Here is a 57,215-nt window from a genome sequence, read left to right on the forward strand (position 1 = left end):
ACCTGGAGGCCGCCCCAGATGCACAGCGCGCGGCTCGCTTCGAGATAGGCCTTGGATTCCATCAGCATCCGGCGCACGTCCGGGTGGACGAACAGCGTATCCGCCTTTTCTTCCGGCTCGGCCGGACCGGTCAGCGCCCGGCCCTGACGCCGGTCCTGCGCGTAAGCGACGGCGTTCTGGAAGGCGACTTCGCCGACGGCGAGACCCTGCGTGCCGACGCCGAGGCGCGCGGCGTTCATCATGATGAACATGGCGGCGAGGCCCTTATTCTCCTCGCCGACCATCCAGCCCGTCGCGCCGTCATAATTCATGACGCAGGTCGAATTGCCGTGGATGCCCATCTTCTCTTCGATCGAACCGCAGGTGACCGCGTTGCGCTCGCCAAGCGAGCCATCGTCATTGACGAGGAATTTCGGCACGATGAAGAGCGAAATGCCCTTCACGCTGTCCGGCGCATCCGGCGTCTTCGCGAGGACGAGATGGATGATATTTTCCGTCAGGTCGTGTTCGCCGGAGGAGATGAAGATCTTCGTGCCCGAAACCTTGTAGCTGCCATCGGCTTGTGGCTCCGCCTTGGTGCGAATCAGGCCAAGATCCGTGCCGCAATGCGGCTCGGTGAGGTTCATGGTGCCGCCCCATTCGCCGGACACCATTTTCGGTACGTATTTTTCCTTCTGCTCCTGCGAGCCCTTGGCCATGATCGCCGCGGTCGCGCCCATGGTCAGGCCATTGTACATGGCGAAGGCCATGTTGGCGCTGATCATATATTCCTCGATCGCCTGGCCGATTACGTGCGGCAGACCCTGACCGCCGAATTCCTCGGGCCCGGTCAGCGTCGTCCACCCGCCCTCGACGAGCTGGCGATAGGCCTCCTTGAAGCCCTCGGGCGTCGTTACCGAGCCGTCATCGTGCCGCGTGCAGCCCTGCTCATCGCCGACCTGGTTGAGCGGGAAAAGCACTTCGCTGCAGAATTTGCCGCCTTCGGTAAGGATGGCTTCCGCCATTTCCATCGTCGCATTTTCGAAGCCCGGCAGGTTCGAATAGCGATCGAGCGAGGCGATGTGATTCAGCACATACTGGCTGTCACGAACGGGCGCGGTGTAAGTCGGCATTGCGAATTCCAATACTGAGTAAGAGTGAGTGTCTAGCTTTCGACTTCGTCGAGCAGTTCGAGAAAGCCTTCGAGTTCGGCGATCGACGAATCGATATCCTGGCGCTGGCCTTTCAGCGCCTCGATGCGTTCCAGGCATTTTTCCCGGGTCACCGCGCGTTGCTTCGTGCGACCGTCGCCGAGATCGTAGAGATCGATCATCTCGCGGACGTCCGCGAGGCTGAAACCGACGCGCTTGGCGCGCAGTATCCAGGCGAGCCGCGCCCTGTCCCGCTTCGCATAGACGCGGGTCAGCCCGTGCCGCTCCGGCGAGATCAGCCCTTCATCCTCGTAGAAGCGTAACGCGCGCGGCGTTACGCCGAATTCTTCGGACAGATCCGAGATCGAGTAGGTTTCGCGGTTTTTTTCGTCAGGCGTATCGATGCCTGCCTGCGGAAGTGCCTTTGCCATAAGTCCCCTTAGCTAACGTTCACGTTAACGTCAAGCTGTGACGCTACGTCAAGCGCGCATGCTATTTCGGAATTGGACGCTTTGCTAGTCGATCTTCAACAGCCGCTCGCCGTCGATGCGGCGATAGAAGCAACTGGTCTCGCCGGTGTGGCAGGCCGGGCCTGCGGGATCGGCGATCAGCCAGACCGCGTCCTGGTCGCAATCGATCCGCATCTCGACGACATGCATGACATTGCCCGAAGTCTCGCCCTTCTTCCACAGTGATCGCCGGCTGCGCGACCAGAAATGCGCGACCTTGGTTTCGATGGTTCGATCTAGCGCGTCGCGGTTCATATGCGCGAGCATCAGCAAGTCACCGCTGCGCCTGTCGGTAACGACCGCCGTCACGAGGCCGTTGGCGTCGAATTTCGGCGTCAGCTCGGTTGTCGTCTCACGATCCATGCTTCCTGCTAGTGCGAGCGGATGGCTTCGATCAACTCTTCTTTCGACATGTCCGAGCGCCCATCGATGCCGATCTCCTGTGCCTGCTCGTACAATTCGTCCTTCGTCCGGTCCTCCAGCCTGCGTCCGTCATGATCGACATCGTCATCGGCCTGCGCATTGGCGATCCGCGCCGCCGTCTCTTTCGATGCGCCATCCTCGCGCAGCGCCTGATAGGTTTCGTCGTCCTTGATCGAGGGTCCGTGGTCTTTGGCCATGTATCTGCTCCTTTCTCCTTCAACGCAGTCGGCGGGCAAAGGCTCCCAAGAGATGCTTCGAGCGCGGCAAGGCAAATTTTGTGACAAATGCGAGACAAAGCGGATTGCGCGCCCTATATGCTCGCGAGTGACGACCATTGCGCCGGAGTCGCCATGCTGACCACCGATCCGTTCAATGACGACAAGCTGCGCGAGGAGTGCGGCGTGTTCGGCATCTGGGGTGCCGATACCGCGGCGGCCGTCGTCGCGCTCGGCCTGCACGCGCTCCAGCATCGCGGGCAGGAAGCCGCGGGCATCACCAGCTATGACGGCAAATGGTTCCACAGCCACCGCGCGATAGGCCATGTCGCCGGCAATTTCGACGAAGACCATATCATCCGCCAGCTTCCCGGCGATGCAGCCTGCGGCCATGTCCGCTATTCGACGACCGGCGAAAGCGGACTGCGCAACGTGCAGCCGCTCTATGCCGAGCTTTCCTCCGGCGGCTTCGCGGTCGCGCATAACGGCAATATCTCCAACGCCTGGACGCTGCGCCAGGATCTGGTGAAGCACGGCTCGATCTTCCAGTCGACGTCGGACACCGAAACGATCATCCATCTTGTCGCGACATCGGGCTTCAAGACGTTGCTCGACTGTTTCATCGACGCGCTCAAGCAGCTCGAAGGCGCCTATTCGCTCGTCTGTATGACGCCCGAGGGCATGATCGGTTGTCGCGATCCGCTCGGCATTCGTCCGCTGGTGATGGGCAAATTGGGCGATGCGATCATCTTTGCCTCGGAAAGCGTGGCGTTCGATGTCGTGGGCGCCGAGTTCATCCGCGAAGTGGAGCCGGGCGAGCTGATCGTCGTGAACGATAGCGGCATCAAGACGCATCGCCCCTTCCCGCCCGTCGCCTCGCGGCCCTGTATTTTCGAGCATGTCTATTTTTCGCGGCCCGATTCGATCGTCGACGGGCAGTCCGTCTATTCGGTCCGCAAGCGGATCGGGGCGGAACTCGCCATCGAAAGCCCGGTCGACGCCGATCTCGTGATCCCCGTGCCCGATTCCGGTACGCCGGCGGCAATCGGATATGCCCAGCAGGCGGAGATCCCCTTCGAGCTCGGGATCATCCGCTCCCACTATGTCGGGCGCACCTTCATCCAGCCCGGCGACAAGGTCCGCCACCTCGGCGTGAAGTTGAAGCATAATGCCAACCGCGCGCTGATCGAAGGCCGGCGCGTCGTGCTGATCGACGATTCCATCGTTCGCGGAACCACAAGCACGAAGATCGTCGACATGATGCGCGAAGCCGGAGCGTCCGAAGTGCATATGCGAATCGCCAGCCCGCCGACGACCAACAGCTGCTTCTACGGCGTCGACACGCCCGAGCGCGAGAAGCTGTTGGCCGCGCAGCACGATGTGGCGGGCATGCGGGACTATATCCGCGCCGACAGCCTCGCCTTCATCTCGATCGACGGGCTCTACCGCGCGGTCGGCGAAGAGGGCCGCAACGATGCGCATCCGCAGCGCTGCGACGCCTGTTTCACCGGCGACTATCCGACAACGCTGACCGACAAGGACGGCATCGAAAACGTTACGCAGCTCCCGCTCCTTGCCGAGCGCGTGACCTGATACCTCTCTCCAGCAGGACAATTTCAAGCAGATGACCCAATCGCTGACCGGCAAGCTCGCCCTCGTCACGGGTGCAAGCCGCGGGATCGGCGCCGCGACCGCCAAGGCGCTGGCCGCCGAGGGCGCGCACGTCATCCTCGTCGCGCGCACGCCCGGCGGCCTCGAGGAAGTCGAGGAGGCGATCCACGAGGCGGGCGGCAGCGCGACGATCGCACCGCTCGACCTTGTCGACGGCGACAGCATCCAGCGGCTCGCCGCGGCGGTGGAAGAACGCTGGGGCACGCTCGACATTCTCGTACTCAACGCTGCGATCCTCGGCTCGCTGACGCCGGTCGCACAGATCGAGCCGAAGGAACTGCGCGACGTGATGACGCTCAATTTCATCGCGCAACAGGCGCTGATCGCGGCCTTCGACCCGATGTTGAAGAAGAGCGAGGCCGGGCGGCTGATCGCCATCACCTCGAGCGTCGGCGCGAAGCCGCGCGCCTATTGGGGCAATTACGGCGCGTCGAAAGCGGCGCTCGATACGCTGGTCACGGCCTATGGCGAAGAGGTGAAGAATCTCGCGCCCATCAAGGTCGCGATCGTCGATCCGGGCGGCACGGCCACCGATATGCGCGCCCAGGCCTTTCCGGGCGAGGATCCGGCGACGCTCAAATCGCCGGATGTCGTGGCCGCCGATATCATCGAGCTGATCTCGGGCGATTTCGAAACCGGACACCGGCACGTCGTCGAAAAGCCGTAGCTCGCGCTCCGCCGGCAGCCCGGCCGCGGGGCGCTATGGACAGGCGCAACCCCCGCAATCATAAGCTTCTGTTCACGCTGCATCGGCTCCTGTCGTCGCGGTAACGCTTTGCAACCCATTGGAGACCGCCATGGCCGACGCGCCGCAGCAGGCAGTAGAACCGCGACGCAACGCCTTTACGCGCTTTCTCGACGGCGTCGAATGGCTCGGTAACCTGCTCCCGCATCCGGTCACGCTCTTCGCGCTGCTCGCGGTCGGCATCGTCCTGCTGTCGGGCCTGTTCGGCTGGATGGGCGTCGCGGTCGTCGATCCCCGGCCCGCGGACGCGCCCGGCGTTGCGGAAGACGGCATGATCCGCGCGGTTAGCCTCCTCGACGGCGACGGCGTCCGGCGCATCTTCACCAATCTCGTCGGCAATTTCACCAGCTTCGCACCGCTCGGCGTGGTGCTCGTCGCGATGATCGGCGTCGGGGTCGCGGAGAAATCCGGGCTGCTCTCGGCGGCCGTGCGCGGCATGGTGCTCTCCGCCCCGCCCAAGCTCGTAACGATCGCGATCGTCTTCGCCGGTATCGTTTCCAACACCGCGTCCGAAGTCGGCTATGTCGTGCTGATCCCGCTGGCCGCCGCGATCTATTACGCGCTCGGCCGGCACCCGCTGGCGGGCATGGCCGCCGCCTTTGCCGGTGTCTCCGGCGGCTATAGCGCGAACCTGCTGATCGGCACGATCGACCCGCTGCTCGCCGGCATCACGCAGGAGGCCGCACGGCTGATCGATCCCGATTATATCGTGCTGGCGACGGCCAACTGGTACTTCATGGTCGCCTCGACCTTCCTCATCACCGCCATCGGCTCCTGGGTGTCTATCGCCATCGTCGAGCCCAAGCTCGGCAAGTATGACCCCACCCATGCGGACAAGACGATCCTCGACGATCACATGATGGAGCCGCTCGAGCCGGTCGAAAAGAAGGGCCTGCGCTGGGCGGGCATCGCACTGCTCGGCGTGCTCGGCCTGATGGCGCTCACGCTCGTTCCGGACTGGGGCGTGCTGCGCAATCCGGAAACCGGGGACCGGATCAACTCGCCCTTCTTCCAGGGCTTCGTCGTCTGGATCCTCATCTTCTTCATCGCCATCGGCTATGCCTATGGCCGCGCCGCTGGCACCATGAAGACGGATCGCGATATCATCGACGCGATGGCCGCCGCCCTCTCCTCACTCGGCCTCTATATCGTGCTCGTGTTTTTCGCCGCCCAGTTCGTCGCCTTTTTCGGCTGGACCAATCTCGGCGCGATCACGGCGGTGACGGGCGCGCAGTTCCTGCAGGAGAGCGGGCTGACGGGCCCGGCGCTGTTCTTTTTCTTCATCCTGATCTGCGCGGTGATCAACCTGTCGCTGGGCTCGGCCTCGGCGCAATGGGCGGTCACCGCACCGATCTTCGTGCCCATGCTGATGCTGATCGGCTACTCGCCCGAAGCGATCCAGGCGGCCTATCGGATCGGCGATTCCACGACAAACATTATCACCCCGATGATGAGCTATTTCGGCCTGATCCTCGCCTGGGCGACGCGTTACGAACGCAATCTCGGCGTCGGTACGCTGATCGCAATGATGCTCCCCTACACGATCTTCTTCATCATCGCCTGGTCGACCTTCTTCTTCGTCTGGACCTTCGTGCTCGGTCTGCCGGTCGGGCCGGGTTCGCCGACTTATTATACGCCTTAGGCGGTGAGCAGGGCCACTCGCTGACACCGGCTTATCACAGCTACCGGCGCGGCACGAAATTGGCGGCGTAGGTCCGCCCTCCCGCTACGGCCGTGCAGGCAATCGTGGATACTGCGCCGTCCCGGTAGAATATCTCGCATGCTCCGGTCGCCGCGCGTCGACTGCCGGATCGGAGCTGCACATGGCCGATGGCCATACGATCGCCCGATCGAGTGCCCTCAAAACGCATCATCGAACCCCAGCTGTCGCGCCGGAAGTCGAATACACCGCCCGCGACCGTCGCCGAATCGCAGAGCGCAAAGGAATGGTCGCCGCGCTCAAGCAAAGGCGCGAACCGGTCGGAATATTCACACTGGCCTCTGAACATTTGCACTTCGGCCCGATTCTGGGCGGCCACAGGCGCGGCGCCCAACAAGGCTGGCAAAAGGGCGATTAACGCGTGAAGTGCCGCGATCTTCATGACAACGATCTTCATGACAAACGCATATCTCTCATTGCGACTGGCGCGCCGGTAGCATGCCGAAAGCCCGTCCGGTTTTCAAATAATTAGCCTAAAGAAACGCCATGAAGAGGGTCTGAACGGCGTGTTGCGGCGAGATCACTCAGCATCACTGTCAACGGCCGCCTGCACGGCCCGGTAGAACGCGTTCCGCCGCTCGCGGTACAGCGCGTTGCTCGCCACCGGCCAGTTGCCGTTGCTCGCGATCACCAGATTGCGTGCGGGATCGATGAAGATGCCCTGGCCGAAAATGCCCTGGGCGGCGAAGCTGCCGTCGTCGAAGGTCCACCATTGATAGCCGTATCCGCGGCCCGGCGTGCCGATATCGGCCTGGCGGGTCGTCGCATCGGCGAACCAGCCTTCGGGGACGACGCGCTCTTCGCCGATCATCCCGTCCGCCAGCACGAACAGGCCGAAGCGCGCATAATCGCGCACCGTCGCCGAGATGCAGCAGCCGGCGATCTCGTTGCCGCCCGCATTGACGATCCACTCGCCGTCCTGCGCCATGCCGAACGGCGCCCAGACCTGCTGCGACAGATAGTCGGCGAGCGGCATGCCGGTGGCGTTGGCGACGAGCACGCCGATCAGGTTCGTCTCGCCGGTATTATACTGCCAGCGCGTGCCCGGCTCGGCCTCACTCGGCAGGTTGCGCATATAGGTAACGACCGGGTCGATGCCGGGTTCGGGCGTGACCTGGTTGAACAGCGAGACGTCCGAATTCGGATCGGTATAGCTCTCGTTCCAGCGGACGCCGGAGGTCATGGTGAGCAGCTGGCGGACGCTCACGCCGTCATAGCCGCTGCCCGCCAGCTCCGGAATGTAGTCGGTGACGGGCGCGTCGAGCGATTCGATATGCCCGTCGACGATCGCCGCGCCGACCAACGTAGAGGTCAGCGACTTGGCGACCGAGAAGCTCGTCCAGCGCGTATCGACGTCCGCGCCCATGCGATAGCGTTCGAAGCGGACCTGGCCGTTATGGACGATAACGATCCCGGCCGCGCGCTGGTCGTCGAGATACTGCTCGACCGTCCAGGGTTCGCCCTCCATCTCGAAGGCGATATCGAGATCGGGTCCGCGCGGGATTTCGCGGAAGGTATCGCCATTGGGGATCGTGCGGACCGGCGCGAGTTCCTCCATACGCGGAAAGCCGAAATCGCGCTGCGGCTGCGTCCACATGAGGACATTGGTGTCGGTCGGGATGTGGCTTTCGGCTTCGGCCGCCTCTTGTGCGGCAGCCGGCGCAGTGAGCGCCAAGCCTAAAAGTGCCATGCTTCCAAAAACCAAAGTCTTCATCGTTCCCCCCATTCTTATTTCGTCATTCCAGCGCAGGCTGGAATCTCCGGCCGCAAGCGCTCTGCCCATCCGCCTGAGATCCCAGCTTTCGCTGGGATGACGCTCAGGCCACTAATCCCCTTTGATCAGCGTCACCTGGGCGACATCGATACCGCCGGCGCGGAAGCCGCCTTCGCAATACATCAGATAATAGCGCCACAGCCCGTGAAAGCGTTCGTCGAACCCGTCCGGCAGGCGCTTTTCGGTGACGGCCCGGTCGTAGCGGTCGCGCCAGCGGCGCAGGGTTTCGGCGTAGTGCAGGTTGTACCCCTCCCGGTCCGCCCATGCGAGGCCCGCCTCTTCCGCGATACCTGCAAAGCGCGTTTCCTCGATCAGCATGCCGCCCGGGAAGATGTAGGTCTGGATGAAGTCGGCGCTCGCGGCATAGGCTTCGAACCCTTCCTCCTCGATCGAGATCAGCTGGATCGCCGCCTTGCCGCCGGGTTTCAACCGGTCGGCAATGGCTTGCAGATAGACGTCCCAATATTCCTGCCCGACGGCTTCTACCATCTCCACGCTGGCGACCGCGTCGAACGTCCCCTCGACATCGCGATAATCGACAAGCTCGACTCGCGTGCGACCTTCGAGCCCCGCCTTGCGCATCCGGTCCTCGGCAAAGGCCTTCTGCTCGGTCGAGAGCGTGATTCCGGTGACATCCGCGCCATATTCGCTGGCCGCGATCTCCATCAGCCCGCCCCATCCGCAGCCGATTTCGAGCAAACGGTCGCCGGGTTTCAGGTCGAGCCGGTCGAGCAGCATGCGGACCTTGCGGCGCTGCGCTTCGGCCAGCGGTTCGTCGCGCGAGAGCGGGTCCTCGAACACCGCGCTCGAATAGCTCATCGTCTCGTCGAGCCAGGCGGCGTAGAAATCGTTGCCGAGATCGTAATGCGCTTGAATATTCCTGCGCGCATTGGCGCGGTTGTTGCGCCGCTGTGCATGGGCGAGGAAGTTGCGCAGCCGCGCCCTGCCCTTCGCGCGCGCGACGTTGCCGAGTGTCTTGCGGTTAGCGACGAACAGTTCGAACAGCGTTTCGGGCGCGGGGCTGACCCATTCACCCTCCGCCCATCCGCGATACCAGCCCACCGAACCCGACGTCATCAGCCGGATCAGCGGGCGCCAGCTTTTGAGCTCGATCTCGGCGGCCGGCCCCGGCGCATGATCGCCCAGAACGCGGCTTTTCCCGTCGGGCAGCTTCGCCGAAAGCTTGCCCGTCGCGAGGCCGCGATCGATCCGGTCGAGTATCTTGTGAAAGCCGGGCGCGAACAGCCGCATAAACCAGGACGGACCGGTCGAAAAACCGCGATCCGCGCGCAGCAAATGCTCGCCCCGTGGTGACGGACTGCTCGCCATATCCCCTCCTGCGCGCGTTTATTGCCGAAAAGCGTAGCGAAGAGCAACGGTTTCGCGTGCCATTTCGGCAATCAGGATTTCACCTTTTCGTACGCATCCAGCGCGCGCTGGCGAGCCTCTTTGTGACCGATAATCTTCGAGGGATAGTCTTCGGGCTTGCAGCCATGCTCTTCGGGGTCGTGAACATAGGGATCGTCGAGATCGGCAAGCTCGGGCACCCAGCGGCGGATATAGTCCCCGGCATCGAATTTCTCAGACTGGCTGAGCGGTGCCATGATCCGCACGAACATGTTGGAATCGACGCCCGTGCCCGCGACCCATTGCCAGTTGGTGCTGTTCGATCCGTAATCGGCATCGACGAGCGTATCCCAGAACCATTGCTCGCCCTCGCGCCAGTCGATCAGCAGGTGTTTGATCAGGAAGCTCGCCGCGATCATCCGGACCCGGTTGTGCATCCAGCCCGTTTCCCAGAGCTCACGCATCCCGGCATCGACGATCGGATAGCCGGTTTCGCCCTTGCACCAGCGATCGAACTCCTCGCGCACGGCCGACGAGCGGAAATCGCGCCAGGGAAAATCGTCGAACTGATCGCGATAGCCCTCGCCGCCATATTTCGGGAATTGCAGGATCACGTTCTGCGCGTAATCGCGCCAGACAAGCTCTTTCTGGAAGGTCGTGACGTCCCGCCCCGGACCGGACACGCGATGCCAGACATAGGCCGGCGAGACCTCGCCGAAATGGAGATGCGGCGACAGGCGCGCCGTGCCTTCGATGCTCGGCAGGTTGCGGCGATCATCGTAACGTGTCGCCTTGTCGATGAACGCATCGACATTGGTCCGCGCCCCCTCCTCGCCCGGCGTCCAGACATCGAAACCCGTCGCCCAGTTGGGATTGGTCGGCAGCAGGTCCCAATCACCCAACTCGTCGCTGGCCGGCCATTCCCCGGGCGCATCGATCTTCTGCGGCGTGCGGGGCGGCTCGGCGGGCGGCATATGCTCGCGCAGCGCTTTCCAGAAGGGCGTATAGATCTTGTAGGGATCGCCGGAGCCCGTCGTCACCGAGCCGGGCCGCATCAGATAATTGCCATCATGCAGGCAGAGCTTGACACTCTCGGGGAGCGCCTCTTTCAGATCGCGTTCCGCGTTGCGCCACCAGGGCTCGTAATGGCGCAGCGCATGGATTTGGCTGGCCCCGGCCTTGGCGGCGATATCGGCGAGGATCGTGGCGCTCGTCCCGCGCCGCAGGATCAGCCGCGAACCCTTGTCGCGCAGGCTCTTGTCGAGGCTTTCGAGCGAATGATGGAGCCACCAGCGCGAGGCCGCGCCCATCTTGCGATGCTTCGGCGTCTCGTCGTCCATAATGTAGACCGGGATCACCGGCCCGCCCGATGCGGCCGCTGCCAGCGCCGCTTGATCGGAAAGACGCAGATCGCGGCGGAACCAGACTATCGAAATATCGCTCATTCAGAAGGCGTTACATCAACGATAAACCGGTCGCCAATACCGTCGAAAGTGAACCTCTGGTCGCGCAGCAAAACCCGCCCGTCGCGCCGCTCGACGAACGGCATGCGCGCCCAGAACAGATAGGCGCGCGCATCCGGATTGCTCGCCGTGACCGCATCCCAGTCGACCGTGTCCATGCCGTCGGGGCGCGCATCGTCGTTCAGCGTCACCATGTCTTCGCCGCCGAACAGTGTGAAATGTCCGCTGCCGATCTCGCCCTGCCCGCGCCAATGCATGTCGCGCGCCCAGAATGTCAGCGGCAGATTGTTGGCGACGACCAGTTCGGCCGGTTCGTCGCGCACAGCCGCGACCTGCTCCGCCGTCAGATGCTCGGCGCGACTGGAGATCAGCCCGTTGGCGCCGATATAGGCGATCACGATCGCGACGGCCGCCACCGCCGGCCGCCGCCAATCCTCACGCCCCTGCCGCTCTCGCCGCAGCGACAGCCAGAGCGCGATCCCAAGCGCCGCCCAGACCCAGACATCGATGATGAACAGCGTATCGCCATACACCCAGTTGCTGGAAAAGGGTTCGAGCAGGCGGATTCCGTAATTGTTGAGATAGTCGAGCGCCGGATGGCTCAGCGTGCCGATATAGGCGAGCGCCAGCAGCCAGCCCTTGTGGATCGGCAGCCGTTGTTCCGGCCGCTTCTCGCGCCGTTCCTGCCATCGATCGAACGCGATCATGATGCCGGTCAGCAACACCGGCAGGATCAGCATGGCGAGCGGCCCGTGCGTGATGCCGCGCCGGATCGCCAGATGCTGATGCCCGCCCAGCACCGCCGCAAGAGCATCGATGTCCGGAATATTGGCGGCGATGATGAGCGTCGCCATGCCGAGGCCGGTTTTCTTCTTGAGCCCGATCTGGCCGAGCACGGCACCGGCCAGACTGTGCGTCAGATTGTCCATGCGCGCTTAGCGTTCCGGTCCGGTTACCCGGCTTACAGTTCCGGCCCGTCCTCTTCGACGGTCCAGGTCTGGCCATGTTCGATCAGCGCCTGCAGATCGGCGGGCTTGCCGGCCGATACTTCCTCGCGCTGCTTGGTCAGTACCTGGTTGAAGGTCGGCCGCGGGTCGTCGTAGACGGTGCCCAGCGCCATCGGATATTCCCCGAACGGCATTTCGACGAGCATATAGGCGAGCGCATGGTTGGTCTGATCGTGCCGCAGCACACCGGCCGCCTGCCAGTCGCCATCGACGACATCGACGACGATGGGCTTCAGGTGCTCGGGATGCTCGCGATCGAGCGCCAGGCCCTTGGTGCCGTTGGCGAAGAGCAGCGGCTCGCCATGTTCGAGCCAGATCTGCGTTTCGGCAGCCGTCTTCTTGTTCGTGAAACCCTGGAACACGTCTTCGTTATAGACGATGCAGTTCTGGAAAATCTCGATGAACGCCGTGCCCTTGTGCTTGTAGGCCGCCTTGAACGTATCCGTCAGATTCTTGTTTACGTCGATGCCGCGCGCGACGAAGCGGGCGCCCGAACCCAGCGCAAAGGCGCATGGATTGACCGGCCGGTCGACCGATCCGAACGGCGTCGAGGGGCTGGTCGTGCCGGTGCGCGAGGTCGGCGAGTATTGGCCTTTGGTCAGGCCGTAAATCTCGTTGTTGAACAGCAGCACCTGGCAATCGACGTTGCGGCGCAGCAGGTGGAGCATATGGTTGCCGCCGATCGACAGCCCGTCGCCATCGCCGGTCACCAGCCAGACGTCGAGCTCGGGATTGGCCAGCTTCACGCCGGTCGCGATGGTCGGCGCGCGGCCGTGGATCGTGTGGAAGCCGTAGGTTTCCATATAATAGGGGAAGCGCGATGAGCAGCCGATGCCGGACACGAACACCGTATTAGCCGGGTCGGCGCCGAGCTCCGGCATCGTCCGTTGCACTGCCTTGAGGATCGCATAGTCGCCGCAACCCGGGCACCAGCGCACTTCCTGATCGGTTTCCCAATCCTTCAGCGTCGTCTTGACGGGGGTCATATCGTTCATGGCAGCCTCCTCAGCTCCACAGGAAATAGATGATCGCGACGATCACGATGAGCATGCCGACGAGCGGCATGACGCTTTTGGGCTTTTCATCCATCGAGATGCTCTGTGATGGCCGCTTCGATTTCGGAAATCCGGAAGGGCTGGCCCGAAACCTTGTTCAGCGGTTTCGCGTCGACCAGATACTGATCGCGCAGGACGGTCTTGAGCTGACCCTTGTTCATTTCCGGCACGAGTATCTTGTCGAACCCGCGCAGCAGATCGCCGAGATTGCGCGGCAGCGGCCAGACATGGCGCAGATGGATCTGGGCGACGCTCTGCCCATTGTTGCGCGCGCGCATGACCGCCTGATAGATCGGCCCATAAGTCGAGCCCCAACCGACCACGGCCAGCGTTTCGCTGCCATCGCCGAGATCGATTTCCTGCTCGGGCACATCGTCGGCGACATTCTGGATCTTCTGCGCGCGGATATCCGTCATTTCCTGATGGTTTTCAGGCGAGTAATCGATATTACCGCTGCCCGAAGCCTTCTCGATCCCGCCGATCCGGTGCATGAGGCCCGGCGTGCCGGGCTTCACCCAGGGCCGCGCCAGCTTCTCGTCTCGGCTGTACGGATTGAAATGCTCGCCCTCGGCCGGCGCTTCGTCGTGGAAAGCGACCGGGAACGGTTCGAACGCGTCGACGTCCGGCATCTTCCACGGCTCCGCGGCGTTGGCGATATAGCCGTCGGTCAGCAGCATCACCGGCGTCATGAACCGCGTCGCGATACGGCAGGCCTCGATCGCGCATTCGAACGCGTCGGACGGCGAACGGACGGCGAGCACCGGCATCGGCGCGTCCCCGTTGCGGCCGTAGATCGCCTGATAGAGGTCCGACTGTTCGGTCTTGGTCGGGAGGCCCGTGGACGGGCCGCCGCGCTGCGAGTTGACGATGACAAGCGGCAGCTCGGTCATGATCGCGAGGCCCATCGCCTCGCCCTTGAGCGCAATGCCCGGCCCCGAAGACGAGGTCACGCCGAGCGAGCCGGCATAAGACGCGCCAATCGCGGCGCCGATGGCTGCGATCTCGTCCTCGGCCTGGAAGGTCGTGACGCCGAACTGCTTGAGCCGCGAAAGATGGTGGAGGATCGCCGAGGCCGGCGTGATCGGATAGCCGCCGAAAAACATCGGCAGCCCGGCGAGCTTGGCACCCGCGAGCAGGCCCAGCGAAATGGCTTCGGCGCCCGTGACGGTGCGATACAGGCCCGGTTCGGCGGGCGCTGCGTCGACATGACGCGGCTGGAACGCGTAACCGAGCTCGGCCGTTTCGCCATAGGCATGGCCGGCATTGAGCGCGGCGATATTCGCCTCGGCGATCTCCGGCTTCTTGGCGAATTTGGCATTGAGCCAGTCGATGATCGGCTTGCGCTTGCGATCGAACATCCAGAGCGTCAGCCCCAGCGTCCACATATTCTTGCAGCGCAGCGCTTCCTTGTTGCCGAGGCCGAAGGGCTTCACCGCTTCCAGAGTCATCTCGGTCATGTCGAGCGAGAGCAATTGCCATTTGGCGAGCGACCCGTCCTCGAGCGGATTTTCGGTGTAGCCGGCCTTGGAGAGATTGCGATCGCCGAACGCGCCGCTGTCCGCGATGATCAGCCCGCCCTTGCGCAGATCGTCAACATTGGTTTTCAGCGCCGCCGGGTTCATCGCGACGAGCACGTCCGGTTCGTCACCAGCGGTGCGGATCGCGCGGCTGCCGAAATGGATCTGGAACGCCGACACGCCGAACAGCGTGCCTTGCGGTGCCCTGATTTCCGCCGGAAAATCCGGGAATGTCGCGAGATCGTTGCCCGCAAGTGCCGTGGAAAGCGTAAATTGTCCGCCTGTAAGCTGCATCCCGTCGCCGCTGTCGCCGGCAAAGCGGACGACGACGGACGCTGCGTCTTCCGGAGAATTGTCTTTGATCGTGTGTGCCGCGCTGGCCATCTAATCACCCATGAAAAACTGTCATTTTGCTCTATGCACAGCTGCGCGGCGGAACAAAATAGAAAAACTCACAAGCCGTTCAGCCATGCTTGGCCGCTTCCTCGGCGAGCGCGATAATTGTCCGGACATGCCGGGCCGCGACGACGCCGTGATCGTCACCATAGCCGCCGCCCAGCGCGCTTGCGAGCGGGATACCCCGCCGCCGCGCTGCGCGCATCACGAGCCGCTCGCGCGCCATCAGCCCCGCATCGCTGAGCGCGAGCCTGCCGAGCCGATCCTCGCGATGCGGATCGACGCCGGCCTGGTAGAGAATGATATCGGGTCGGAAGCCGTCCAGCACCGCATCGAGCGCATCGGCGAGCGCCGCCAGATAGCTCTTGTCTTCGATGCCGTCCGGCAGGGCGATGTCGAGCGACGAGCGCGCCTTGCGGGCCGGGAAATTCTTCTCCGCATGGACCGACAGCGTGAAGATGTCGGGGCGCCCGGCCAACAGGACCGCGGTTCCGTCGCCCTGATGCACGTCGCAATCGAGCACGAGCACGCGGCTCGCCCGCCCTTCGGCCACCAAGCGGTTCGCCGCGATGGCAAGATCGTTGAGCACGCAGTAACCGGCGCCGGTGTCGGGGAGCGCATGATGGCTGCCGCCTGCCCCGTTGGCCGCGAACCCGTGATCGAGCGCCAGCAGCGCCGCCTGCCACGTACCGCCCTGCGCCAGTAGCGACCGCTCACGAATCTCGCGCGTCACCGCGAACCCGATCCGGCGTTCCTTTTCGCGCGGCACCGACGCCGTCATCACTTGCTCGACATAGTCCGCATCATGCACCGCCTCAATCCAGTCGCGCGGCATGGGATCGGGCGCATGGACCGTCATCGCCTGCCCGCTCTCGCGCAGCGCCTCACGGACAAGGCCATATTTGTTGAAGCGGAACGCACTGCCGGCCGGCGCGGGCGCGACATAGCCGGGATGATGGACGAAATGCAGCATCGTGCAAAGCATATAGGCGCTTGGGGTGCGGGAGACTATGACCCGGCCATGCCGCAGCGCCTCGCCTCGCACGATCCGCGCGCGATCTGGTCGATCGCCCTCCCCGCCATGGCGACCAATGTCGCGACCGCGCTGATCGGGATCGCCGATATCTGGATCATCGGCCAGCTCGGTCAGGCGACGGCGCAGGGCGCGGTGGAGCTGGGCGCGCGCCTCGTCATCAGCCTGCTCGTCATCTTCAATTTCCTGAAAACGGCGACTACCGGGCTGACCGCCCAGGCCGTCGGCCAGCAGAACGAAACGGAGAAGATGGCCGCCCTGTTGCGCGCTGGCGTTATCGCGCTGGCGATCGGGGTGTTGCTGCTCCTCGCCAAACCGCTGATCGTACCGCTGGGCCTCGATTTTCTCGAGGCAGGGCCGGACGTGCGCGCAGACGCCCGGCTCTACATCGACATCCGCTTCTGGGCCGCGCCGGCCTGGCTGCTGAACGCGGCGCTCATCGGCTGGCTGATCGGCCTGCGCCGCATGCGCACCGTGCTCGCGGTCGAGGTCGCGGCGAATGTCGTCAATGTGGGGCTCGGCGTGCTCTTCGTGCTCGTCTGGGATATGGGCGTTGCGGGAATCGCCTATGCCAGCCTGATTGTCGAAGCCGGAAAGTCGGCGCTGCTCGCGCTAGCCATTCTGCCGAGCGCGAAACTGGCCGAGCTGAAGGCGGCGGCGGGCCGTGCCGACCTGTGGGATACGAGCCGGATGAGTTCGCTATTCCGGGTGAATCGCGACCTTTTCCTGCGCACGCTGCTGCTGACCATCGCGATCATGCTGGTGACGCGGCAAGGCGCGCTGCAGGGCACCGATATCCTCGCGGCCAATGCGATCCTCTTCCAGATGTTCATGCTGACGGCCCTGCTGCTCGACGGTTTCGAGAATGCCGCCCAGGTGCTGTGCGGCGAGACCATCGGCGCGAAGGACCGGGAGGGATTCGACCTGACGGTTCGCCGTATCATGCTGCGCGGGATCGGAACGGCGCTGATCCTGACTGGCGTTTTCGCCATCGCGTCCGGCCCGATCGTCGCCAGCTTTTCGACGGATCCGGATGTCGTCGAAACCGTGTTGCGCTACGATATCTGGCTGCTCGCCCTGCCGCTCGCCGGCGTCGCCTCTTTCGTGATGGACGGCGTATTCGTCGGCGCGACATGGACGCGGGCAATGCTGGCGACGATGGCGGTCGCCTTCCTCGCCTATGGCGCGATGCTCTGGCTCACCGCCCCGCTCGGCAATCACGGGCTGTGGCTGAGCTTCACGGTCTTCCTAATCATCCGCGCGGCAGGCCAATTCGCGCTGACCCCGCGACTTGCCGCCCGGACGTTTGCGCCTATAACGGCCGCCAAAACAGAACCGAAATCCGGAGAATGACGATGCCGTATGTCCGCCCCGATGTTCAGATGATGCTCGATCTTCTGGCCGCCCAGGAAGGCCCGAAGACGCACGAAACCGACCCCGCAACCGCCCGGGCGGTGATGGACATGGTATTCACGATGGCCGAGCGGCCGTGCGCCGATCTCGCGGTCAAACGCGACTTCACCCTGCCCGGCCCGGCCGGCGACATTCCGGCGCGGCTCTACGACGCCCGCGAGAGCCGCGAACCCGGGCCCGTGGTCGTTTTCTTCCACGGCGGCGGTTTCGTAATCGGCAATATCGAGACGCATGACGGGCTGTGCGGCGAAACCGCGCAGACGCTCGACCTGCCGGTAATTTCGGTCGACTATCGGCTCGCGCCCGAAGCGCCCTTCCCCGCCGCGCCCGACGATTGTATCGCGGCGGCGCGCTGGATCGCGACGAGCCCCGAAGAACTCGGCCTGCAGGTGACCGGACTGATCCCGGCCGGCGACAGCGCGGGCGGCAACCTCGCCGCGGTCACCTCGCTCGCCCTGCGCGACGAACCGGCGGACGTGCCGGTGATCGCGCAATGGCTGATCTATCCGGCGACCGATATGCGCGCCGATGGCGGCTCGATGCAGGAGTTCGCGCAGGGCTTCCTGCTCGAAGCGGAAACCATGGCCTGGTTCGGCAATCATTATGCGGGCGACGAGACCGACTGGCGGCTCAACCCCGTGCTCAAGGACACGGCGGGCCTGCCCCCGACCGTCCTCGTCACCGCCGGTCTCGATCCGCTGCGCGATCAGGGCCGCGAATATGCGGGCAAGCTGATCGCGGGCGGGGTCCACACCGTCTATCGCGAAGCCAGCGGCAATATTCACGGCTTCGCAAACCTGCGGAAGATCATCCCCTCGGCGCATGACGATGTCGTCGCCTGCCTCGAGGCGCTGAAGCTCATTCTCGCCGAAGTCGCCGAAGAATCCGCACCGGAACAAGCCGCCGCCGCCGAATGACCAAAGGCGCGGACTTGCCCTACCGGCCCTGCGCCGGGGTGATGCTGTTGAACGCCGAACGCCGTGTGTTCGTCGGCCAGCGGACCGATCAACGTGAGCATGAATGGAGTGATGCCTGGCAGATGCCGCAGGGCGGTATCGACAAGGGTGAGGATGCCGAAACCGCGGCATTCCGGGAGCTGGAAGAGGAGACCGGTATCGCGCCGGCCAAGACCTCGCTGATCGCCCGCGCCGCGCGCGAGCTGCAATATGACCTGCCCGACGAGCTGATCGGCAAGATCTGGAAAGGCAAATATCGCGGCCAGCGGCAGAGCTGGTTCCTAGCGCGTTTCGAGGGGGATGACTCCGACGTCAATATCGAGACCGACCATCAGGAGTTCCGGGCCTGGAAATGGGCCGATCCGATGGAGTTGCCCCGGATGATCGTGCCCTTCAAAAGGCAGCTTTACCAAGAGCTTCTGTCCGAATTCTCAGACTATCTGTAAGATCGCTTCTGCGTCGCTTCCACTGAGACCAGCAGCGAATCAGTCGTCCTTCACTTTCCGCCGATAGGCGTGGAGCAGCGGCTCGGTATAGCCGCTCGGCTGTTCAGCGCCCTTGAAGACGAGATCGCGCGTCGCCTGATAGGCTGCCCCGTCCGTGTTGCCGGCCAACGGCACATAGGACGGATCGCCCGCATTCTGCGCATCGACCTTTGCTGCCATGCGTTCGAGCGCCGCATCAACTTCCTCGGCGCTGCACACGCCGTGATGGAGCCAGTTCGCCATATGTTGCGAGCTGATACGGAGCGTCGCGCGGTCCTCCATCAGGCCGACATCGTGAATGTCCGGCACCTTCGAACAACCGACACCTTGGTCGATCCAGCGCACGACATAACCGAGAATGCCCTGCGCATTATTGTCGAGTTCTTCTCGAATTTCGTCCGGCGACCAGTTGGTGCCGTCGGCCAGCGGAATGGTCAGCAGCTTTTCCAGCGCCGGGATCGGTTCGTCGGCTAGTTCCTTCTGCCGCTTGAACACATCGACGCGATGATAGTGCAGAGCGTGCAGCGTGGCCCCGGTCGGGCTGGGCACCCAGGCGCAATTGGCGCCGCTCTCAGGATGGCCGATCTTGGCCTCCATCATGTCAGCCATCAGGTCCGGCGCGGGCCACATCCCCTTGCCGATCTGCGCCCTGCCGGAGAACCCTGCGGCGAGCCCGATCCGGACATTGCGATCCTCATAGGCCTGCAGCCAATCGGCTTCTTTGATCGCCGCCTTGCGCATCATGGCGCCGGCACGCATCGAGGTGTGGATCTCGTCGCCCGTGCGATCGAGAAAACCGGTGTTGATGAAGACGATCCGGTCTTTCACGGCATGGATGCAGGCCGCGAGATTGGCCGATGTCCGCCGCTCCTCGTCCATCACGCCGACCTTCAGCGTGTGCCGGTCGAGCCCGAGCATGTCCTCGACAGCGTCGAAAAGCCGGTTGGTAAACGCGCATTCCTCCGGCCCGTGCATCTTCGGCTTCACGATATAGACGGAACCCGCACGGCTGTTGCGATATTTGCCGAGCCCTTTGAGGTCGTGCATCGCGATCAGGCTCGTCATGATGCCGTCCAGAATACCCTCGGGCGCTTCTTCGCCATCAGGCAACAGCACCGCCGGATTGGTCATCAGATGCCCGACATTGCGGACGAACAGCAGGCTCCGGCCGGGCAGCGAAAACGCCTCGCCGCCCATGCCGGTATAGTCGCGATCGGCACTGAGCGCGCGCGACATCGTCTTGCCGCCTTTTTCAAACTCCGCCACCAGATCGCCGCGCATCAGCCCCAGCCAGTGGCGATAGGCGAGCACCTTGTCCTCGGCATCGACAGCCGCGACCGAATCTTCGAGATCGACGATCGTGGTCAGCGCGGCCTCGACGATCACATCGGCGATATTGGCCGGATCGTGCCGCCCGATCGGATGGTCGGCATCGAACACGACTTCGATATGCAGGCCATTGTGGCGGAACAGACATGCCGTGTCGTTCCAGCCTAGACATTGCTCGGGATCGGCCAGCGGGATGCCCTTCTCTTTGACGTCCCTGAGCTCGGCCCAGCTTGTGCCGTCGAGCGGCAGGATTTCGTCGAGGATTTGCTTGGCGCGGCGGATGACATGCGCGCCGCGCTCTGGATCGTAACCGCCGGGCTTGGCGGGCGGCGCGTCGAGGGCGTCGGTGCCATAGAGCGCGTCGTACAGGCTGCCCCAACGCGCATTGGCGGCGTTGAGCAGAAACCGGTCGTTGAGGACCGGCACGACGAGTTGCGGTCCTGCGATCCGCGCAACTTCATCGTCGACATTCTCGGTGCCAATCGTGAATGGCTCGGGCTCCGGCACCAGATAACCGATCTCTGTGAGGAACGCCTGATATTCGGCTTGGTCGATGGGCTGGCCCTTGCGCGCATCATGCCATGCGTCGATCTGCGACTGCAATTCCTCGCGCTTCTCCAGCAGCGCGCGATTCTCGGGCGCGAAATCGCGATAGATGTCCGCCATGCCCTGCCAGAACGCGTCCGGCGCGATATCGAGGCCGTCCAGCGCCTCGGTTTCGACGAGTTCGGCAAGATTTGCAGCAACGCGCAGCCCTGCGCGATCGACATAATCAGACATGGGTACTCCCGGCTTGCGGACGTCGTCCGCGGGTTTCGATCGACACTATAGAGGGAGGAGACGGACACGCTATGCCGTGCGCGAATTGGGGATGCAAGGCGGTGACGCGGCGCATGGCAGCGGCTAAGGGGTTCGCGATGACTCAGATGACCAACGAAGAGCGCGGCGCGCTCGAAAAGGCCGCCGACGCGCCAATGCTGGACCAGACGAAGGACTGGGCCGCGATCAACAGCGGATCCGCCAATCTGCCAGGCCTGAAACAGGTCGCCGGGAAACTGGTCGACGCTTTTTCGGCTCTGCCGGGAGAGCTGGAGCTGGCCGATCCCGTTCCCGGAGAGATCGTCGAATCCGACGGCACCGTCACACAGCGCGAAACGGGCAAAAACCTGCATCTCAAAGTCCGCCCGGATGCGCCCGTGCAGGTGCTGCTGACCGGCCATATGGATACCGTTTTCGGCAAAGATCATCCGTTTCAAAATCTGACCTGGCTCGACGACAATACGCTGAACGGCCCCGGCGTGACCGATATGAAAGGCTGTATCGCGCTGATGCTCTCGGCGCTCAAAGCCGTCGAGGCATCGCCGCTTGCTGAACGGATCGGCTATGAAGTCGTCATAAATTCGGACGAAGAAATCGGATCGCCGGGGTCGGCGGCGCTGCTGGCACAGGCCGCGAAGGGCAAGCTCGCCGCGCTGACCTACGAACCCGCCCTGCCCGATGGCACGCTGGCCGGCGCGCGCGGGGGCAGCGGCAACTGGTCGATCATCATCACCGGCAAGAGCGCCCATGCGGGCCGCAATCCCGAAGAAGGCCGCAGCGCATTGCTCGCGGCCGCCGAGCTGGCGTTGAAACTCGAAGCGGGAATCGGGCCGGGCCTCAAGGTCAACCCGGCGAAGATCGAGGGCGGCGGCGCGAACAATGTCGTGCCCGATCATGCCGTGCTGCGGCTCAATATGCGGCCCGAGACACTCGAAGATCAGGAGCGCGCGCAGCGCCTGCTCGATGAAGCGGTCGCCGATATCGGTGCGCGCCGGGAAGTCGATATCCATGTCCATGGCGGCTTCGGACGACCACCCAAGCCGATCGACCCGCAGGCCGAGAAGCTGTTCGGGCTCGTGAAGGAATGCGGCGCCGATCTCGGCCTCGATATCGCCTGGAAATCGACGGGCGGCGTCTGCGACGGCAACAATATCGCCGCCTGCGGCGTGCCGGTCGTCGATACGATGGGCGTGCGCGGCGGTGCGATCCATTCGCCGGATGAATTCTTGTTAGTCGACAGCCTGCCGGAACGGGCGCAGCTTTCCACGCTGGTGCTGCTCCGGCTCGCCGAGAGGGGAAAATTATGAGTTTCGTTGTCCGCGCCGCGCGCCGCGACGATGTCGACCAGCTCTACGAAATGGCCAAGCTTACCGGGGGCGGGTTCACGAACCTGCCGCCCGATCGCGGCGCGCTCAATGAAAAGCTCGCGCGCTCCGAAGAAGCATTCGCGAAAACCGAGGGAGAGTCCGCGAACGACTTGTTCTTGCTCGCGCTCGAAAATGTGAATACCGGCCATGTGCGCGGCACGGCGCAGATTTTCGCCGCCGTCGGCAAGCGCTGGCCCTTCTACAGCTATCGCATCACTACCTATACGCAGCACAGCAAGGAGCTCGACCGGACCTTCAGCTCGAAAATCCTGTCGCTGACCACCGATTATGAGGGCGCATCCGAGGTCGGCGGCCTGTTCCTCCATCCCAATGAACGCGCGGGCGGGCTCGGCAAGCTGCTCGCCCGCAGCCGATACCTGTTCATCGCCGAGCATCGTAAGCGCTTCGGCCAGAAACTGATCGCGGAATTGCGCGGCGTGATCGACGAGGCGGGCGGTTCGGCATTCTGGGATGCGCTGGCCGGCAAGTTCTTCGGCATGTCCTTCCAGGAAGCCGATGAGTTCAACGCGCGCCACGGCAACCAGTTCATCGCGGACCTGATGCCGAAACATCCGATATATCTGAACATGCTCCCCGAAGCCGCCCGTTCCGTCATAGGCAAACCCCATCCCTCGGGACGCGCAGCCATGCGGATGCTCGAAAGCGAGGGATTCCGCTTCAACAACTATATCGATATCTTCGATGGTGGGCCCACGATGGAGGCGGATATCGACAATGTGAAATCCGTGTCCGAATCGCGGACCGGGAAGATCGTCGATATCGAAGCCGAGGGTGGCAGCCGTTCGCTGGCCGCGATCGGCCGGCTCGAATCCTTTCGCTGCTGTTACGCCAATGTCGGCATGCTGGGCGACGAGGAGGTCGAAATCGATTCCCAGGCCGCCGATATCCTGAAGGCCGAAACGGGCGATACGATCCGGTACGTGAGCCGCTAACGGGAGACTGTCATGGCGCTCTCCGAAATCAATTTTGACGGCATCATCGGTCCGTCGCACAATTATGCGGGGCTCAGCCTGGGCAACCTCGCCTCGGCCAAGAATGCCGGGAAAATCTCTCAGCCGCGCGCGGCCGCCTTGCAGGGCATCGAGAAGATGCGCGCCAATGTACGGCTCGGTCTGGCACAGGGTGCGTTTCTCCCGCATCGGCGGCCGGACGCGGCCTGGCTCGAGGCGCTCGGCACGGATGCCACCCATGCGGACCTGCCCCTGCTCGCCAATGCGATGTCCGCCTCCGCCATGTGGACGGCTAATGCGGCGACCGTTTCCCCGGCACCCGATACGGCCGATGGCCGCTGCCACCTCACGCCCGCCAATCTCGTGACCATGCCGCATCGCAGCCATGAGTGGCCGGAGACGCTGGCGCAGCTCCGCATCGCCTTCGCCGATGGCGCACATTTTGCCGTGCACGATCCCGTCCCGCCACCGTTCGGAGACGAAGGCGCAGCCAATTTCATGCGGCTCGCCACATCGCACGACGCGCCGGGGGTCGAGATCTTCGTCTATGGCAGGAGCGGCGGTCCCTTCCCGGCCCGTCAGCATATCGAGGCTTCCAAAGCCGTCGCGCGCAAACACGGCCTCGTTCCGGAGCGGGCGATGTTCGTCGAACAATCGACTACGGCGATCGCCGCAGGCGCCTTTCATAACGACGTGGTCGCGGTCGCCAACGAAAATGTCCTTTTCTGTCACGAACAGGCGTTCGCCGACCGCGACAGTTTTTTCACGGACCTGCGGAGCCGGATGCCCGATGTCGCGATCGTCGAGGTCCCCACGGTCGCCGTGTCACTGGAAGAAGCGATCAAGACCTATCTGTTCAACGCCCAGCTCGTCAGCCTGCCCGAAGGCGGCATGGCGCTGATCCTGCCGACCGAATCCCGCGACAGTGAGGCCGTGTGGTCGTGGCTCGAAGATATGGTTTCAGGCAACGGGCCGATCCGGAAGCTGATCCCGGTCGATGTGCGGCAGTCCATGGCGAATGGCGGCGGCCCGGCCTGTCTGCGGCTGCGCGTGCTGGCTGATCCGGAAACCATCGACCCGCGTTTTCTGATGAACGAAGCGAAGCTCGACGCGATCCGCGATGTCGCCGCCGCGACCTGGCCCGAGACGATCGACGCGGATCATCTTGCCGATACTCAATTGCACAGCGATATCGCGGCCGCGCGCACCGCGTTGTACGAAACGCTGGACCTGACCGAACTGATCTGACCGGCCCTGTCGGATTAACTTACAGTTTACCATTTCCGTTAACGCGGGAGTCCCGGAATTCCGGGGTTGGCATGCGCCTTGCTTAACTATTTGGCATGTGGTTGCGTATCGCTCGCCTGTTCGTCATCAAGACCCGGTTCGAAGCCTATCTGATCATCTATGCGCTGGCGGTCGGCGCCACGGCGCGCGCGCAGCTCTACCTCGTCCAGTACAAAGGTCCGATGGGGATATTCCTCGCGCTGTGCTGTACCGGCGCGGTGTTTCTCGGCGGCGCGAAAATCCTCGATGCGACGCCCAAACGCCCGCGGCAGAAACGATTGCGCAAGCTCGCCCGAGACTGGCGCGAGCGACATTAAAGGCTAGCGCTTCAACTCCGCCATCAGCGAGAACAGGCCGACGATATCGGGCGGCGACGTATCTTCGCGATATTCGCGATACAGCGTGTCGACATTGACCGCGATCCGTTCGGCGTCGATCCAGCTCGCATAATCGCCGAGCGCTATATCGTGGGCCGCGTCCCGGACCGACAATCCGGCATCGAAGCGCGTGCGCGCCTCGCCGTCGATATAGCGCAGATAAGCCTGCACCGTGCGCACACCGGCCTTATCGGTAATCGGTCCATGTCCGGGCACGATCGCCTCGACATCCATCGCGAGTATCCGGTCGCAGGCGGCGATCCAGTTGCCGACCGGCCCCGCCCACATGATCGGCGTGCCGTCGATGAACAGGATATCGCCGGTATAGACGATGCGATCGTCCGGTACGTGGACGAGTACATCGCCCGCCGTATGCGCCGGGCCGACTTCGATCAGTTCGATCCGCTTGTCGCCCACACGCAGCTCCAGGGCGCCCGAAAAGGTCCGCGTCGGGGCACGCTCGGCGACGTCGCCGAAGTCGAAATCCCCAAAAATGTCGAGCAGATATTTGCCGGTCGGGCCGAGATTGGGTGCCGCCTCCATCATCGTCCGCAGCCGCGCGGCGTCGACCTCTTCCATCTCACGTGCGCTGGCCTCCGAGGCGATGATCTCCGCATGCCGGCACAGGCCATTGCCATGCGTGTGATCGCCATTGGCATGGGTGTTGACGAGCGTGCCAATATCGTCGGCCGCGAGCCCGGTCGCATCCTGCATCGCGCCGAGCATATCGCCGGTCAACCGCGCATCGAACAGCGTATCGACGAGCAGCGACTGGTCGCCATCGACGATCAGCCCCGCATTCGACCACCCCCATCCGCCATCCGGCTGCAACCACGCCCAGGCGCCATTGCCGAGATCGTGCAGGCCATGGGAGAAAGTCCAGCGCGGCGTGGTCATGACATTAGTCTAGCGCAATCATCGCTCCGAAAAAACCAGGAGGCCATGTTGCGGTCGACGGTGGTCGCTTCGTCATTATCCATCAAAATGAACGATAAATTTCCTGCCAGCGCGCCAAGTCAGCGAAATACATAAAAGTAATGGTTTCACTGTTCGTAGCGGGCGTTGCATCCACAGAACCCTTGCAGACCAATGTCGCGCTATGCTCGTAAGTCACAGCCCGTGAATTTGCCTGCTGCCGAAACGTCACCGTCATCCCGCTCTTCGGCCCATCCCCAGCAACCGAGATGCTGTCAAGAACGTCTGTGGAAGCATTTCCCTCAGTGTCGATGATATGAACTCTATGCGTAACGGTGACATCGCCGCCGGAAATCACAACCTCTCCACCGAAACCCTCTTTCAGCAATCCGTATGTAACGCCTTCGACGATGATCGTGTTACCAACGCTGTCGTTGGGATTGACGGCGCCAACGGCTCGCCCCACGACGATGATATTGTTACCGTCGTCAACGTTGCGTATTCCGGCCGTCCCATCTCCAACTCTGACGGCCGGAGAGCCTTCGGCGTAACCGATGTCGATCGAGTTGTTTTCGCTGGCGGTCGGTGTCGTCCATTGCGGGCCGCCGGAAAGGAGTTGGAAAGCGGGGCCCGTATCGCTTTTCAGATACGGCGCCCTTATGTTGCAGTTGCGTGCGCCATGGACGGCAAGCGTGGTCGACTCGGTATCAGCCGGTCCGACATCGACTGCAACGGCTTCGTTTTCGCCGATCAGGCTGTTGCCGCCACTCGAACTGCGATCATCGAGAAATACGGCAACCCGTGTATTGTTGTGGCTGGTGGTTCTGAGCCTGCCATCACGGCATTGGCCGAACACGAACACGTCCTGACCGGTCTCGGGTGTTGGTTTGAAATTGTCGGCACAAGCGCCGACCTCGATGTTGAAATCGATGCTCGCTCTAATGAGAACGCCGAAATGATTGAATGATCGAAAACTATGTCCCTTCTCGATGATACATCCGGCAGAGACCGACATCGACACACCGCCCAAAAGGGCATGATTGGGGTCATCACCCCGCCGACCGCGCCAGTCTGCCGTTCCCAGAAACGACACGTCCTTCGCGCCGATCCTGACACGCGCATCTGTGAGGCTCTCCGTCGCCATGGTATCAAGTGTGACTGTCGTTCCAACTATCGATTCTATTCTGGCAACCTTGTCCAGGACGATATCGACATTGCTGCCATCGGAATGAGAGGTTGCCGTGGTCCCCAGTGCTCCGCGCACGCAGCCCGTAAAAGTGTGGCTGGGGCTGCTCTTAACGCCTGTATAGGTGATGATCTCCGACCCGATCATGATGGTACCGACGCCGTCGGAAGCATTGTCGAAGCCAGTCGTCTCCGCGACGCTAATCGTAGTCGAACTGGCATCAAGCGCGCCGCTTAGTGTCGTACGCTGATTACTGTTCGCACCGAGAAGCCCCTGCACGGCAACGCAACCTCCGGGGCGAAGATTTGCTGTACTGGCAACCGTTATCTCGTTGGGAAAGGACGTAGTCGTCGCCGTAGTTTCTTCGACATGCAAGGCGAACAGGCCCTGGCCCTGCACCGAGGGGCCCGTGCCTTCGGCGTCGTCAGCATCCGGTTGGAAGACCGTGTCCGCGCAGATGATCGTGCAGCCATGATAGGGACGCTGCTGAACTGTGTCGGAATCGATCTCCCAGGTCGCCGGACCAGTCAAGACCGTGACATCGGTGACCCCTGCCCACAAATCCTTGGTTATCGACAAAGTGCCAGTTATTTCGCGCGTGTCGACGACCCGCGCACAGTTGCCGGTCCCAGCCAGTGCGATTGCAGCCTCGATTCCATTCTCCCCAGAGCCGAACCACAGTGAATTTATCGGCCCGTCATATTGCCTGATCCAAAGGCCGGAGCTGCCTGATGTGTCCGAAGACGGCAGAACATATATGCCATTTTCCGTGTCACCATAGGCCACACCGCCCGACACGGCGGCCGACACATCATCGTCATCGAACTGAAACCAGCCAGCACGATCGGTGTCAGTCAGGTAGACAACGTCGCCGTCGGACTGCCCCGTGATAGCGGCAATACCAGCGATATTGGGGACTGTGTCGGCCATCTTCCATTCTCCGCAACATAGCTTTGCCTCTTGTCGAGAGGCGGACCATCTGAATACCATATCAGACGGACATTACGCCGCTATTGCGATAGAAAGCCGGCAATTAGGGAAGTGGCGCGCCCGGAAGGATTCGAACCTCCGACCCCCTGATTCGTAGTCAGGTACTCTATCCAGCTGAGCTACGGGCGCTTGGGAACGCGCCATGTAGGCGGACTGGCGCGGCGGCGCAACCCCGTTGCGGGCAAAAGCCTGTGCGCCTAGGAGAAGCGCATGATCCGTCGCGCCGCCATATGTGCCATGCCCCTTCTGCTGATTGCCTGTGCGGGCCCCGAAGGCGAGCCGCCGTCGCTCGCCACGCGGCCGATCGAGGGCATTCTCGACGAGCCGACGCGGGCAATCGCACCCGTGCCCTCGGCGACCGACGCGACGCTTGCTGCAGAGATCGAACGGCTCGTGAGCCAAGCGCGCGCTGGCGACAGCGATTTCGATGCGGCCTATCCGTCGGCCCGGCAGGCGGTCGACATGGCGGCGGGACGTCCGGCCGAAAGCGAGGCCTGGATCGAAGCGCAACTTGCGGTGTCGGCGCTCGATTCAGCGCGGGCCGAAACGACTATCGCACTCAGCGCGCTCGATACGATCCTGGCCGAGCAGATGATGCGCGGCGAACCGGTGGAAATCGATCGGCTGGTCGAAGCGCGCGATCGGGTGGCAACCCTCTACGCGGCGCAAAACGCGCGCTACGGCGCGTTGAACGGGCGGCTCAGGACTCGCTGACCGCATCGGCGTGCAGCGGCGCAAGCTGGGCATAATGCATCGCGCCGAGATTGTTCACCGCCTGCTGCTGCTCGGTCAGGTCGCGCATCTTCTTCGCCGGGCGCCCGCCCCACATTTCGCCGGCCTTGATGATCTTGCCGGGCGTCAGCATGCCGCCCGCCGCGATCATCCCGCCGCTCTCGATTTCGCAGCCGTCCATCACGATCGCGCCGAGCCCGACAAAGCTCTTGTCGTGCAGCTTCGTGCCATGGACCATCGCCATATGGCCGATCAGCACGTCGTGGCCGATGATCGTCGGCGTGCCCGGATGCTCTGGGCCATGATCGCCGTCGCAATGAACGACGGTCCCGTCCTGGATGTTGGAGCGCTCGCCGATCTCGATATAGTTGACGTCCGCGCGCAGCACGCAATTGTACCAGATACTCGACCCCGCGCCGATCCGCACATCGCCGATCAGACGGCAGCCGGGCGCCACGAACGCGGTCTCATGAATCTGCGGCGTCTTGCCGTTGAACGGGATGATGCTGACATCTTTCATGTTTCGAATTCCTTGCGCTTCTCGGCCCATTCTTCGGCCGTTATCCTGTAGACTATGCCGTTGCCGAGCTCCGGCCCCCAATCGTCATACCAATGATCCAGATCCTCGCGGCGGCGCATGCCGAGCCGTTTCATCAGGCCCCATGACCCCGCATTGCCCTCGACCGTGAATGCCGTGACGAATGCTGGATCGAAAGCATCGAAAGCGTAATTCATGCTGGCGACGGCCGCTTCCCGGGCATAGCCCCGCCCCCACGCATCCTCGCGCAGCCGCCATCCGATCTCCATTGTTCCCGGGTCCGGCAAGGTGCCGTCGTCATCGACACGCTTCAACCCGCAAAATCCGAGCAACGCGCCATCGTCCTTGCGCTCGACCGCCCAGAAGCTGTGGCCATGCTCGCGCTGCCAGCGGATGAATTTGTCGATCATCTCGTCGGTCTTTTCGCGCGTCTGCACGCCGAGCAGGTAGCGCATGACATTGGGCCGAGAATTGACGTGCGCGTACATTGGCTCGCGGTCCGCATCGCGCCAATTGCGGAGGATCAGGCGGTCGGTTTCGATGATCGCGTCGGTCATGCCGGCCGATCCACGACATAGACGACATGGGGCTTGAGCGGGCTGTCATCCGCGAGCCGCGGATGTAGAAAATCGAGCTCTGGACGATGCTCCATCCCGAGTTTTCGCATCAGGCTCCAGCTCGGTTCATTGATGTCGGCGGTCATCGAGACGATGCGCTGGAAATCGCGGTGCGCCCATGCCCATTCCAGACAGGCCGATGCCGCCTCCAATGCATAGCCCTGGCGCCAGCAATGCCGGGCCAGCCGCCAACCGATCTCGACATCGCCCTCTATCGGGCAGGCGAATTCGATCCGCGCCAAGCCGCAAAAGCCTAGGAACTGGCGGTCTTCCTTACGTTCGACGGCCCAGAGACCGAACCCGTGCCGCGCCAAATGTTGTCCGATCCGCCCGACCAGCGCATCGCTCTCGTCGCGTGTCAGCGTCGAGGGAAAATAGCGCATGACCTCCGGATCGCCATTCATTTCGGCAAAAGGCCAGCGATCCTCGAAGCGCCAGTTTCTGAGGATCAGTCTTTGCGTTTCAATCGCGGTGCCGCTCACGATCCGATCAGGCGCGCGGCATGGAGAGCATGATAGGTCAGCACGCCCGAGCAGCCGGCCCGTTTGAACGCCAGCAGCGTTTCCAGCACCAGCGCGTCGCGGTCCCCTGCCCCGGCTGCGGCCGCGGCTTCGATCATCGCATATTCGCCCGACACCTGATAAGCGAAGACCGGCACCTCGAACCGCTCCTTCACCCGCCGCACGATATCGAGATAGGCGAGCCCCGGCTTCACCATCACGCTGTCCGCGCCCTCGGCAATGTCGAGTGCCACTTCGCGCAGCGCCTCGTCGCCATTGGCGGGGTCCATCTGATAGGTTTTCTTGTCGCCTTTCAGGAGACCTCCGCTGCCCACGGCATCGCGGAACGGCCCGTAAAAGGCGCTCGCATATTTCGCCGCATAGGCCATGATCTGCACATTGGTGTGCGCATCGTCTTCGAGCGCCGCGCGGATCGCGCCGACCCGGCCGTCCATCATGTCGGACGGCGCGATGATATCGGCCCCGGCCCGCGCCTGGTTCAGCGCCTGTTCGACGAGTACCGATACCGTATCATCATTGAGCACCCGGCCGCTATCGCCGACGAGCCCATCCTGCCCGTGCGACGTATAGGGATCGAGCGCGACATCGGTGAGGATCCCGATATCCGAGCCGCAGGCGTCCTTGATCTCGCCGATCGCGCGGCACATCAGATTGTCCGGATTGAGCGCTTCCGCCCCGTCGTCCGAGCGGAGTTCGGGCTGTGTATTGGGGAACAGCGCGACGCAGGGAATGCCCGCATCCGCCGCCTCGCGCGCCCGCTCCGCGATCTGCTCGACCGGCCAGCGCGATACGCCCGGCATCGTGCCGATCGGCTGCTCCTCGTCGCCATCGGTGACGAAAAGCGGCCAGATAAGGTCCGACGGATGCAGCCGGTTCTCCGCGACCATCGCGCGCGACCAGGCTGTGGCACGGGTACGGCGCAGGCGCGTGGCGGGATAGGCGGCTTCGGTCATGCAATGCGGTTTAGCGGGGATTTGAGGACCGGGCTAGCGGTCATGCTTCTCTCCCCTTGCGGGAGAGAAAACGGAGACTTGGCAACTTGTTGCCGTAGTCGCAGTAAGAGAGGGGTAAATCGCGGAGAGCCATGCACATGAAATCACGCTCGCTCCGCTCACTCTGCGCCCCCTCTCCCTGACGGCGCTGCGCGCCGCCTTTCCCTCTCCCGCAAGGGGAGAGGGATTGATTAGCCCAACCGCTCCAGCGCCGCCTTGAGCCGCTCGGCCTCGGCGGTCTTTTCCGCATGATCGGCGCGGGCCTTCTCGACCGCCTCAGGCTTCGCCTTTTCGACGAATTGCGGATTGGACAGGCGCTTGTCGAGTGAGTTGGCTTCCTTCTCAGCCGCTGCGAGCGATTTTGCGAGGCGGGCCCTCTCGGCATCGAGATCGATTACGCCTTCGAGGGGTATGACATATGTCGCTTCGTCCACGGGGATTTGAGCCGCGCTCCCATCGGGAGCAGCACCGGTGCTGACCGTTTCGATCCGGCCAACACGCGCCAGCGCAGACGCCTGCCGCTCCAGCCTTTCGAGCGTAGTCCCCGAAGCATCGCTGACATGAACGCCAAGCTTCGCGCCTGGCGGAATGTTCAGTTCTGATCGCGCCGTGCGTACTTCGCTGACTAATCGGATCAACCAATCGATCTCCTTCGCCGCATCCTCGTCCATCGCGCGCGCATCGGCGATCGGCCATTTGGCGGTGATCAGCGGATAGTCCGGGCGGTCGCCCATCTTACTCCACAGCTCTTCGGTGACGAAAGGCATGAAGGGGTGCAGCATGACCAGGATCTGGTCCAGCACCCAGCCCGCCACCGCCTTGGTCTCGTCCTCGATCTGGCCCTTGATGAGTTCGAGATACCAGTCGCAGAACCGGTCCCAGACGAAATGGTAGATGGTGTTCGCCGCGCCGTCGAAGCGCAGGTCGGCGAAGGCGAGATCGAGCTGCTGGATGGTCTGGATCGTCTCGGCGATGATCCAGCGATTAACGGGTTTTTCCGCTGCCGGCGCCTCCAGCGTTGTGCTCGCCCCGATGCCGTTGGCTTGGCAGAAACGCGCCGCGTTCCAGAGCTTGGTTGCGAAGTTGCGATAGCCCTCGACGCGCTTTTCATCCATCTTGATGTCGCGGCCCTGGCTTTCCATCGCCGCCATGAAGAAGCGCAGCGCGTCTGCGCCGTATTTGTCGATCAATCCAAGCGGATCGACGGTATTGCCCTTGGACTTGGACATTTTCTGCCCGTCCGCGGCGCGGACAAGGCCGTGGAGGTAGAGCGTATGCCAGGGCACCTCGCCCATGAAGTGCATCCCCTGCATCATCATCCGCGCATCCCAGAAGAACAGGATATCGAAGCCCGAGATCAGGACGCTGTTGGGATAGTGGCGCTTGAGGTCTTCGGTTTCCTCGGGCCAACCCAAAGTCGCAAAAGGCCAGAGGCCGGAGGAAAACCACGTGTCGAGCACGTCGGGGTCACGATATGCAATGCAAACATTGCTCGGGATTCCGCCAGCAGGTTGGTAGTCTAAAGCCTCGCTGCGGCTATCGAAATACAAGAACTCTGCGATGTTTTGGTCCTTGGCCAGCGCCAGCCTTTCGAATTCCTCCTTACTGTCCGTCACAAACACTTCGGTTTCGAGTGTGATGTGATTGAAAGAGTACCAAGCCGGAATACGGTGCCCCCACCATAGCTGGCGCGATACGCACCAGGGCTGGATATTCTCCATCCAGTTGAAAAAGGTCTTTTCCCAGCTTTTCGGGACGATCTTGATCGTGCCGTCGCGCACCGCCTTGATCGGGGCCTGCGCCAGCGTCTCGGCGTCGACATACCATTGATCGGTCAGCCAGGGCTCGATGACGACATTGGAACGGTCGCCATAGGGCGTGACGATCACGCGGTCCTCGACCTGTTCGAGCAGGCCGGCGGCGTCGATCATCTCGACGACCTTCTTGCGCGCATCGAACCGGTCCATGCCGACAAGCGCGTCGGGGATCAGTCCGTCCGCCGTCTGGCAGACCTTCGCATCGGCATCGAGCATGTTGAGCATGTCAGCCGGAGCGATGCCGGCCCGCTTGCCCACATCGAAATCGTTGAAATCATGGCCCGGCGTGATCTTCACCGCGCCAGACCCCAGTTCGGGATCGGCATGTTCGTCCGTTATTACCGGGACGAGCCGGCCGGTGATCGGCAGCTTTACCCTCTTGCCGGCGATATCGGCATAGCGTTCGTCACTCGGATGCACGGCGACGGCCATATCGGCGAGCATGGTTTCGGGCCGGGTCGTTGCCACGCTGATCGCGCCGCTGCCATCTTCCAGCGGATAGGAGAAGTGCCAGAAATGGCCGTTGATCTCGCTATTCTCGACCTCGAGATCGGAGATCGCGGTCTTGAGGCCCGGATCCCAGTTCACGAGCCTTTTGTCGCGATAGATCAGCCCGTCATTGTAGAGATCGACGAACACCTTGGTGACGGCCTTGGTGAAGCCCTCGTCCATGGTGAAGCGCTCGTTCTCCCAGTCCATCGAGCAACCTAGGCGCCGGAGCTGGCGGGTGATCGTCCCGCCGCTCTCTTCCTTCCACTGCCAGACCTTCTCGACGAATTCCTCGCGCGTGAAATCGGTGCGCTTCTGTTGTGTTTCCATGAGCTGGCGTTCGACAACCATCTGGGTGGCGATGCCGGCATGATCGGTGCCGACGACCCAGAGCGCGTCCTTGCCTAGCAGCCGCTGGTGCCGGATCAGGATGTCCTGGAGCGTATTGTCGAGCGCATGGCCGATATGCAGGCTACCCGTCACATTGGGCGGCGGATTGACGATCGTGAAGGGTTCGGCCTCATCCCGTTCGGGGCGGAACAGGCCTTCCTCTTCCCAATGGGCATACCAGCGCGCCTCGATGGCCGCGGGATCGAATGTCTTGGGTAGCTCGCTCATGGCGATCAGCCGTTAGCAAGGCGCATCGCGCGGCGCTACCGGCTTTTCGCTGTTACGAGCCTGTCCGCGTCAGTCGCAGTCGAGCGCCGCGCGGATCCGTTCGTCGAGTTCGTCGATCAGGAACGGCTTGAGCACGACATCATATTTTCCGAGACTTTCTATCGTGATCCTGTGGTGGGGAAAGCCGCTGATGAGGATCGTCTTCAGGCCCGCCATCTCCTTGGCGAACTCGGCGATATCCGCGCCGCCCAGCTCGCCGGGCATCACAACGTCCGAGACGACGATATCGATATCCGGGTTCGTCGCCAGGGCATCGAGCGCTCCTGCGGCGTGCGATTTCGCGACGACCGTGTAGCCCTTCTCCCGGAGCAGTTCCTTCGTGACCTGCGCCACATCCGGCTGGTCATCGACGAGCAGCACCGTGATCGGCCTGCCCGGCTCCGGCACCTTGTCCGGGCCGGCAAGTTTTTTGAAGATTCGCGAGAGAGCCATAGTCTGCAAACGACAATGAACGCTGCCGGTTCCCCCAAATCTCACGACATTTTTCGCCATCGGTTAACACGCGCGGCCCACTATCACCACGCGCCACGGATTGCCACAATTTATCACTGTTTTTCAAAGGTTTGTGGGAGCGATATGGTTATCACAGAGAGCTAACATGGTCTTGCGAAATACGGTTAATGCGGCCTTTACCCGTGCGCCTGTTATTCGCCGTCGAGCGCGGCGCGGATGCGTTTGCCCAGTTCGTCCATCCGGAACGGCTTGAGTATGACGTCGAACCGCTCGAACTGGTCCGTCGGGATCGCCTTGTCGGCATAACCCGTGACGAGAACCGCCTTGAGGCCCTTTTCCTTCTGCACGCGCAACGCGAGATCCGCGCCGTTGAGCGTACCCGGCATCACGATGTCGGTCAGCAGCAAGTCGATATCGTCGCGATCTTCGAGAATATCGAGCGCGCGCTGCGCATTGATCGCATGGATCACCGTGTAGCCGAGTTCCTCGAGCATGGCCTGGGCGACTTCAGCGACATCCTCCTGGTCTTCGACGAACAATATGGTTTCGTCGCCAGTACCGATGCCGTCTGTATCACTCATACTCATTCCTTCTGTCATGCCGGAAACAATGTCCGAACGGCTAATCCGTTCCGCGCCGCGCATATACCGATTCGATATCGGCCCATGCCTTGTGGCGCATATTAGCCTTCACTTCGTTAAAGGCGGGCTGACTAGCGAATTCCTCGGCCCTCGCAACCGCTTTATCAACTGTCCTTTCGGGCATCACGCACTCGTCGGCCATGCCGGTCTCCACGGCCTCTGCCGCGCCCATCAGTCGCGAACTGAAAGCGAGCCTGCGATGCCAGACCGGGTCGAGCCCATATTCCATAATGATCTGCGGTACTTGGGGGAAAGCGAGACCCGCTTTCGCTTCGGGCAATCCGATCTTCAGGTCCGTATCGGCGATCACCGTCCAGTCGGCGGCGATCGCGATGATCCCACCGGCGCCGATCGCGTGCCCCGGTACCGCGCAAACGAAAGCGCATGGCAGGCGCATCAATGCCGCGCAGAAATCGTTGATCCCCCAGAATAGCCGCCGCCGCATCGCGCGATCCGCATCGGCGGCCTGTTTGATATCGACGCCGGCCGTCAGAACGCCGTTCGCGCCCGTCAGGACCACGCCGCCGGCCGGCGGCTCGTCGCCCAGTTTTTCCAGCAGCGCCGCGCCCTCTTCGAGCGTTTCCGCGTTCAACGCATTCAGCGGCGGCCGATCCAGCGTAACCAGCAGTGTCGCGCCGCGTGTTTCGGTGCGAAAGGCGCTCACTCGGGCGCGCCGCTTTCGCTGGCCGTCCAGCGCGCCACCCAGTCATATACGGTGCGATGCCATTGCAGGCTGTTGCGCGGCGAGTTCACCCAGTGGTTTTCGTCGGGAAACACGAGCAGTTCGGACGCGACACCCTGCCGCTGCAGGGCGGTGAAGGCGGCGAGGCTCTGGCTATAGGGAATGCGGAAATCGAGCTCGCCATGGATCACCAGCATCGGCGTCTGCCAGTTCTCGACATGATGGACGGGGTTCCAACGTTCATAGGCATCTTCGCGCTCGAAATAGGGCCCGCCGAAATCCCATTCGGGAAACCACAGCTCTTCGGTCGAATAATAGAACTGCCGCAGGTCGAAGATGCCGGCATGGTTGACGAGACAGTCGAACCGGTCCGGCCAGTTGCCGGCGATCCAGTTCATCATATAGCCGCCATAGGAGGCGCCGAGCGCGCATACGCGATCGCCGTCCATCCACCCGTTCGCTTCCAGCACAGCGTCTAGGCCGAGCTGCAGATCGCGCAGCGGCTTGCCGCCCCAGTCATTGTTGATGCTGTCGGTGAATGCTTGGCCATATCCCGTGCTGCCGTGAAAATCGACGGTGACGACGGCATAGCCCTGCGACGCCATGGCCGCCGGATTCCAGCGATACGACCAGCTGTTGCTGAACGATCCCTGCGGGCCGCCATGCACGAAATAGGCGACCGGCGCAGTTTCGCCCTCGGCAAGCCCCGGCGGGCGGAATATCTGGCCGTAGACGGTCTCGCCATCCGACCCCGCGAAGGAGAATTCCTCCCGGATCGGCATTTCTATATCGCCGAACGTCGCGCCGTTGACATTGGTCAGCTGCCGCATCGTCCCGTCGGCCTCGATGCGATAGAGATCGGCGGGCGCCAATGCGCTCGCCAGGCTCACCATCAGCGCGCCGTCCGCCTGCGGCAGAATCGCGCCGATGCTGCCCTCGCCCGACACGCGCTCGATCCGACCTTCGGTGAGCGCATAGCGGAAGACAGGCGTATCGAGCCGGTCTTGCGCAACCAGATAGATGGACTGGCCGTCAGGCGACCAGGCGAGCGCACCGATGCTGTGATCCCAATCTTCTGTCAGCGCACGCGTTTCACCGGTCACGAGGTCGCGCAGATGGAGCACGCGTCGATCGCTTTCATAACCAGGGCGCTCCATCGCCACATAGGCGAGGAAGCGTCCGTCCGGCGACGGGGTCGGCAGCGAATCATAGGCTTCGTTCTCGGCCGTCAACACTTCCGGCGTGCTCGATCCGTCGGCAGGCGCGCGGTAGATATCGAGATCGGTCGATGTCGCTTCGGAAACACCGCCCTCGCGCAACGTGAAGAAAATCGCCGCGCCCGACGGATGCCAGGCGACCTGCTCGCCGCCGCCGAACGGGCGCGTGGGCGTATTTCCGTTCAGCGGCCGCGAAACGACCGCGCCCTCTCCGTCGATCAGCCCGTCCGCCAGCGCGTAGGTGACGAGCCGCGACTGCGTCCCGTCGTTCCAGCTGCCCCAGTGCCGCGCCATGATCGCATCGTAAAACCGGCCGCTGCCCGCATCCGGCACGGCTTCCGCGTCGGCGCAGCTGATATCGGCGCAATCCGAATCCTCGTCGAACCATATCGCTATGCGCCGCCCGCCCGGGCCGATCGCGAAACCGGCGACATCAGCCTCGACAGTCGTAACCTGAACCGCATCGCCCTCGCCGATCGGCGCACGCCACACCTGGCTCGAGCCGCTGCGATCGGAGAGGAAGTAGATATGCGTGCCGTCGGCCGAAAATGCCGGGGCGCTTTCGTCGCTATCGGACGCCGCACGCAAGCGTTCCGGCGCGGAGCCGGGCTCGCGCAGGTCGAGCAACCACAGATCGCCGCTACGCGCGTTTGCCTCGAGATCGGTTTCCTGCATCGCAAAGGCCAGCATGCCGCCATCGGCCGAAACAGCGCTGCCGCCGAGGCGGTTGAGCTGGACCAAGTCCTCCGGCGTGAAGTTCCGTGCGGAAGCGGGCGACAAGGTTGCCGCAAGCGCGCACACCGCGGTCATCAGGGCGATTTTTCTCATGTCGATGTGATAGCGCACCGGTCTAGCGGCGCAAGCTGTCAGAATGCTCGAAAGCCGCCTTTATTCGCGGCCCGCGGCTATGCGCGCAATTTCGCGAGCCACCATCTCTTCGACGATACCGGAGAGATTCTCGTCGAGCCATTCCTTGAGCATCGGCCGGAGCATTTCACGCACCAATCCTTCGAGCGGATGCGCCTCGTCGGCGTTGCCGCCTTTCGCGCGCGGCGTCGTTATCGCAGTGAGCGCGGCGAAGGCCGCCTGCGTCGCTTCGACGGTCTCTTCCGAAGCTATCGTCTCGTCCGCATCTCCGGCGACATCCGCGCTCGGCACTTCCGGCGTCGTCTCTACCTCGTCGGTGAGTTCGAGAACATCCTCGGCCACGGGCGGTTCGGACGTTTCCAGGACCGGCTTCTTGCGCGGCGCGCGCGGTTCGGGCTCGCCACCGGACGGATCGCCATCCTCTGCGATGATCTTCTTGATGGAAGCCAGTATCTCTTCCATCGTCGGCTCATGGTTAACGTCGCCCATGGGCGCGACATGCCTCAATTTTCGGGATTTGTCATCCCGCGCTCGGGATTATCGACCGTGCGTGTCGATTGAGTCACAGGACGCGGATCGTCGTTCCAGTCGAACCACTGATTGTCGACCCGCTCATAATTGACGTTCGGATCGTAAAGCGCGCCGCCGTCCAGGCCCAGATCCTGCGCTTCGGCCTGCCCCATGGCGGCCAGCAGGTTGAAACCGGCGACATAGGCGTTGCGCCGCGCCGTCACGAGATCGACCTGGCTGTTCAACAGTTCCTGCTCGGCGTTAAGAATGTCCAATATCGTTCTCAAACCGACGGAATTTTCCGCGCGGACACCTTCAAGGGCGAGTGCATTGGCGTCGACCGCCGTCTCGGTAGCGTCGATCACCTGCAAAGTGGCGCGATAGCGCGAAAACGCCGCGCGCACATCGGCCACAACGGCCCTTTCGGTGGCAATCACGGTTTCCATTGCCTGCGTCCGGCGCGCCTGTGACTGGCGGACCTGCGCGGCCGGCCGGCCCCCCTGATAGATGGGCAACGTGGCGCGAATGCCGACGGTCGCGGTCGTTTCTTCCTGCACGAACTGATTGCCGAGGGGGCCGCCGAGCGTATCGAGATAATTGTTGTAATTGCCGCGCGCAAAGGCTTCGAGGCGCGGCAGCCGCGTGCCCCGGGCGGCTGCGATGTCGCGTTCGGCCGCATCGGCATTGCGCTGCGCCGAGATCAGATCCGGATTGTTGACGATGGCGATATCTTCGGCCGCATCGGGTGTCGGGGGCAGCTCCGGCAGCGGCGGCGGCGGCTCAAGTTCCTCGGGCCATTCACCGACGAGCCGCAGATAATTCTCCTCCGCCGCGGCAAGCTCGGCCTCGGCCGAGTCCAGATTGGCACGCGCCGTGGACAGCCGGGCTTCGGCCTGGGCGACGTCCGTACGCGTCAGATCGCCGATTTCGAAGCGGTCGCTCGTCGCCTGAAGATTGGTATCCAGCACCCGCACCTGGTTCGCGTTGAGCTCCACAATGTTCCGGTTGCTGATAACGTCCAGATAAGCGGCGACGACGTTGGTGAAGAGATTGGCCTCGGTCGATCGCAGATCGGCCTGGCCGGCCTCCACCCGGTCGCGGGCCGCCTGGATGCGGTTGCGGACGGAACCGCCCTGATAGATCGGCAGTGTCGCATCGGCTTGCGCGCCGGTGATCCGGTCCGGCGCAGTAAAGGAGTTGGGCGAGTTGCGCAGATTTTCGTTGTAGAAGCCCGTCACGCTTACATTCGGACGGCCGTCCGCCAAGGTAATCGGCACATTTTCGTCATTCGCCCGTTGCCCGGCGCGCGCGGCATTCAGCGTCGGATTGGTCTGATAGGCTTCGAGCAATGCACCGCGCAGCGTCTCGGCCGAGGCCGGCGCCCCGGTCATCAGCACGACCGCCGCAGCGCCCGACAGAAAGATACTCGCCTTTGCCGCCATGTTACTCATCCTAAAACACAAATGCCGCGGGACGTTCAAAACCGGGCAAGGCCGCCGACTGCGCATCGACAAAGGCCGTCGTCCCGAACGCTTCGCCCTGTTTGCGGCCGTACACAAGACGCGTCACGCCATCGTCGGCCATTGCAGCAACGAGCCGTCCGCCGTCTCCGAGCTGTGCAACCAGCGCATCGGGCAGATGTTCGATCGCACCGTCGACAATGATCACGTCATAGGGCGCGCCGCCCGCCCACCCGTCGGTGAGCGGCCCGGAAACGCTGTCGACATTGGCGAAATCCGCGAGCGTTTTCGCGCCGTGCGCGGCGAGCGCTTCGTCTTCTTCGAGCGCAACGACCGATTTAGCGAGGCCCGCGCATAATGCGGCGGTATAACCGGTTGCCGAACCGACGACGAGCACATGATCGTCCGGTGTGAGCGCCGCTTCGGTCAACAGCCGGGCGGTCGCCATCGGCAGGTTCATGCGGCGGCCATCGCTCAAGGGCAGCAGCATTTCCGCATAAGCAAGCGCCGCCTTGTCTTCCGGTACGAAATCCTCGCGCGGCAGGACCGCCATCGCCCGGATGACACGCCGGTCGTCGACGGCGTTCGGCCGCAACTGGCTTTCCACCATCGCCGCACGCATCGCCTCGAAATCGTGAGTCATAGCAGGGAAGCCTTGCTGTTCTTGTTCTCGTTGCACACGACTGTCTTATCTCAGCAATACAGTCACGTCAACGCCGCCTTCTATCGGCAATAACAAGCGAGGCCAAGCCGCTATGCGAACGGTTTCGACGAAAGCGCGGTTGCGCTTGACAGATTGCCCCGGCTTGCCCATTTGCCCGCCCTCGACAGTTGCCGCGGGGCCCGATGGCGGAGTGGTGACGCAGCGGATTGCAAATCCGTGTACGCCGGTTCGATTCCGGCTCGGGCCTCCACGTCTCCTCGCCGGAATATTTCGAGAAATCAGGCCTTCGGCGGCCAAGGGAAAAAACCGCTCGTCCGGCGGATATAATCCTCATATTCGGGTTTGGCGCGTTTGAGGCGGCGCTCGAGCAGCGCGGCGCCGCTCCATTTCACCAGCAGATAGGTCATGACAGCCGGGCCGATGAAGCTCGCTATGCCGAGCGTCGTTTCCGCCGCGATCAGATAGAGGCCCCACCAGACGCAGGCGTCGCCGAAATAGTTGGGATGGCGCGTGTAGCGCCATAGCCCCTTGTCCATGACGCCGCCGGTGCCTTGCGCCTTGAAGCGCGCGAGCTGCCAGTCGCCGATCGTTTCGAAGAGGATGCCGATAATGGCGAGGCCAGCGCCGAACCAGCCCAGCAAGCCAACGGCAGCGGGTTCCGCCGGGATCGAGCCGAGCTGGATCGGGAGCGAGACGATCAGCAACAGGATGCCCTGCAGCATGAAGACCATCCGGAAGCTGAACCGGTGCGGATGCGGCTGCGCCTTGCCGAGCATCGCGACATATCGCCCGTCCGGCCCTTCCCTGCGCCAGCGCCAGAAGAGATAGCCGGCGAGCCGCGTGCCCCAGATGGCGGCGATGCACAGGATCAGCAGGCGGCGTTCCTCCGATCCGCCTTCGGTAAGCAGGTAGGTCACCCCGGCGATGATGACGAAGCTGAAGCCCCAGAAACTGTCGATGAAGCTGACATCCTTGATCGCAACGCTGATCGCCCAGAGCAGCACGAGGATGGCGAGGATCACGGCCGCGTTGACGCCGAAAACGAAGAGAAAGCTTTCCATGAAGTGTGTGCCCCTGTTGTTTTTACGACCGATATGCTGCGCCCCGCGGCGCTTGGCCATACGCTTTTCGAAAGCCTAGGCAGAGCCGCGCAGGTTCGATACCCATGCTGAAAAGCCGAACTGGAAAGGATCGCCGCCATGGACGTCAAAACCGTCAACCGCGTAAAGTCGACGCTGGAGGATGACGGCCATCCCTATATCGGCGGGGCCTGGACGCCCAATTTCGAGGAAGTGGACGCGCACGACCTCGATGCGGTGGGCGAGATCCCGACCGATATTTCCGGCGTCTATGTCCGCAATACCGAAAACCCCGTGCACCAAGCGATCGGCACCTATCATCCGTTCGACGGGGACGGGATGCTGCATGCGATCCATATCCATGACGGCAAGGCCAGCTATCGCAACCGCTTTGTCCGCACGAAGGGCTTCCTCGCCGAACAGGAAGCCGGCCGGGCGCTATGGGCCGGCATCGCGGCCAACCCCAAGCTCTCCGAACGGCCGGGCTGGGGCGCGCAGGGTTCGCTGAAAGACTCATCCTCGACCGATGTCGTCGTTCATGCCGGCAATGTGGTCTCGACATTCTACCAGTGCGGCGAGCCCTATCTGCTCGATCCAGTCACGCTTGAGGACAAGGGCATCGCCGATTGGGGGCCGGACGAGGGCATTTCCGCCCATCCCAAGGTCGACCTCGATACCGGCGAACTGCTGTTCTTCAACTATTCGAAGAAGGCGCCGTACATGCATTACGGCATCGTCGATAAGAACAATCAGCTCACCCATTACGTCCCGATCCCCCTGCCCGGCCCCCGCCTGCCGCACGACATGGCCTTCACCGAAAATTACACGATCTTCAATGATCTCCCGCTCTTCTGGGACCCGGAATTGCTGGAGCGGGACCTGCACGCCGCGCGCTTCTATCCCGAACTCGGCACGCGCTTCGCGATCATCCCGCGCTATGGCAGCGAAGAGGATATCCGCTGGTTCAAGGCCGACCCGACCTTCGTTCTCCACTGGATGAATGCCTATGAAGAGGGCGACGAGATCGTGCTCGAAGGCTATTTCCAGGAAGACCCGCAGCCCAAGCCGCTGAAAGACGTGCCGCAACAATGGGCGCAGATGATGGCCTATCTCGACGAGCATTCGATGAAGCCCAAGCTCCACCGCTGGCGCTTTAACCTGAAGACGGGCGAAACGCAGGAAGAGCATCTCGACGAGCGCATCCTGGAATTCGGCTGCTTCAACCGCAATTTTCAGGGGAAGAAAACGCGCTATCTTTACAGCACGACGGCCAAGCCCGGCTGGTTCGTGTTTACCGGCATCGTGAAGCATGATTTCGAGACAGGCGATTCGGTCGAACTGCAATTCCCGGACGGCGAATATCTAAGTGAGCCGTGCTTCGTGCCGCGCATCGGATCGACCGAGGAAGATGACGGCTATCTGATAACCTTCACCATCGACACGAATAACGACCGCTCGGAATGCGTGTTGCTGGATGCGCGGGATATCGAAGCGGGGCCGGTCTGCCGGATCGCCCTGCCCCACCGCATCAGCAGCGGCACACATGCGATCTGGGCGAACAGCGACGAACTATAGGCGAAACCATATGAGCGCACCTGTATTCATCCTTGGCGGCTATCAGACAGATTTCGCGCGCAACTGGCATCGCGAAGGCGAGGATATTTTCGGCCTCTTCAAGGCAACGCTGGAAGGCGGTCTTGCCGATACGGGCCTCGAACCCGAAGAGATCGAAGCCGCCCATGTCGGCAATTTCACGGCGGAACTCTTCTGCAACCAGGGCCAGCTCGGTGGCTTCTTCGCGGCGGTCGACGACCGCTTCTCCGGCATGCCCGCCCAGCGCCACGAAGCCGCCTGCGCCTCGGGCAGCATGGCGATCCTTTCCGCGATGGCCGAGATCGAGGCCGGGCGGTACGACTGCGTCTGCGTGCTCGGGATCGAGATGATGCGCAACGTGCCCGGCGACACTGCCGCGCAATATATCGGCGGCCCGGCGATGTTCTCCGGCAAGGAATGCGATGGCGTCCAATATCCCTGGCCGCACATGTTTTCCGAGCTCGGCGACGAATATGAGCGGCGTTTCGGGCTGCAACAGGCGCATCTCGCCGAGATCGCGCGCACCAATTTCGCAAATGGCCGGCGTAATCCCAATTCGCAGACGCGCAAATGGACGTTCGGCAATGCGAGCTTCGTAGAAGATGACGAGGCCAATCCGGTCATCGACGGTCGCATCCGGCGGCAGGATTGCGGGCAGATCACCGATGGCGGCGCGGTCATCTTTCTCGCGGGCGAAGCCAAGGCGCGCGACTATGCTGCGCAACATGGCACGTCGCTCGACGACATCGCCCGGATCGACGGCTGGGGCCACCGCACCGCGCATATCGCGTATCGGCCGAAGATCGAGGCGAGCAAAGCGGAGGATTATGTCTTCCCGCATGTCCGCAAGGCGGTGGCCGACGCGCTGGAGCGGGCGGGCATCGGCTCGGCCAAGGATCTGGACGCCATCGAAGTCCATGATTGCTTCACGACCACCGAATATATGGCGATCGACCATCTCGGCCTGACCGGACCCGGCGAAAGCTGGAAGATCATCGAAAATGGCGGGATCGCCATCGACGGCGCGCACCCGATCAATCCGAGCGGCGGCCTGATCGGCTCCGGCCACCCGGTCGGCGCGACCGGAGTCCGCATGATGCTCGACTGCGCAAAGCAGGTGACGGGCCAGGCAGGCGACTATCAGGTCGAGGGCGCGGACAAGGCCGGAATGCTGAACATCGGCGGCAGCACTACCACGGTGGCGAGTTTCATTGTCGCGCGAGCCTGAAAGCTCAGCAGCCGCGCGGCGCGATTAACAAATGCTAATTATCTGATTTTTCACGTTTTTCTGTGACTTTGATTCGCGAAATGAGAGCGAATGTCGTCACAGAACCCTTTGTGAACAGGCGGCGGGAGCCGCGCCAACCGCTACTTACGCACGTGCAGCTCTCGCTGCACGGCACGGTGCTGGGCATGTCGCGGACATACGATATCTCGGCTAACGGCTTCTGCGGGTCGAATATTGCACATCTGGAGCCCGGCCAGCGGATCGGCATCGGAATAAACGGGATCGGCACGGTGGACGCGACCGTCCTTCGCACCGAGCCGAGCAGGTTCGCCGCGCGTTTCGAACGGCCGATCAGAGTGGAAGATGTCGATATCTCGCCGATCATCACGCCGCATCGCGCTCTGCCGAGGAATGCGCTTAGCGAGGAAGGCTTCTGGAAGTGAACAAAATGACGACCGTGTTTACCGACGACAATCAAACCCAAGAGTCCGGGGCAGGCAAGCGGCAGCACAGTCGGCGGCGCGCCAATGTGCGCATCGGCATGCGAAAACGCGGTTACGCGCAGACGAAAACGGACATGACCGATATCTCTCAAACGGGATTCCAGATCGACAGCACCGTCAATCTCGCCACGGGCGAAATCATCTTCATTTATCTCCCAGGCATTCAGCCATTGAGCGCAAGGGTGGTATGGCGCGACGGGTTTCGGGTCGGCTGCCGGTTCGAGGCGCCGATCAGCGAATACATCTACGAACGGCTTGTCGACACGGTCGGAACAGACTGAAAGCCATTGGAGTGGTCGAACTCTAACAATTCTAGCTGACGACTAGTGGCCCGGCGCGTCGTTTCCGCTATAGGCGGCGATCCTGTTGGATGGGCCGATGATCAATTTCAGCAATCTCAAGGTGCGCCTCGGCGGCACGGTGATACTCGACGGCGCGACGGCGGCGCTGCCGCCGGGTGCGAAGGTCGGGCTGATCGGGCGCAACGGCGCGGGCAAATCGACGCTGATGCGCGCCCTGACCGGGCAGATCGAGGCCGATGACGGCTCGATCGACATGCCGAACGATATGCGGATCGGCTATCTGGCGCAGGAGGCCCCGGCCGGAACGCAATCGCCGCTCGAGACGGTGCTCGCGGCCAATTCCGAACGCACCGCACTGCTCGCCGAATCCGAAACGGCAACCGATCCGCAGCGGATCAGCGATATTCACGAACGCCTCGCCGCGATGGATGCGCATGCCGAGCCCGCCCGCGCCGCGCGCATCCTGAGCGGGCTCGGATTCAGCGAGGACATGCAGGCGCAACCACTCGACAGTTTTTCGGGTGGCTGGAAGATGCGCGTGGCGCTCGCCGCGCTACTCTTCACCGCGCCTGACATGCTGATGCTCGATGAACCGTCGAACCATCTCGATCTCGAAGCGACGCTCTGGCTCGAAAATTTCCTGCGCGACTATCGCGGGACAATGCTCGTGATCAGCCATGAGCGGGACCTGCTCAATAACGTCGTCGATCATATCCTGCATCTGAAAGCTGGGCGAACGAAGCTCTATCCGGGCGGCTATGACGCGTTCGAGAAACAGGCGGCCGAACAGGCGGCGCAGGCGGCCAGCGTGCGCGCCAAGCAGATCGCCGAGCGCGAGAAACTGCAGGCCTTCGTCGATCGCTGGCGCGCTAAGGCGCATGCCGCGAAACAGGCGCAGAGCCGGATGAAGGCGCTGGCGCGGATGGCCCCGGTCGAAGCGGCGGTCGAGGATCCGACGCTCGTTTTCGGTTTCCCGAGCCCGGGCGAAATGAAGCCACCGATGATCGTGCTCGACGATGCGGCGGTCGGTTATGAGGAGGGCAAGCCCGTTCTCTCCCGCGTGTCGCTCCGCATCGACCCCGAAGACCGGCTCGCTTTTCTCGGCCGAAACGGCAACGGCAAGACGACGCTCGCCCGGCTGCTGGCGGGGCAACTCGATCCTATGGGCGGCGATATCGCGATCCACGGCAAGACGCGGGTCGGCTATTTCACCCAGTACCAGGTCGAGGAGCTGGACGGCGAGGATACGCCGCTCGACCATATGACGCGCGCCATGCCCGATGCGAAACCCGGCGCGGTGCGCGGACAGCTCGGCAGGTTCGGCTTTTCCGGCGACAAGGCGACGATAGAGGTCCGCAAGCTTTCCGGTGGCGAGCGGGCGCGGCTGGCGCTGGCGCTGATTACGCGCGATGCCCCGCACCTCCTGATCCTCGACGAACCGACCAACCATCTGGACGTCGATGCGCGCGAGGCGCTGGTGCAGGCGCTGACCGAATATTCCGGCGCTATCGTCATCGTCAGCCATGACCGGCACATGCTGGAACTGACTGCGGACCGTCTGATCCTGATCGACGATGGCACGGCTACGGAGTTCGACGGATCGATCGACGATTACACCGATTTCGTGCTCGGCAAGGACGAGCCGCCGCCGGAAGCGAAGTCGGGCGCGCGGAAGAACGCGAAACAGGCGCGCCGCGAGGCAGCCGAAGCGCGGAAGGAAACGCAAGCCTTGCGCAAGAAGGCCAAGGATGCCGAAGCGCAAATCACGAAGCTCGAAAAGGAGCGCTCAGCCATAGATCATGCGATGTTCGCGCCAGACGAGGTAAAAGGCGATCTCGCTGCCGCGACGATGAGCGACCTGATGATGCAGCGCGCGAAGATCGAGGAACGGATCGCCGAACAGGAAGAGATCTGGACCAGGGCTTCCGAAGCGCTGGAGGAGGCAGCCATGTGACAATATTGTGAATACCGGAAAACGCGTATAGAGGGCAGTCAAATATCGTAGGGTATTTTGCCAAAGAGTTGACAAACAGGGGTCGTATATGGGCGAGAAAAAGCCTTCCGAACAAGAGGTGGTTGACGTTATTTCGCAGGTCTGGGACCGGAACGATGACGAAGAATGGCGCAAAGACCAATCACATTATCGAGGCGAGGGACGTTGGGCTGATGACGAGCGATGGCAGAAGATCGGTCAGCTGACCGCGAGCCAATTGCGGATGGCAGCCAAGATGGCCGGTCGCGAAAGCGATCTTCGCAATTTGCGTATCCTGGAATGGGGGCCAGGCGGCGGTTCAAATGTATTTGCGTTGAAGGATATTGCTGACCAATATTTCGGGGTAGACATTTCGGCGAAAAACCTGGCCGAGTGCCAACGAATGATCACCGCGGAAGGTTATGATCAATTGTTCCGCCCAATTCTCCTCGACGGCGAACCTGAAAATATTAAGAAGATGGTGGACGGAGAAGTCGATGCTTTTCTGAGCACTGCCGTATTCCAACATTTTCCAAACCAAGATTATGGATCTGAGGTTTTGAAAGCTATTCGTTCTGTATGCGCCACGGATGCCATTGGATTAATTCAGATTCGCTTCGATAATGGCAATCCCCGTTACGCGCCCAAAGAAAATATACAGGAATACGCCTCCGATCCGCGGACAGCCACGTCGTATAAACTCGACGACTTTTGGGTGCTATTGCACGAAAGAGGATTTGCCCCACTTGCAATATTGAAAATATCTCAGCGTAACAACTATGCGACCTTCTTGATTAAGGCACGATAGCAGACCTGGTCGAGCTTTGGATGTTATCCGTGCTTGCTAGCCCAACGCCAGCACCGCAAAACTCGCCAGCCAATGCTCGCCCATATAGTCGCCCTCGACATGCGGTAGCGCGACGTCGAGATGGCGCTCGGCGGTTTGCGCAGCGCGTTCGCCGAGGTCTGCGGGCAGCGCATTGGCGATGCCCCGCCAGCACCAGGCCCGGGCGAGGTTGAAGCCGTCGAGATGCGCGATCTTGCCGTCGCTGCGATCGCTCGGAACCGCGGGCGTAAACAGGCTGGCTGGCTCGCCGATATCGAGCCGCGGCAGGAAGTTCGCGAACCATTCGGCGAAATCCGCTTTGCCCAGCACGATCCGCATGAGCAGCGCTTCGATCATCGCCGAAGAGAGAAACTCATCGCCACCCGGCTCCCAGGCCTGACAGTCGCGATCCATGCCGTAATAGAAGCCCGCTCGCTCGCGGATCAGGCCGAGCAGGTCCGCATCATGCGCCGCGGCCCAGCTATGAGCCAGTACCAGCGCGAAAGCTGTATTGTAATGCGTGCCCGTGCGGATCGGATAGCCCTGTTTGGGCAGGAACAGCATGAACCGCTCCGCGAATGCGCGCGCGAGCGGTTCGAGGTTCGCGCTCCAGTCGCGGTCCTCGTGCCGCGCCGCCTCGCCATGCAGCGCCAGCAGCCAGGCCCAGCCATAGGGCCGCTCGAACCCGCCCGAATATTCGCGATCGAGATAAGCAAGCTCGCCCCCGACCTTTTCCTCGGTCAGCATCCGGTCCGCCAGCACCTCGACATCCCGCGCAAACGGCGCATCGGGATAGAGCCGCCGCAGGGTCAGCAACATCCAGTATCCATGCACGCAGCTGTGCCAGTCGAAACTGCCATAGAAGATCGGGTGCAGCACCTTGGGTTCGCGCGCGTCCTCGGGTCCGTTCATGACATGATCGAGCTTGTGCGGATATTGTTGCGTGACATGGCCTAGCGCGATGCGGGCGAATTTCTCGGCGAGGTCTTGGGTCAGCTCCATAGCAGAAAGGCTCCGATATAGATGATGGCGACATTGCAGAACCAGAGCGGGATCGCCGTTCCGACCTGCTGGCGGATAACGCCGTTCTGATCTTTCAGCTCGAGCAGCGCCGCAGGGACGATGTTAAAGTTCGCCGCCATGGGCGTCATCAGCGTACCGCAGAAACCGGCCAGCATGCCGACCGCGCCGATGACCGCCGGGTTACCCCCATAATCCTCGACGAGCAACGGAATGCCGATCGCCGCCGCCATCACCGGGAAGGCGGCGAAGGCGTTACCCATGATCATCGTGAAGATCGCCATGCCGAGGCAGAAGACGATCACCCCGATCAGGATATTATTCTCCGGTATCAGCGTTCCGGCGGCTCCGCCGATCACATCGCCGACGCCCGCCAGCGCGAAGACGGCGCCGAGCGCAGCGAGCATCTGTGGCAGGATCGCGGCCCAACCGATCGAATCGAGCAGGCGGCGCCCCTCCTCTGCCGGCGCCAGTAGCGGCGACTTCAACCAGATCATTGCCGCGACCAAAGCGAAGACCACGCCGATGCCGAACAGGATCAGCGTCTCGCGGCGCTCCTCGAACAACCCGGTCTCGAACAGCGGGGTATAATTGTAGAGCAGCGTACCCGCGACGGCCGTGATCGGAACGATCAGCGCCGGCAGGAACAGGCGGTTGCCGAGAAGCTTCGAGAAATCGAAGCGCTGTTCGACTGTCGTCGTTTCGGGATCGCTGCGCCCGAGGCCGCCGATGCCGGCAATGCCCACCATCGCCAGCACCAGCAGGCCATTGGCAAAATCGGAGACATGACTGCCGAGCAGGAAGCTCGCGGCGAGCAACCCCCAGAAAGCGGCATTGCCGAGACGCTTGCCATTCGACCGGTCGAGCAAGCTCAACAGCGCCCATAGCGCGAAGAATGAGCCGGCGAGGATGTAGAGCCATTCATAGGTGATCACCTGCGCTTCTCCTCGACACGACGAGAAGGAATGCGTCCCAGCCGCCTGTCAAAAGCCAGGATACGGCTGCCATGGATGAAAAAAGCGCAAATCGCGGTCGGGATCGCCCAGACCGACAGCTGCAGCGGCGTCAGCGGATAGCCGGCGCTTTCGAACACGCCCTGGATCAGCAGGATCGACGCGATGGCGAAGAAGATGTCCTCACCGAAAAACAGCCCGACATTGTCGGTCGCCGCCGACATCGCCTTGACCTTCTCGCGCTCATCGTCGGGCAAATCGCCATGCGATTTTTCGGCCGCCGCCTCGGCCATCGGCGCAACGAGCGGCCGAACCGCCTGCGGGTGGCCGCCAATATCCTTCATGCCGATCGCAGCAGTGACCTGGCGGAACCCGAGATAAACGACGAGCAACTTGCCCATCGTGGCACCTCGCAGTCCCTCGATCACAGTACGCGCGCGCTGTTGCAGGCCATAACGCTCGAGCAGACCGATCACCGGCAGGATGATCCAGGTGACCGAAATATAGCGGTTGTCGTTGAACGCCTTGCCCAGCGCCTCGATCACCGCAACGAAATCGAGCCCGCCGAGAAGGCCGGTTGCTATGGCCGCAACCACAACGACAAGCAGCGGATTGAAACGCAGCGCGAAGCCGACGACGACGATCAGGATACCGGACAGGACAAGATAGTCGGCCATTAGCTAACATCATTCCAGCGAAATCTGGAATCTCTGGCCGCATGCGCATTGCCAAATTGCCTTAGATCCCAGCCTTCGCTGGGATGACGAAAACGATTCATTTATCCTCCCCGAAACCGCCACCACCGGGGGTCTCAACGACATAGACGTCGCCCGGCTCCAACGCGCTCGAGGCGGTGGCGGGCAGTTCCTCCTCGCTACCGTCCGTCCGCACGACATAGTTGCGCCCCGGCGCCGCGTCCGATCCTCCTCGGATGCCCCGGGGCGGGATGCGGCGGCGGTTGGCGAGCATGTTCGCCTGCATCGCTTCGAGAAAACGCACGCGGCGCACCGTGCCGTCGCCGCCCCGATGCCGCCCTGCCCCGCCCGAGCCGTGCCGGATCGCGAAGCTTTCAAGCAACACTGGGAGGCGGGTCTCCAGAATCTCCGGATCGGTCAGCCGGCTGTTCGTCATATGCGTCTGCACGGCGCTGGTGCCGTCATGATCGGGCCCCGCGCCCGAGCCGCCGGCGATCGTTTCGTAATATTGGTGCCGGTCATTGCCGAAGGTAAAATTGTTCATTGTGCCGGCGGACGGCGCAAGCCGGCCGGTCGCGGCGAACAGCGCATCTGTGACGACCTGACTGGTCTCGACGTTGCCCGCGACGACGGCCGCCGGATATTGCGGGTTGAGCATCGAACCCTCGGGCACGATCAGCTCGATCGGGCGCAGACACCCGTCATTCATCGGGATCGCGTCGTCGATCAGTGTCCGCACCACATAGAGGGTCGCGGCGCGGGTTATCGAATAGGGTGCGTTGAAATTGTCGGGCTGCTGGTCGCTCGTGCCGGTGAAATCGATGGTCGCGGACCGGGCCTCGCGGTCGACCGTGATCGCCACCGATACTTGCGCGCCATTGTCCATCTCGTAGGTGAACGCCCCGTCGTCCAGCTTTTCGATCAGGCGGCGGACCGCCTCTTCGGCATTGGCGAGGACGTGATCCATATAGGCGGCCACGACATCGCGGCCATAATCGGCCGCGATCCGCACCAGTTCCTCCGCGCCGCGCGTGCACGCCGCGAGCTGGGCCTTGAGATCGGAAATGTTACGGTCCGGATTGCGCGCCGGATAGTCGCCCGCACCGAGGATCGTGCGCATCTCGGCTTCTAGGAAACGCCCCTCATCGACCATCAGGACATTGTCCAGCAGCACGCCTTCGTCTTCTATCGAACGGCTATCTGACGGCATCGAGCCCGGCGCGATCCCGCCGATATCGGCATGATGGCCGCGCGCCGCGACAAAGGCGGACGGCGCATCGTCGCCCGGATGGAATACCGGGACGATGACGGTGATGTCCGGCAGGTGCGTGCCGCCGCGATAGGGCGCGTTGAGCACATAGGCGTCGCCCGGGCGGATGCCGCGTCCATCCCTGCAGTCCTCGCGCGCTTCGATGATCGTCCGGATGCTGTCGCCCATGGAGCCGAGATGGACGGGGATATGCGGCGCATTGGCGATCAGCGCGCCCGTAGGGTCGAACAGGGCGCAGGAGAAATCGAGGCGTTCCTTGATGTTCACGGAACTCGCCGTGCTCTGCAGTGCAACGCCCATCTCCTCGGCAATCGCCATGAAGAGGTTATTGAAGATTTCGAGCATGACCGGATCGACGTCCGTGCCGATCGCATGATGCTCCGCGCGCGGCTCTGCGCGGGTCAGGATGAGATTTCCATGCGTATCTGCCTCGGCCTGCCAGCCCGGCTCGACATAGGTGGTCGCCGTCTCCTCGACGATCATGGCGGGGCCGGTGATCGTTTCGCCGTGAGCAATACCCTCGCGCGCAATCACCTTTCCGTGCTCCTGCGAAGGCAGGAGTCCAGTCCGAGGGGGCCGGGCCTGGGCTCCTGCCTTCGCAGGAGCACGGATATCGTTCGTCCGTCCCACGGCTTCGGCGATTAGCGTCTCGACAATAACCTCGGCCTCCTCGTCGACATAACCGAAACGCGCCTTGTGCAGCGCTTCGAATACCGCGCGCATCGCCCTGGGCGTATCGCGCGCGACTTCGAGCGCGCTGTCGCTGCCGGAATAGCGCAGCGCGACACGGCACTCGCTTTCTATCGCCGCGGGATCGACGCCCTGTTCCCGGACGGCCGCTTCCGCCTCTTCGGCGAGCGATGCCATCTCGGCGCCGAAATCCGTGCCCAGCGGCCTGCCGAACGTGACCTCGCGCAGCACCGTCACATCCGCGAGACCTATCCCGTACGCCGACAGCACGCCTGCGAGCGGATGGATCTGGATCCGGTCGATCCCGAGCGCGTCGGCGACGAGGCAGGCATGCTGCCCCCCGGCTCCGCCGAAACAGGCGAGCGCGTAACGGGTCACGTCGTGGCCGCGCGCGATCGAGATTTTCTTAATGGCGTTCGCCATGTTGTCGACGGCGATGCGCAGGAACCCTTCGGCGACCTCCTCCGGCGTCATGCGCGTGCCCGTTGCCAACTGGATATCCACCGCCATTTCCCCAAGCTTCTCCGCAGTGATATCCACATCGATGGGCTGATCGCCATTTGGCCCGAACACATGCGGAAAATGATCGGCGTCGATCTTGCCGAGCGCGACGTTGCAGTCGGTCACTGTCAGCGGCCCGCCGCGCCGGTAACAGGCCGGCCCGGGCACCGCGCCAGCGCTGTCCGGCCCGACCCGGAACCGGCTGCCGTCGAAATGGCAGATCGAGCCGCCGCCCGCGGCCACAGTGCGGATTTGCAGCATTGGCGCGCGGATCCGCACGCCCGCGACGACCGTTTCCAACGTGCGTTCGTATTTTCCCGCATAATGCGAGACATCGGTAGACGTGCCGCCCATATCGAAGCCGATGATCCGCTCGAACCCGGCCTGTTCCGCCGTTTTCGCCATGCCGACAATGCCGCCCGCCGGGCCTGACAGGATCGCGTCCTTGCCCCGAAACGCGTGCGCATCGGCGAGGCCGCCGTTGGATTGCATGAATTGCAATCGAACGTCGTCCCCAATTCCATCCACAACCTTGTCCACATATCGGCGCAGCACCGGGGAGAGATAGGCGTCGACGACGGTCGTATCGCCCCGCCCCACCAGCTTGATGAGCGGCGCGACCTCATGGCTGACGGAAATCTGGGTGAACCCGATCTCGCGGGCGATGGCGGCGAGCCGCTCTTCATGGTCCGTGTACTGCCAGCCATGCATGAGCAGGATCGCGATGGCGCGAAAGCCGTCGGCATGGGCCGCTTCGAACGCTTCTCGCGCAGCATCCTCGTCGAGCGGCGTCTCTATCGCGCCGTCGACGCGGACGCGCTCGTCTATCTCGATCACCCGCTCGTAAAGCTGGCTCGGCAGCTTGATATGTCGCGCGAAAATCTCCGGCCGCGCCTGATAGCCGATCCGAAGCGCATCGCCGAACCCGCGCGTCACGGCCAGCACCACCCGTTCGCCCTTGCGCTCGAGCAGCGCATTGGTGGCGACCGTCGTGCCCATTTTCACGCTGGCGATCGGCCCTGTGCCATGGCCTGCCTGCAATCGCTCGATCGCGGCGACGGCCGCATCGTCATATTGTTCGGGATTGTCGGAGAGGAGTTTCTCGACATGCAGCGCGCCGTCCGGCGCGATCGCGACCACATCGGTGAATGTCCCGCCGCGATCGATCGCGAAGCGCCAAGCCCTCTCCATCCGCATGTTCAAACAGGCTCGCCCGGCGATTACAAGCGCGGACCGTCAGTAGAGCCGCTTGAGACCGGCGAAAAACGCCTCGGACGAAAAACGGTGCCCGGCTTGCTCGACAGCCTTTCGCGATGCGGTTTCGAGCCACTCGGCATCGCGTAGCAGCACAATACTGCGATCGACGAGCACCCCGACATTGTCAGGTGGTACGAGAATGCCCGTCTCGCCATCGACAAAGGTCTCGCCGATCCCCCCGACATCGAATGCCACAACGGGCACGCCCGAAAACTGCGCCTCGATCAGGACGTTCGGCAGTCCTTCGGTACGCGAGGTGAGCCAGAACAGGTCCATAGCGGCCAGATAATCGGCCACATTCTCCACCTGCCCCGGCATGTGCACAGACGCCGCCAGGCCGGCCTCGGCAAACCGATCCGCGACCGCGGCGCGCAAGGGCCCGTCACCGATCATCAGGAATTGCGTATCCGGCGCTTCCCGCGCCAACGCGATAGCGGCATCGGCCCAGAGCAGTGGCTGCTTCACCTCGGAGAAGCGCAGCACCGTGCCGATAACCGGCCGGTCTCCCGCCAGACCGACCGCCTGTTTCGCTTCCGCTTTCGGCTTTCCGGGCGCGGCCCAATCGAAGCCGTTATAGAGCACGCGAAACCGCTCATCCTCGGGCGCGCGCCACCAGTCGGCATAGCCGCGCGCCGCCGCCTCTGCGCAGAAGACGGTCGCGACTTCGGGCCGCGTCCGCAGTTGGCGATAGACCGCGGGATAGGAAGCGATCGGCTCGGCCCGCCCGGTTAGCGGGACATTCGGCGTATGATGGAAATGGATGACGATCCTTGGACATCCGGCGACCAGCCCGGCAAAGACCGCGAGCAATCCGGTCAGGTCGTTCCAGGCATGGATGACGCACGGACGGGTATCGCGGATATGGGCATGGAGCTTGTACGCGCGCACATTCCAGCTCGGCGGCAGGAGCGCGAAGGGCATGGCCGCCGCGCCATCGGGTCCGAGCAGCACGATATCGCGCGCACTGACGCCTGCCTCTTCCGCATAGAAGGCCGACGGCGCGCCGTCGGCATAATCGAGCAGCGCGAGATTAACATGATCAAAATCGTCGCCCTCGGCGAAATGGCGATAGGCGCGCGCTAGCATCCGCTCCATGCCGCCGCACGCCAGCGTGTTGCCGACCATCAGCAGGCGATTGTTAGGATCGTACGGCTCGGCGCCTTCGAGTCCGCGTTCGAACAGCCAATCGAAGGCCAGTTCGACCGGCTCGGCGGAAATAGGCGGCTGGGCATCCGGCTTGCTGCGAACATGATCGAGCAAAGCGGCACGCGCAGGCACCTCCCCAGCGAAATTGGCGGCGGCCAGTATTGTGCTGTCGTCGAGCCAGCGGCCGCGCTCCGCCGCCAGGCTGGCCAAGCGGCGGCGGATCGCCGCGCGCTTCTTGGCGCGCTTCGTTTCGGTCAGCGCCCGCCGTAAAAGGATGCGCGCGAAACCCGGATAGCCGAGCGCGCGCGCCAGCCGCGCATCGGCGATAGCGCGGTCTTCGGCGGAAAGTGGATATGCGGCAAAAGATGCAATGGCGCGTTCCAGCAGCGGATCGTCATGACCGGCGCCCAGCTTGTGCAGTCCGACAATCGCCCAGTGGAGATGCGCCGGCGATGCGCCACGGTCCAGCAGGCCGTCCATATGGTCGCGCAGTCCGCCCGCATCACCCCGCGTGCGCAATGTTTCAACCGTTGCTTGCGTTTTCTTCGCCGAACCGGCGAATATCCGGCCGAGCGCGGACCCCCGCTGCGATGCCGATGGCGCGGCGAAAGAGAGATCGTCAGGCACCAGATCCCCCATCGGATGATCCGATCGAAATGCGTCGATGACCGGCTCGGCGTCACCGCTGTAAGAGTCGAGCGAATGCGCCGAAGGACCCGCGCTATCGATCGATGCAAGAAAATCCGGAACTGGATCGAGCTGCGCCCGCATGTGATCGGCCAAGCCCCGATGTCCGAGATTCAGCGCCGCCTCGGCGGCACAGGCGGACGCAAGCCGAACGTGCTCGCCGGACCGAAAGACATCGCGCCACAGCATGATCGCATCGGACCAGAAACCGCGTTGGCTGGCGACGATGGCGGCGGCCATAGGTCCGTCGGGCGGCGGCGGGAAGCGGTGCACGGCTATCGGCCAAACAGCCGCGCGAAACGCGCGCGCCAACGTCCCGACCAGCCCGCCGCGCGATGCAGCCGGTCAATCTCTGTGCGCGTGCGTTCCGCCTGCCGCGCCAGATCGCGTTCATGCCGCGCCGTAAGCGCTTTCTCCCGGCCCGCGCGTATGCGCTTCTCGCTGCGCAGCCGATCGATCTCCGTCCACGCGGCGGCCGTGCGCGCACGCCACAACGCCGCCTCGCGCTCGGCGTC

Annotated in this window: 51 protein-coding genes and 2 tRNA genes; 18 read left to right on the top strand and 35 right to left on the bottom strand. The window is 63.0% G+C overall.

Features of this window, described 5'->3' with window-relative positions:
• The 4 genes from ACTS1Z_RS03825 to ACTS1Z_RS03840 all read right to left on the bottom strand — a co-directional run.
• Positions 1–1,112, bottom strand: a 1,112-nt coding sequence (locus tag ACTS1Z_RS03825) for an acyl-CoA dehydrogenase family protein (protein WP_442623112.1), incomplete at its 3' end; no start/stop codon positions are given.
• Positions 1,113–1,144: 32 nt separating this feature from the next.
• On the bottom strand, positions 1,145–1,561 hold the full coding sequence (locus ACTS1Z_RS03830) for a MerR family transcriptional regulator (protein WP_442623113.1): 417 nt from the start codon (positions 1,559–1,561) through the stop codon (positions 1,145–1,147).
• An 84-nt stretch (positions 1,562–1,645) separates the two neighbouring features.
• Entirely contained in the window at positions 1,646–2,002 is a 357-nt protein-coding gene (gene hisI / locus ACTS1Z_RS03835; RefSeq protein ID WP_442623114.1) for a phosphoribosyl-AMP cyclohydrolase, read from the bottom strand.
• 8 nt (positions 2,003–2,010) lie between these two features.
• Positions 2,011–2,259 (bottom strand): Rho termination factor N-terminal domain-containing protein, encoded by a 249-nt coding sequence (locus ACTS1Z_RS03840; RefSeq protein ID WP_442623115.1) that lies wholly within the window; start codon positions 2,257–2,259, stop codon positions 2,011–2,013.
• A 153-nt stretch (positions 2,260–2,412) separates the two neighbouring features.
• Between ACTS1Z_RS03840 and purF the strand changes: the two genes are divergently transcribed.
• The 3 genes from purF (at position 2,413) to ACTS1Z_RS03855 (ending at position 6,335) form a co-directional block, all read left to right on the top strand.
• Complete coding sequence (gene purF, locus ACTS1Z_RS03845) at positions 2,413–3,870, top strand: amidophosphoribosyltransferase (protein ID WP_442623160.1); 1,458 nt, start codon at positions 2,413–2,415, stop codon at positions 3,868–3,870.
• Positions 3,871–3,901: 31 nt separating this feature from the next.
• Positions 3,902–4,615 carry an SDR family NAD(P)-dependent oxidoreductase gene (locus ACTS1Z_RS03850; RefSeq protein ID WP_442623116.1) on the top strand — a complete coding sequence of 238 codons (714 nt, stop codon included), beginning with the start codon at positions 3,902–3,904 and terminating at the stop codon, positions 4,613–4,615.
• A 130-nt stretch (positions 4,616–4,745) separates the two neighbouring features.
• On the top strand, positions 4,746–6,335 hold the full coding sequence (locus tag ACTS1Z_RS03855; protein WP_442623117.1) for an AbgT family transporter: 1,590 nt from the start codon (positions 4,746–4,748) through the stop codon (positions 6,333–6,335).
• Between the two features lie 40 nt (positions 6,336–6,375).
• Here ACTS1Z_RS03855 and ACTS1Z_RS03860 read toward each other — a convergent pair whose 3' ends face one another.
• The 8 genes from ACTS1Z_RS03860 to ACTS1Z_RS03895 all read right to left on the bottom strand — a co-directional run bounded on the left by ACTS1Z_RS03860 (position 6,376) and on the right by ACTS1Z_RS03895 (position 15,945).
• A complete protein-coding gene (locus ACTS1Z_RS03860) occupies positions 6,376–6,795 on the bottom strand; it encodes a hypothetical protein (RefSeq protein WP_442623118.1) in 420 nt (139 codons plus the stop codon).
• A 138-nt stretch (positions 6,796–6,933) separates the two neighbouring features.
• The gene (locus tag ACTS1Z_RS03865; protein ID WP_442623119.1) at positions 6,934–8,088 is read right to left on the bottom strand and encodes a serine hydrolase domain-containing protein; all 1,155 of its coding nucleotides are present in this window, start codon (positions 8,086–8,088) and stop codon (positions 6,934–6,936) included.
• A 150-nt stretch (positions 8,089–8,238) separates the two neighbouring features.
• Positions 8,239–9,516 (bottom strand): class I SAM-dependent methyltransferase, encoded by a 1,278-nt coding sequence (locus ACTS1Z_RS03870; protein WP_442623120.1) that lies wholly within the window; start codon positions 9,514–9,516, stop codon positions 8,239–8,241.
• Positions 9,517–9,587: 71 nt separating this feature from the next.
• Entirely contained in the window at positions 9,588–10,979 is a 1,392-nt protein-coding gene (locus tag ACTS1Z_RS03875; RefSeq protein WP_442623121.1) for a cryptochrome/photolyase family protein, read from the bottom strand.
• Entirely contained in the window at positions 10,976–11,926 is a 951-nt protein-coding gene (locus ACTS1Z_RS03880) for a metal-dependent hydrolase (RefSeq protein ID WP_442623122.1), read from the bottom strand. Before ACTS1Z_RS03880 ends, ACTS1Z_RS03875 begins: the two co-directional genes overlap by 4 nt.
• 32 nt (positions 11,927–11,958) lie before the next feature.
• Complete coding sequence (locus tag ACTS1Z_RS03885) at positions 11,959–12,999, bottom strand: 2-oxoacid:ferredoxin oxidoreductase subunit beta (RefSeq protein ID WP_442623123.1); 1,041 nt, start codon at positions 12,997–12,999, stop codon at positions 11,959–11,961.
• An 86-nt stretch (positions 13,000–13,085) separates the two neighbouring features.
• Positions 13,086–14,960, bottom strand: a complete 1,875-nt coding sequence (locus tag ACTS1Z_RS03890; protein WP_442623124.1) for a 2-oxoacid:acceptor oxidoreductase subunit alpha — start codon at positions 14,958–14,960, stop codon at positions 13,086–13,088.
• Positions 14,961–15,039: 79 nt separating this feature from the next.
• A complete protein-coding gene (locus ACTS1Z_RS03895; protein WP_442623161.1) occupies positions 15,040–15,945 on the bottom strand; it encodes a histone deacetylase family protein in 906 nt (301 codons plus the stop codon).
• Between ACTS1Z_RS03895 and ACTS1Z_RS03900 the strand changes: the two genes are divergently transcribed.
• Genes ACTS1Z_RS03900 through ACTS1Z_RS03910 form a run of 3 tightly spaced genes read left to right on the top strand, consistent with a single transcriptional unit; the run spans position 15,937 to position 18,820 of the window.
• Complete coding sequence (locus ACTS1Z_RS03900) at positions 15,937–17,358, top strand: MATE family efflux transporter (protein ID WP_442623125.1); 1,422 nt, start codon at positions 15,937–15,939, stop codon at positions 17,356–17,358. The genes ACTS1Z_RS03895 and ACTS1Z_RS03900 overlap by 9 nt on opposite strands.
• 2 nt (positions 17,359–17,360) lie before the next feature.
• The gene (locus ACTS1Z_RS03905; protein ID WP_442623126.1) at positions 17,361–18,335 is read left to right on the top strand and encodes an alpha/beta hydrolase; all 975 of its coding nucleotides are present in this window, start codon (positions 17,361–17,363) and stop codon (positions 18,333–18,335) included.
• Positions 18,332–18,820 (top strand): RNA pyrophosphohydrolase, encoded by a 489-nt coding sequence (locus ACTS1Z_RS03910; protein WP_442623127.1) that lies wholly within the window; start codon positions 18,332–18,334, stop codon positions 18,818–18,820. Before ACTS1Z_RS03905 ends, ACTS1Z_RS03910 begins: the two co-directional genes overlap by 4 nt.
• A gap of 39 nt (positions 18,821–18,859) precedes the next feature.
• Here ACTS1Z_RS03910 and ACTS1Z_RS03915 read toward each other — a convergent pair whose 3' ends face one another.
• Positions 18,860–20,968, bottom strand: a complete 2,109-nt coding sequence (locus ACTS1Z_RS03915; RefSeq protein ID WP_442623128.1) for a malate synthase G — start codon at positions 20,966–20,968, stop codon at positions 18,860–18,862.
• A gap of 137 nt (positions 20,969–21,105) precedes the next feature.
• Here ACTS1Z_RS03915 and ACTS1Z_RS03920 point away from each other — a divergent pair, with 137 nt between their 5' ends.
• The 4 genes from ACTS1Z_RS03920 to ACTS1Z_RS03935 all read left to right on the top strand — a co-directional run bounded on the left by ACTS1Z_RS03920 (position 21,106) and on the right by ACTS1Z_RS03935 (position 24,949).
• Positions 21,106–22,314, top strand: coding sequence for a hydrolase (locus ACTS1Z_RS03920; protein ID WP_442623129.1), 1,209 nt, complete (start codon positions 21,106–21,108; stop codon positions 22,312–22,314).
• Positions 22,311–23,327: an arginine N-succinyltransferase gene (locus ACTS1Z_RS03925; protein ID WP_442623130.1), complete on the top strand. Its 1,017-nt coding sequence runs from the start codon at positions 22,311–22,313 to the stop codon at positions 23,325–23,327. The genes ACTS1Z_RS03920 and ACTS1Z_RS03925 overlap by 4 nt, the downstream gene beginning before the upstream one ends.
• A gap of 12 nt (positions 23,328–23,339) precedes the next feature.
• On the top strand, positions 23,340–24,593 hold the full coding sequence (locus tag ACTS1Z_RS03930; RefSeq protein WP_442623131.1) for an N-succinylarginine dihydrolase: 1,254 nt from the start codon (positions 23,340–23,342) through the stop codon (positions 24,591–24,593).
• Between the two features lie 95 nt (positions 24,594–24,688).
• Complete coding sequence (locus ACTS1Z_RS03935) at positions 24,689–24,949, top strand: hypothetical protein (protein ID WP_442623132.1); 261 nt, start codon at positions 24,689–24,691, stop codon at positions 24,947–24,949.
• A gap of 3 nt (positions 24,950–24,952) precedes the next feature.
• On the opposite strand, the gene ACTS1Z_RS03940 is transcribed toward ACTS1Z_RS03935, so the two are convergent.
• From ACTS1Z_RS03940 to ACTS1Z_RS03950, 3 genes are all read right to left on the bottom strand, one after another.
• Positions 24,953–25,906 carry an MBL fold metallo-hydrolase gene (locus ACTS1Z_RS03940; RefSeq protein WP_442623133.1) on the bottom strand — a complete coding sequence of 318 codons (954 nt, stop codon included), beginning with the start codon at positions 25,904–25,906 and terminating at the stop codon, positions 24,953–24,955.
• A gap of 82 nt (positions 25,907–25,988) precedes the next feature.
• Complete coding sequence (locus tag ACTS1Z_RS03945; protein WP_442623134.1) at positions 25,989–28,040, bottom strand: hypothetical protein; 2,052 nt, start codon at positions 28,038–28,040, stop codon at positions 25,989–25,991.
• A 112-nt stretch (positions 28,041–28,152) separates the two neighbouring features.
• Positions 28,153–28,229 (bottom strand) — tRNA-Arg (locus ACTS1Z_RS03950).
• 81 nt (positions 28,230–28,310) lie between these two features.
• Between ACTS1Z_RS03950 and ACTS1Z_RS03955 the strand changes: the two genes are divergently transcribed.
• Positions 28,311–28,814, top strand: a complete 504-nt coding sequence (locus ACTS1Z_RS03955; protein WP_442623135.1) for a hypothetical protein — start codon at positions 28,311–28,313, stop codon at positions 28,812–28,814.
• Here the strand turns inward: ACTS1Z_RS03955 and ACTS1Z_RS03960 are convergent.
• The 12 genes from ACTS1Z_RS03960 to ACTS1Z_RS04015 form a co-directional block, all read right to left on the bottom strand.
• Positions 28,801–29,352: a gamma carbonic anhydrase family protein gene (locus ACTS1Z_RS03960; RefSeq protein ID WP_442623136.1), complete on the bottom strand. Its 552-nt coding sequence runs from the start codon at positions 29,350–29,352 to the stop codon at positions 28,801–28,803. The two genes, ACTS1Z_RS03955 and ACTS1Z_RS03960, sit on opposite strands and share 14 nt — an antisense overlap.
• Positions 29,349–29,927, bottom strand: coding sequence for a GNAT family N-acetyltransferase (locus tag ACTS1Z_RS03965; protein WP_442623137.1), 579 nt, complete (start codon positions 29,925–29,927; stop codon positions 29,349–29,351). The genes ACTS1Z_RS03960 and ACTS1Z_RS03965 overlap by 4 nt, the downstream gene beginning before the upstream one ends.
• Complete coding sequence (locus tag ACTS1Z_RS03970) at positions 29,924–30,469, bottom strand: GNAT family N-acetyltransferase (protein ID WP_442623138.1); 546 nt, start codon at positions 30,467–30,469, stop codon at positions 29,924–29,926. Before ACTS1Z_RS03970 ends, ACTS1Z_RS03965 begins: the two co-directional genes overlap by 4 nt.
• Positions 30,466–31,461 carry a porphobilinogen synthase gene (gene hemB, locus ACTS1Z_RS03975; protein WP_442623139.1) on the bottom strand — a complete coding sequence of 332 codons (996 nt, stop codon included), beginning with the start codon at positions 31,459–31,461 and terminating at the stop codon, positions 30,466–30,468. The genes ACTS1Z_RS03970 and hemB overlap by 4 nt, the downstream gene beginning before the upstream one ends.
• Before the next feature lie 230 nt (positions 31,462–31,691).
• Complete coding sequence (locus ACTS1Z_RS03980; protein WP_442623140.1) at positions 31,692–34,424, bottom strand: valine--tRNA ligase; 2,733 nt, start codon at positions 34,422–34,424, stop codon at positions 31,692–31,694.
• Positions 34,425–34,493: 69 nt separating this feature from the next.
• Positions 34,494–34,916 (bottom strand): response regulator, encoded by a 423-nt coding sequence (locus ACTS1Z_RS03985; RefSeq protein WP_442623141.1) that lies wholly within the window; start codon positions 34,914–34,916, stop codon positions 34,494–34,496.
• 212 nt (positions 34,917–35,128) lie between these two features.
• Positions 35,129–35,518 (bottom strand): response regulator, encoded by a 390-nt coding sequence (locus tag ACTS1Z_RS03990; RefSeq protein WP_442623142.1) that lies wholly within the window; start codon positions 35,516–35,518, stop codon positions 35,129–35,131.
• Positions 35,519–35,558: 40 nt separating this feature from the next.
• Positions 35,559–36,242 carry an enoyl-CoA hydratase/isomerase family protein gene (locus ACTS1Z_RS03995; protein ID WP_442623143.1) on the bottom strand — a complete coding sequence of 228 codons (684 nt, stop codon included), beginning with the start codon at positions 36,240–36,242 and terminating at the stop codon, positions 35,559–35,561.
• A complete protein-coding gene (locus ACTS1Z_RS04000; protein WP_442623144.1) occupies positions 36,239–38,305 on the bottom strand; it encodes a prolyl oligopeptidase family serine peptidase in 2,067 nt (688 codons plus the stop codon). The genes ACTS1Z_RS03995 and ACTS1Z_RS04000 overlap by 4 nt, the downstream gene beginning before the upstream one ends.
• 60 nt (positions 38,306–38,365) lie before the next feature.
• Positions 38,366–38,833: a DUF2497 domain-containing protein gene (locus ACTS1Z_RS04005; protein WP_442623145.1), complete on the bottom strand. Its 468-nt coding sequence runs from the start codon at positions 38,831–38,833 to the stop codon at positions 38,366–38,368.
• A 14-nt stretch (positions 38,834–38,847) separates the two neighbouring features.
• Entirely contained in the window at positions 38,848–40,305 is a 1,458-nt protein-coding gene (locus ACTS1Z_RS04010; RefSeq protein ID WP_442623146.1) for a TolC family outer membrane protein, read from the bottom strand.
• A gap of 1 nt (position 40,306) precedes the next feature.
• Complete coding sequence (locus ACTS1Z_RS04015; RefSeq protein WP_442623147.1) at positions 40,307–40,957, bottom strand: protein-L-isoaspartate O-methyltransferase family protein; 651 nt, start codon at positions 40,955–40,957, stop codon at positions 40,307–40,309.
• Between the two features lie 197 nt (positions 40,958–41,154).
• On the opposite strand from ACTS1Z_RS04015, the gene ACTS1Z_RS04020 reads away from it, so the two are divergent.
• Positions 41,155–41,228, top strand: a tRNA-Cys gene (locus ACTS1Z_RS04020).
• A gap of 28 nt (positions 41,229–41,256) precedes the next feature.
• On the opposite strand, the gene ACTS1Z_RS04025 is transcribed toward ACTS1Z_RS04020, so the two are convergent.
• A complete protein-coding gene (locus ACTS1Z_RS04025; protein WP_442623148.1) occupies positions 41,257–42,039 on the bottom strand; it encodes a DUF1295 domain-containing protein in 783 nt (260 codons plus the stop codon).
• A 138-nt stretch (positions 42,040–42,177) separates the two neighbouring features.
• Here ACTS1Z_RS04025 and ACTS1Z_RS04030 point away from each other — a divergent pair, with 138 nt between their 5' ends.
• The 6 genes from ACTS1Z_RS04030 to ACTS1Z_RS04055 all read left to right on the top strand — a co-directional run bounded on the left by ACTS1Z_RS04030 (position 42,178) and on the right by ACTS1Z_RS04055 (position 48,463).
• Positions 42,178–43,632: a carotenoid oxygenase family protein gene (locus ACTS1Z_RS04030; RefSeq protein ID WP_442623149.1), complete on the top strand. Its 1,455-nt coding sequence runs from the start codon at positions 42,178–42,180 to the stop codon at positions 43,630–43,632.
• A gap of 10 nt (positions 43,633–43,642) precedes the next feature.
• The gene (locus ACTS1Z_RS04035; protein WP_442623150.1) at positions 43,643–44,878 is read left to right on the top strand and encodes an acetyl-CoA acetyltransferase; all 1,236 of its coding nucleotides are present in this window, start codon (positions 43,643–43,645) and stop codon (positions 44,876–44,878) included.
• 80 nt (positions 44,879–44,958) lie between these two features.
• A complete protein-coding gene (locus ACTS1Z_RS04040; protein ID WP_442623151.1) occupies positions 44,959–45,321 on the top strand; it encodes a PilZ domain-containing protein in 363 nt (120 codons plus the stop codon).
• Between the two features lie 14 nt (positions 45,322–45,335).
• The gene (locus ACTS1Z_RS04045) at positions 45,336–45,662 is read left to right on the top strand and encodes a PilZ domain-containing protein (RefSeq protein WP_442623152.1); all 327 of its coding nucleotides are present in this window, start codon (positions 45,336–45,338) and stop codon (positions 45,660–45,662) included.
• Between the two features lie 97 nt (positions 45,663–45,759).
• Positions 45,760–47,637 (top strand): ATP-binding cassette domain-containing protein, encoded by a 1,878-nt coding sequence (locus tag ACTS1Z_RS04050; protein ID WP_442623153.1) that lies wholly within the window; start codon positions 45,760–45,762, stop codon positions 47,635–47,637.
• 88 nt (positions 47,638–47,725) lie between these two features.
• Complete coding sequence (locus tag ACTS1Z_RS04055) at positions 47,726–48,463, top strand: class I SAM-dependent methyltransferase (RefSeq protein ID WP_442623154.1); 738 nt, start codon at positions 47,726–47,728, stop codon at positions 48,461–48,463.
• A gap of 36 nt (positions 48,464–48,499) precedes the next feature.
• Here ACTS1Z_RS04055 and ACTS1Z_RS04060 read toward each other — a convergent pair whose 3' ends face one another.
• From ACTS1Z_RS04060 to ACTS1Z_RS04085, 6 genes are all read right to left on the bottom strand, one after another.
• The gene (locus ACTS1Z_RS04060) at positions 48,500–49,483 is read right to left on the bottom strand and encodes a DUF2891 domain-containing protein (RefSeq protein ID WP_442623155.1); all 984 of its coding nucleotides are present in this window, start codon (positions 49,481–49,483) and stop codon (positions 48,500–48,502) included.
• Positions 49,474–50,436, bottom strand: coding sequence for a DUF979 domain-containing protein (locus ACTS1Z_RS04065; RefSeq protein WP_442623156.1), 963 nt, complete (start codon positions 50,434–50,436; stop codon positions 49,474–49,476). Before ACTS1Z_RS04065 ends, ACTS1Z_RS04060 begins: the two co-directional genes overlap by 10 nt.
• Positions 50,433–51,131, bottom strand: coding sequence for a DUF969 domain-containing protein (locus tag ACTS1Z_RS04070; protein WP_442623157.1), 699 nt, complete (start codon positions 51,129–51,131; stop codon positions 50,433–50,435). Before ACTS1Z_RS04070 ends, ACTS1Z_RS04065 begins: the two co-directional genes overlap by 4 nt.
• A gap of 97 nt (positions 51,132–51,228) precedes the next feature.
• A complete protein-coding gene (locus ACTS1Z_RS04075) occupies positions 51,229–54,807 on the bottom strand; it encodes a hydantoinase B/oxoprolinase family protein (RefSeq protein WP_442623162.1) in 3,579 nt (1,192 codons plus the stop codon).
• Between the two features lie 39 nt (positions 54,808–54,846).
• Positions 54,847–56,973, bottom strand: a complete 2,127-nt coding sequence (locus tag ACTS1Z_RS04080) for a glycosyltransferase (RefSeq protein ID WP_442623158.1) — start codon at positions 56,971–56,973, stop codon at positions 54,847–54,849.
• Between the two features lie 2 nt (positions 56,974–56,975).
• On the bottom strand, positions 56,976–57,215 hold a 240-nt coding region (locus ACTS1Z_RS04085), incomplete at its 5' end, for a hypothetical protein (RefSeq protein WP_442623159.1).

It is taken from the genome of Parasphingopyxis sp., from assembly GCF_052168295.1.
Taxonomy (GTDB): domain Bacteria; phylum Pseudomonadota; class Alphaproteobacteria; order Sphingomonadales; family Sphingomonadaceae; genus Parasphingopyxis.

What these genes read in the sequence shown, in the direction of transcription:
- ACTS1Z_RS03830 (WP_442623113.1), bottom strand. Translation starts at nt 1,561, where the DNA reads ATGGCAAAGGCACTTCCGCAGGCAGGCATCGATACGCCTGACGAAAAA.
- hisI (WP_442623114.1), bottom strand. Translation starts at nt 2,002, where the DNA reads ATGGATCGTGAGACGACAACCGAGCTGACGCCGAAATTCGACGCCAAC.
- ACTS1Z_RS03840 (WP_442623115.1), bottom strand. Translation starts at nt 2,259, where the DNA reads ATGGCCAAAGACCACGGACCCTCGATCAAGGACGACGAAACCTATCAG.
- purF (WP_442623160.1), top strand. Translation starts at nt 2,413, where the DNA reads ATGCTGACCACCGATCCGTTCAATGACGACAAGCTGCGCGAGGAGTGC.
- ACTS1Z_RS03850 (WP_442623116.1), top strand. Translation starts at nt 3,902, where the DNA reads ATGACCCAATCGCTGACCGGCAAGCTCGCCCTCGTCACGGGTGCAAGC.
- ACTS1Z_RS03855 (WP_442623117.1), top strand. Translation starts at nt 4,746, where the DNA reads ATGGCCGACGCGCCGCAGCAGGCAGTAGAACCGCGACGCAACGCCTTT.
- ACTS1Z_RS03860 (WP_442623118.1), bottom strand. Translation starts at nt 6,795, where the DNA reads ATGAAGATCGCGGCACTTCACGCGTTAATCGCCCTTTTGCCAGCCTTG.
- ACTS1Z_RS03870 (WP_442623120.1), bottom strand. Translation starts at nt 9,516, where the DNA reads ATGGCGAGCAGTCCGTCACCACGGGGCGAGCATTTGCTGCGCGCGGAT.
- ACTS1Z_RS03875 (WP_442623121.1), bottom strand. Translation starts at nt 10,979, where the DNA reads ATGAGCGATATTTCGATAGTCTGGTTCCGCCGCGATCTGCGTCTTTCC.
- ACTS1Z_RS03880 (WP_442623122.1), bottom strand. Translation starts at nt 11,926, where the DNA reads ATGGACAATCTGACGCACAGTCTGGCCGGTGCCGTGCTCGGCCAGATC.
- ACTS1Z_RS03885 (WP_442623123.1), bottom strand. Translation starts at nt 12,999, where the DNA reads ATGAACGATATGACCCCCGTCAAGACGACGCTGAAGGATTGGGAAACC.
- ACTS1Z_RS03890 (WP_442623124.1), bottom strand. Translation starts at nt 14,960, where the DNA reads ATGGCCAGCGCGGCACACACGATCAAAGACAATTCTCCGGAAGACGCA.
- ACTS1Z_RS03900 (WP_442623125.1), top strand. Translation starts at nt 15,937, where the DNA reads ATGCAGCATCGTGCAAAGCATATAGGCGCTTGGGGTGCGGGAGACTAT.
- ACTS1Z_RS03895 (WP_442623161.1), bottom strand. Translation starts at nt 15,945, where the DNA reads ATGCTGCATTTCGTCCATCATCCCGGCTATGTCGCGCCCGCGCCGGCC.
- ACTS1Z_RS03905 (WP_442623126.1), top strand. Translation starts at nt 17,361, where the DNA reads ATGCCGTATGTCCGCCCCGATGTTCAGATGATGCTCGATCTTCTGGCC.
- ACTS1Z_RS03910 (WP_442623127.1), top strand. Translation starts at nt 18,332, where the DNA reads ATGACCAAAGGCGCGGACTTGCCCTACCGGCCCTGCGCCGGGGTGATG.
- ACTS1Z_RS03915 (WP_442623128.1), bottom strand. Translation starts at nt 20,968, where the DNA reads ATGTCTGATTATGTCGATCGCGCAGGGCTGCGCGTTGCTGCAAATCTT.
- ACTS1Z_RS03920 (WP_442623129.1), top strand. Translation starts at nt 21,106, where the DNA reads ATGACTCAGATGACCAACGAAGAGCGCGGCGCGCTCGAAAAGGCCGCC.
- ACTS1Z_RS03925 (WP_442623130.1), top strand. Translation starts at nt 22,311, where the DNA reads ATGAGTTTCGTTGTCCGCGCCGCGCGCCGCGACGATGTCGACCAGCTC.
- ACTS1Z_RS03930 (WP_442623131.1), top strand. Translation starts at nt 23,340, where the DNA reads ATGGCGCTCTCCGAAATCAATTTTGACGGCATCATCGGTCCGTCGCAC.
- ACTS1Z_RS03935 (WP_442623132.1), top strand. Translation starts at nt 24,689, where the DNA reads ATGTGGTTGCGTATCGCTCGCCTGTTCGTCATCAAGACCCGGTTCGAA.
- ACTS1Z_RS03940 (WP_442623133.1), bottom strand. Translation starts at nt 25,906, where the DNA reads ATGACCACGCCGCGCTGGACTTTCTCCCATGGCCTGCACGATCTCGGC.
- ACTS1Z_RS03945 (WP_442623134.1), bottom strand. Translation starts at nt 28,040, where the DNA reads ATGGCCGACACAGTCCCCAATATCGCTGGTATTGCCGCTATCACGGGG.
- ACTS1Z_RS03955 (WP_442623135.1), top strand. Translation starts at nt 28,311, where the DNA reads ATGATCCGTCGCGCCGCCATATGTGCCATGCCCCTTCTGCTGATTGCC.
- ACTS1Z_RS03960 (WP_442623136.1), bottom strand. Translation starts at nt 29,352, where the DNA reads ATGAAAGATGTCAGCATCATCCCGTTCAACGGCAAGACGCCGCAGATT.
- ACTS1Z_RS03965 (WP_442623137.1), bottom strand. Translation starts at nt 29,927, where the DNA reads ATGACCGACGCGATCATCGAAACCGACCGCCTGATCCTCCGCAATTGG.
- hemB (WP_442623139.1), bottom strand. Translation starts at nt 31,461, where the DNA reads ATGACCGAAGCCGCCTATCCCGCCACGCGCCTGCGCCGTACCCGTGCC.
- ACTS1Z_RS03980 (WP_442623140.1), bottom strand. Translation starts at nt 34,424, where the DNA reads ATGAGCGAGCTACCCAAGACATTCGATCCCGCGGCCATCGAGGCGCGC.
- ACTS1Z_RS03985 (WP_442623141.1), bottom strand. Translation starts at nt 34,916, where the DNA reads ATGGCTCTCTCGCGAATCTTCAAAAAACTTGCCGGCCCGGACAAGGTG.
- ACTS1Z_RS03990 (WP_442623142.1), bottom strand. Translation starts at nt 35,518, where the DNA reads ATGAGTGATACAGACGGCATCGGTACTGGCGACGAAACCATATTGTTC.
- ACTS1Z_RS04000 (WP_442623144.1), bottom strand. Translation starts at nt 38,305, where the DNA reads ATGAGAAAAATCGCCCTGATGACCGCGGTGTGCGCGCTTGCGGCAACC.
- ACTS1Z_RS04005 (WP_442623145.1), bottom strand. Translation starts at nt 38,833, where the DNA reads ATGGGCGACGTTAACCATGAGCCGACGATGGAAGAGATACTGGCTTCC.
- ACTS1Z_RS04010 (WP_442623146.1), bottom strand. Translation starts at nt 40,305, where the DNA reads ATGAGTAACATGGCGGCAAAGGCGAGTATCTTTCTGTCGGGCGCTGCG.
- ACTS1Z_RS04015 (WP_442623147.1), bottom strand. Translation starts at nt 40,957, where the DNA reads ATGACTCACGATTTCGAGGCGATGCGTGCGGCGATGGTGGAAAGCCAG.
- ACTS1Z_RS04025 (WP_442623148.1), bottom strand. Translation starts at nt 42,039, where the DNA reads ATGGAAAGCTTTCTCTTCGTTTTCGGCGTCAACGCGGCCGTGATCCTC.
- ACTS1Z_RS04030 (WP_442623149.1), top strand. Translation starts at nt 42,178, where the DNA reads ATGGACGTCAAAACCGTCAACCGCGTAAAGTCGACGCTGGAGGATGAC.
- ACTS1Z_RS04035 (WP_442623150.1), top strand. Translation starts at nt 43,643, where the DNA reads ATGAGCGCACCTGTATTCATCCTTGGCGGCTATCAGACAGATTTCGCG.
- ACTS1Z_RS04040 (WP_442623151.1), top strand. Translation starts at nt 44,959, where the DNA reads ATGAGAGCGAATGTCGTCACAGAACCCTTTGTGAACAGGCGGCGGGAG.
- ACTS1Z_RS04050 (WP_442623153.1), top strand. Translation starts at nt 45,760, where the DNA reads ATGATCAATTTCAGCAATCTCAAGGTGCGCCTCGGCGGCACGGTGATA.
- ACTS1Z_RS04055 (WP_442623154.1), top strand. Translation starts at nt 47,726, where the DNA reads ATGGGCGAGAAAAAGCCTTCCGAACAAGAGGTGGTTGACGTTATTTCG.
- ACTS1Z_RS04060 (WP_442623155.1), bottom strand. Translation starts at nt 49,483, where the DNA reads ATGGAGCTGACCCAAGACCTCGCCGAGAAATTCGCCCGCATCGCGCTA.
- ACTS1Z_RS04070 (WP_442623157.1), bottom strand. Translation starts at nt 51,131, where the DNA reads ATGGCCGACTATCTTGTCCTGTCCGGTATCCTGATCGTCGTCGTCGGC.
- ACTS1Z_RS04075 (WP_442623162.1), bottom strand. Translation starts at nt 54,807, where the DNA reads ATGCGGATGGAGAGGGCTTGGCGCTTCGCGATCGATCGCGGCGGGACA.